This is a genomic window from Streptomyces sp. NPDC005017 (assembly GCF_042873115.1).
Classification (GTDB): domain Bacteria; phylum Actinomycetota; class Actinomycetes; order Streptomycetales; family Streptomycetaceae; genus Streptomyces.
In genome coordinates, this window is sequence record NZ_JBIALD010000002.1 from 212,398 (window position 1) to 269,038 (window position 56,641).

The window sequence follows — 56,641 nt, forward strand, 5'->3', positions numbered from 1 at the left end:
AGCGAGCCCTGCGCGGCCGCGCGGACCATCTGCTCGTCGATGCGCGCCCAGGTGGGGTAGAGGGCGACGAGCCAGTCGAAGAGGTTGTGGTCGGTGGCCAGACCGCGGGTGATCCACTGGTAGAAGTGGTGGTGGGTGTTGACCAGGCCGGGGGTGACCAGATGCCCGGTGGCGTCGATACGGCGGACGACGTTCTCCAGGCCCTCGGGGGCCCGGCCCGCGCCTAGCGACTCGATACGGTTGTCCGCGACGACGACGTGACCCGTGGCGTACTCGGTGTCGCTCGCGTCCACGGTCGCGATCGAACAGTTCTCGATGACGATGCGCTGGGCTGCTGCCATGGTTCGCCCCTTTTCACGATGGTGCGCTCGGTTGGGAGGGCACGGCAGGACCCCGGAGGATTTGAGTGCCGCGGCCGGGGGGCCGGAAGGGCCCGCCCGCCCGGCCGCGGGTGCCGAAATTCAGTTGCCGGCTTACAGGTTGGTGAAGGCCACCGGGAACGCGGTCGCCCCGCCTACAGGTTGGTGAGGTCCACCGGGATCCTCGGCTCGCAGCCGTCCCGCAGGACGGTCGCCTCGATCAGGCCGTAGGGCCGGTCGGCTGCGTAGTAGACCTCGTTGTCGTTCTTGAGGCCGAACGGCTCCAGGTCCACCAGGAAGTGGTGCTTGTTCGGCAGGGAGAAGCGGACCTCGTCTATCTCGCTGCGGTTGTTGATGATGCGCGAGCCCATCTGGTACAGCGTCTGCTGGAGCGAGAGCGAGTAGGTCTCGGCGAAGGCCTGGAGCATGTGCTTCCTCGTCTGCTCGTAGGACTTCTCCCAGTCGGGCATCTTCTGCTCGTCGTCGGTCCAGTTGAACCGCCAGCGGCCCGACACCTGGGTGGCCAGGATGCGGTCGTGTGTCTCCTTCAGGGTCGTGTACCTGTCCTTGACGTAACCCCAGAACTCGGAGTCGGTCGAGTTCATCACGACCAGGTCCTTCAGACCGGAGACGACCTCCCACGACGAGCCGTCGTAGGTGACCTGGGTGACGCGGACCTCCTGGCCCTCGCGTACGAAGGAGTGCTTGACCTCGTCGGCGCCGTTGAACCTCGAGTTGGCGTCCGAGGTCGCGATGCGCTCCCAGGAGTACTCCTCGATGCGGATGCGCGCCCGGTAGATCGGCTCCTGCGAGGTGACGAAGTGGCGGGCGAGGTGGATGCCGAACTGCTCGGCGGACTCGATCCCGTGCTCCTTGGCGAACGCGAACACCGTGTTCTTGGTGGTGTCGGTCGGCAGGACGTTGGCGTTGGAGCCGGAGTAGTGGACCTCGTCCATGTCGCCGCTCAGCGCCACGGACACGTTCAGGTCCTTGATGTGATGGGTGGCGCCGTCCCGCGTGATCTTGACGACCCGGTTCTCGGCCTTGCCGTACTGGTTCTGTCCGAGCATCACAGGCTGCCCGGGGCGGGAATTGGTGGTCATCTAGCTAGCTCCCTCGGTAAACGGAGTAGCCGAACGGGTTGAGCAGCAGCGGTACGTGATAGTGCTCCCCGGGGTTCACGGCGAAGGTGATCGCCACCTCGGGGAAGAACACGGCACCGCTGTCCCGGTTCGCGGGGGCGTCCTGCTGCGCATCGGCTTGCTTCTTCGCAGATTCCTCGAAGTACGGCTCCACCGCGAAGTCGAGCCGTACCTGGGTCGTCCCCTCCGGCAGGTCCGGAAGGTCCTTGCACCGGCCGTCGGCGTCGGTCGCGGAACCGCCGAGCGCCCGCCAGTCCGCCTGGCGCCCTGTGCGGGCGGAGAGCAGGACGGCGACGCCCTCGGCGGGGCGGCCGACGGAGGTGTCCAGGATGTGCGTGGACACGGAGGCGGTGGTGCTGGTGCTCATGCTCAGGCGTCCTCTTCGACGAGTCGGGCCAGTCGGATGCGGTTGATCTTGCCCAGCTCGGTGCGCACGGTCTCGCGCTCCCGCTCCGGCGAGTTGCCGATCCGCTCCCTGACCGCGTCGCGCATTTGCTCGCCGGTCCTCCCGGAGGCGCAGATGAGGAAGACATGGCCGAACCTCTCCTGGTACGCCAGGTTCAGTTCGAGCATCTCCGCCCTGAGCTCCTCGGACGCGCCGGCCATGCCGCGCTGCTCGCGCGCCGAGGTCGGGTCGCCGGGCTTCGGGCGGCCGATCGGCGGATGGCCGGCCATCGCCTCGGCGAGGTCCTCGGCGCCCAGCTCGGCCATGGCGGCGTCACTCGCGGCGTAGAGGTCGTCGGGGGCGGTGTACGGGCGGGCGGCGAGAAGCCGTCGCACCCACGCCGTGGAGGCGCACGCCTCGTGGAGCGCGGCGAAGGCCGCGTCCTCCCCGAGGGTGTTGAACCGGGCCAGGCCCGGCGTGGAAGTGGAAGTCACGGGAGCCTCCGTGGCCGGAGACCGGCCTTCGTGCTGAACGGGCTGCGGACAGCTAACGCCCTCCGAAACGTCACGTCAACACTTTGTTGAAAATTCCGGGTTACGGAACCGGGCCCCCCGGGCGGCCCCGGCCCCGCCCCACCGGATCGGACCTTCCCGCCCCGGACCGGGCCCCTCCGCCGATCAGGCGTCCTTGTCGCGGTTCAGATAGTTGTAGACGGTGAACCGGCTGACGCCGAGGGCGCTCGCCACCGTCTCCACACCGTGCCGTACGGCGAAGGCGCCCCGCGCCTCCAGGATCCGTACGACCTCCTGCTTGGCCTTGCGGTCCAGGTCGGCGAGCGGCTTGCCCTTCTTGCGCTCCATCGCGGCCAGGATGTGGTCCAGCGAGTCGGCGAGCTGAGGCAGCCGCACGGCGACGACGTCCGCCCCCTCCCAGGAGAGCACGACATCGTCCGGGCCCGCCTCGTCCGGCGGGACCAGGGCGCCGCCCATGGCGTCGACCAGCGGTTTCACCGCCGCGATGAAGGGCTCGTCCGTGCTCACTCGGCGCCCTCCGCGATCACGTTGACCTGGAGCGAGACCCGGGTGGCGCCCGCGTCCAGGGACTTGCGCAGCAGCGCGTCCACCGCGGCGAGCACCGCGTCGGCACCGCCCTCCGCGGTGTTGCCGAAGGGGCCGACGTCCACCGCGTCCAGCTCCGCCGCCTCGATCACCGCACGGGCGGCCAGCGCGTGCGCCGGGGCCTCGTCGAGGTCGAACGGTTCGGTCGTGAACTCCACTCTCAATCGCACGCGCACAACCTAACGCGCGGTGACGTCCCCGGCGGCCCCTCTCGCCCGACCACTCCCGCCGACCCCTCTTGACAAGCCGCGACACCCGACGGCAGTCTTCCAATAAGCAGAAAACAACTTCCGCAATACGGAATCTCGACACGGAAGGAGCGCGGCCCCCATGGGATTCGACGACCAGCGCTTCAACGTCAACCTGTCGATCCTCTTCACGGAACTGCCGCTCCTGGAGCGCCCCGCGGCCGCCGCCGCGGCCGGCTTCACCGCGGTCGAGCTGTGGTGGCCCTGGATCGACACCCCGGCCCCCGGACGGTCCGAGCTCGACGGCCTGAGGAAGGCCGTCGAGGACGCGGGCGTACAGCTCACGGGCCTGAACTTCTACGCCGGTCGGTTGCCCGGCCCGGACCGCGGCGCCCTGTCGGTGCCCGGCGAGGAGTCCGAGCGCTTCCGCGCCAACGTCGAGGTGGCGGCCGGTTTCGCCCAGTCCCTCGGCTGCACGGCCCTCAACGCCCTGTACGGCAACCGCGTCGCGGGCGTCGACCCGGCCGAGCAGGACGCGCTGGCGCTGGAGAACCTGGCGCTCGCGGCACGGGCGGCCGACCGGATCGGCGCGGTCCTGTTGATCGAGGCGCTGAACCGGCCCGAGTCGCCGGCGTACCCCCTGGTGAGCGCGCCGGCCGCGGTGGCGGTCGTGGACCGGGTCAACGAGGCCACCGGCCTCGGCAACGCCCGCTTCCTCATGGACCTCTACCACCTGGCCATGAACGGCGAGGACCTGCCCTCGGTGATCGAGGCGCACGCCGCGAAGACCGGGCACGTCCAGATCGCCGACAACCCCGGCCGCGGCGCCCCGGGCACCGGCTCACTCCCCCTCGCGGACCTGCTCGGCCGGCTCCGCAAGGCCGGTTACGACGGCTGGGTCGGCCTCGAGTACAAGCCGGGCGACCGCCCGAGCGCCGAGGCCTTCGACTGGCTGCCCGCCGAGGCCCGCGCGGCCCGCTGACCACCACCGCTTCCCAGAAAGGCCCTCACCGTGAGCAACACCCTTCCCAAGATCGCCTGGATCGGCCTCGGCATCATGGGCTCCCCCATGTCCGAGAACCTGATCAAGGCCGGGTACCAGGTCACCGGCTTCACCCTGGAGCAGGACAAGCTGGACCGGCTGGCCGCCGCCGGCGGGACCGCGGCCGGTTCGATCGCAGAGGCGGTCGCGGACGCCGATGTGATCGTCACGATGGTCCCCGCCTCCCCGCAGGTCGAGGCGATCTCCTACGGCCCCGCGGGCATCCTGGAGAACGCCCGCCCCGGCGCCCTGCTGATCGACATGTCCTCGATCACCCCGCAGACCTCCGTCGACCTGGCCGCGGCCGCCCGCGACAAGGGCGTCCGCGTCCTGGACGCCCCGGTCTCCGGCGGCGAGGCCGGTGCCGTCGAGGCCGTGCTGTCCATCATGGTGGGCGGCGCGCAGGCCGACTTCGACGAGGCCCGGCCGGTCTTCGACGCCCTCGGCCGGACCGTCGTGCTGTGCGGTCCGCACGGCTCGGGCCAGACCGTGAAGGCCGCCAACCAGCTGATCGTCGCCGTGAACATCCAGGCGTGCGCCGAGGCCGTGGTCTTCCTGGAGAAGTCGGGCGTGGACCTCAAGGCCGCGCTGGACGTCCTGAACGGCGGCCTGGCGGGCTCGACCGTGCTGACGCGCAAGAAGGACAACTTCCTCGCCCGCGACTTCAGGCCGGGCTTCCGGATCGACCTGCACCACAAGGACATGGGCATCGTCACCGACGCCGCCCGCAACGTCGGCGCGGCCCTGCCGGTCGGCGCGGTCGTCGCCCAGCTCGTGGCGTCGCTGCGCGCCCAGGGCGACGGCGGACTGGACCACTCGGCCCTGCTCCGGGCCGTCGAGCGCCTGTCCGGCGCCCAGGTCTGACCGGCGCCCGACCCCAGACTTCCGGGCGGCGCCGCCGCCGACACCTGTCCTGTCGCGCCCAGGCGGGGGCGCCGCCCGGAATCAGAACCCCGCTCACTTCCACGCCGCCGATCCCGAGTACGGGCGACGGGTGGAGGAGGCGGTCCGCGCGCTGCGCGAGGACCGACCTCGACAGACCGCGTCCGGGCCTCGACGGGAGGTCGGGTTCGGGCGCACGGCCCGCGGCGCCGGTGATCCGGATGAGGGGTGATCGCCGGTGGTGCGGGCGGGGCGTGGGCCGCGGCGGAGTGCGAGCCAGTGCGGTGGTGAGGGTGCGGGTGTCTCCTCTTGACCTGAGGGAGGAGGGGCCCGGAGCCGTCGCACCCGTCGCGGTCCCGGTTCTTGCCCACCAGACTCCGTCCGGCGGCGCGAATGTCCTGTCGCGCCCAGCCTCGTGCCGTCGGGCGGCCATATCTCTCCGAACGCGCCGGCGGCCCCCGCCTCCGGCGCGTTCAGCCGTCCCCCGAACCGGCACCACCCCCGGCCCCGGGCCGCTCGCCCCCTTCGCGCAGTTCCCCACGCCCCTTGAGAACCGGGTGCCTTCCGCCGTCCTTCGAGTGCGGGCCGTCCCCTGTTGCTCGCGCAGTTCCCCGCGCCCCTATGGGCCGCGGTGGGTTGTTCCCTCGGAGCAGGTGTGGGGCGCTGCCCGCCGGCACCCGGCAACGGCGAGAACCCCACTCAGGGGCGCGGGGAACTGCGCGAACAGCCCACCACAGCCCGCACACGACAGGCGGCCGTCACCCACCCGAAGGGGCGCGGGGAACTGCGCGAGAACCCACCACCACCCGCGCACAACGAACGACAGCCACCCCGCCCGAAGGGGCGCGGGGAACTGCGCGAGAACCCATCACAGCCCGCGCACGACGTACGACGGCCACGCACCCGAAAGGGCCGCGGCGCGCGGTCGCGCCGTGGGGGGTGGCGGGGGAAGCTGGAGGCATGGCGCGCCACCCACGACCCCCGCACCCGCACGTCGTGGTGCACCCCCCGGCCCTCGACGGCTCCCGGAGGGTCACCGCCGACGACCACCCCCTCGGAGTCGCCTCACACCTCGACGACGTCGTCGAGATCCTGCGGCTCGCCGACCTGGACCGGATCGAGGTCGAGGAGGAGGACTTCATCGAGTGGCAGGGCGGCGGCCCGGAGGACTGGCCGGGACTGTCCGAGCACGACGTCCCGTAGACACGGCGAAGCAGACACGTCGAAGGGCCCGCGCGAAACCGCGCGGGCCCTTCGACGCGGCCAGGTGGTCAGACGTCAGACCTTCAGGGGCCTGATCGCCGTCGGCGCGTGCCCCGGCTCCGTGGCGACGTCCTCGAACTCCACGACATTGCCGATGTCGTTCGTGCCGGACATGGAGATGTTGGTGACCCGCTCCAGGATCGCCTCGACGACCACCGGCACCCGGTACTCGGCGGCGAGCTTCTTGGCCTCCTCGAAGGCCGCCCCCAGCTCCGCCGGGTCGGTCACCCGGATCGCCTTGCAGCCGAGCCCCTCGGCGACCTTGACATGGTCGACGCCGTACACGCCCAGCTCGGGCGAGTTGATGTTCTCGAACTCCAGCCTGACCTGGAAGTCGATGTCGAACGCCCGCTGGGCCTGGCGGATCAGGCCGAGATAGGCGTTGTTCACCAGGACATGGACGTACGGGATCCTGTGCTGGGCGCCGACGGCCAGTTCCTCGATCATGAACTGGAAGTCGTAGTCCCCGGAGAGGGCGACGACGGACGCCTGCGGGTCGGCCTTGGCGACGCCGAGCGCGGCGGGGACGGTCCAGCCGAGAGGGCCCGCCTGCCCGCAGTTGATCCAGTGGCGGGGGCGGTAGACGTGCAGCATCTGCGCGCCGGCGATCTGGGAGAGCCCGATCGTGGTGACGTAGCGCGTCTCGGGGCCGAAGGCCTTGTTCATCTCCTCGTACACGCGCTGCGGCTTGATCGGGATGTCGTCGAAGTGCGTACGCCGCAGCAGGGTGGCCTTGCGCTCCTGCGCGGACGCCGCCCAGGCGGAGCGGTCGGGCAGCTCGCCGGCCGCCTTCGACTCCCGCGCCGCCTCGACGAACAGCCTCAGCGCCGCCTTGGCGTCGGAGGCGATGCCGTAGTCGGGCGCGAAGATCCTGCCGATCTGGGTGGGCTCGACGTCGACGTGGACGAACTTGCGGCCGGCCGTGTACACGTCCAGCCTGCCGGTGTGCCGGTTGGCCCAGCGGTTGCCGATGCCGAGGACGAAGTCGGACTCCAGGAAGGTCGCGTTGCCGTAGCGGTGCGAGGTCTGGAGGCCGACCATGCCGGCGTTCAGCTCGTGGTCGTCGGGGAGGGTGCCCCAGCCCATCAGGGTCGGCACGACCGGGATGCCGGTCAGTTCGGCGAACTCCACCAGCAGATCGCTCGCGTCGGCGGAGACGACACCGCCGCCGGCCACGATCAGCGGGCGCTCGGCGGCGTTGAGCATGCCGAGCGCCTTCTCGATCTGGGCGCGGGTCGCGGCCGGCCGGTAGACGGGCAGCGGCTCGTACGTCTCGGGGTCGAACTCGATCTCGGTGAGCTGGACGTCGATCGGCAGGTCGATCAGGACCGGCCCGGGACGGCCGGAGCGCATCAGGTGGAACGCCTGCTGGAAGACACCGGGGACCTGGGCGGCCTCCAGGACGGTGATCGCCATCTTGGTGACCGGTTTGGCGATGGAGGCGATGTCGACCGCCTGGAAGTCCTCCTTGTGGATCACCGCGGTCGGCGCCTGGCCGGTGATGCACAGGATCGGTATCGAGTCACCGAGGGCGGAGTACAGGCCGGTGATCATGTCGGTGCCGGCCGGGCCCGAAGTGCCGACGCACACGCCGATGTTGCCGGGGTGGGTGCGGGTGTAGCCCTCGGCCATGTGCGAGGCGCCCTCGACATGGCGGGCGAGGGTGTGCGTCACGCCCCCGGCGGCCTCGAGCGCCGCGTAGAAGGGGTTGATCGCCGCGCCCGGGACACCGAACGCGTCGGTGACGCCCTCGCGCTTGAGGATCTCGACTGCCGCGCGGGCAGCGGTCATACGAGCCATGGAGTACTCCTGCTTCGGCTGTCGGACGGTCTCTCCGTCGCGCCCCGCGATGAGACCCTTCCGCGCTTCATCCGCAACGTTTTCCACATTGCGGAAAATATTTTCTACTATCTGGAATCAATCTAGAGGGAGGGGTGAAGCCCGTCAAGACACGGACAGGAGGGGGCCGTCGGGAGGACGATGGGTGCGCCGAGCCGACGTGCGTCACGTCCTGGAGTGACCCGATGCCCCGTTCCCTCCCTCTGCGCTGCCCCGCCTGCCGTCGCGAGCACCTCTACGCGGCGCAGAGCTACCCCTGCGCCTGCGGAGCACCGGTCGCGCCCGCGCTGGACCCGGGCGCGCACGCCGTGGCCGTACCGCACCGGATCTGGGAGGAGGAGTGGCTCACCCTGTGCTGCGCCGCCTGCGGACGCCGCTCGCAGTGGCCGCGGCCTGAACTGGGCTGCCCGTGCGGAACGGTGCTGAGGGTCCCGGTGGCCGAGGAGGACCCCGCGCGGCCGCCCGCCGCCGCGCCCGCCCGCGCCGCCCGCCCCGCCTTCCAGCCGGTCACCATCCGCACCGCGCGCGACGCGGTCACGGCCGCCGCCCTCTATCTGCGCTGGCTCGGCTACCGGGGCATACGCCGCGCCGACCAGCGCCCGCCCTCCGGCATCGGCCTCGCCGCGCGCGGCCTGGTCGCCCAGGTCGACCCGACCGTACGCCCGGCCTGTCCGCGGGACGTGGAGTGCCTGTGGCTCACGGCGATGACGGAGTCCGCGGGCTGCGCCTACTTCTCCCTGGCCGGGTACGACCCCGAGGCCCGGACCCGTGCCGACGCCCTCGGCGTCCCGCTGTTCGTCCTCGACCTCACGGGCACCCCGCAGCCGGTGAACGACCACGCCGACGCGCTCGCCCACCGCGGCCGCTGACACCGCCGCACATACGAAGGCGCCGGCCCCCGGAGTACGGGAGCCGGCACCGTACGGTCCGGCGGGGCGTTCGGCGAGGTGTCAGGGATCGACGCAGGTGACGGAGCCGACGGGGAAGTCGTTGCCCGTCGAGGTGGCGGTGAAGCCGAAGGTGACGCTGCCGTTCGCGGCGATGGTCCGGTTGTAGGCGGCGTTCGAGACCGTGAGCGTGCCGTCGGAGCCGGTGGCGAGGGTGCCGTTCCAGAGGTTGCTGATCCTGGTGCCGGCGCCCGGCTGCCAGCGCACGGCCCATCCGTCACGTGGTGTGCCGCCGTGGTTCATCACCTCGACCGAACCCTGGAAGCCACCGCTCCAGGAGTTCGTCACCGAGTAGACGGCCATGCAGCCGGTGTGCGGATCGGTGGGAGTGGGGGTCGGGGTGGGCGTCGGAGTCGGGGTCGGGGTGGGGGTGGGGGTGGGGGTGGGCGTGCCCACCGAGCCGCGGATGCCGGTCACCTCGCCGTTGCCGCCGTCGAAGACGATGTCGGAGCAGGAGAAGAAGTTCTCCTGGCTGTCCGAGCGCACCCACTGGACGAACAGCACGGCGTCACCGGAGCGGCCCGAGGGCAGTCGCAGGTCCCAGTAGTAGTGGCCGGACTCGGTGCCCGGGGACCCCGACTGGGGCGGGTTGGTGACGGTCTGGATCAACTCCAGGTCGTCCCAACCCAGTTCGGTCGAGGGCGAGTACCCGGCCTTGGACACGTACACCCGGAACGAGCCCGGGTGCGCGGCCCAGTTGCTGTACCGGACCTTCAGCGACGCACCGGAGGTCAGATGCGTCCGCGGCCAGTCGGAGCGGGCCGCGTTGTAGCCGGTGAAGTTGTACGGCGAACGGTCACCGGCGCTGCACAGCTTGCCGTCGGGCACATAACCGGCCCCGCGGCCGCCCGCGTTGGAGTCGAGCACGGCGAACCAGTTGTAGAGCGCGGTCGCGCCGCTCTCGGCGAGCGCTGCCTTGCACGCCGGGTTCGTCGGGTCCAGGCTGCCGGTGCTCGTGCGCGCGTCCAGATAGCAGAGGTAGGTGCGCGAGCCGGGCGTCATGGCCACGCCGTGGGCCTGCGCGCTGTTCTGCCCGAGCAGGGCGAGGCCGAGCCCACCGAGCAGGGTGGCCAGCACCGCCAGTAAGGAAAGTGATCGTCTGCTGCGTAGAGCCATGGTGTCTCCTGTCGGGTAGGGGTGGGTCTCCTCCGGAGTGTTCGGGCCCGCCGGGGGCGGGGTTTCGGGGGCACGGCCGGTTCAGGCGGCCGCGCGGGGCGGGGCGGGCGCGAAGGTGACGACAGGTCCCGGGAGCGTCGTCCGGTGGGGCCCGGAGGGGTGGAGCGGGGGATGATGCGTGCGGGGGTGCTCGGGGTGGTGCGCTCCGGGGTCCGCCCTGTCGGCGCAGGGAAGGCGGCGGACCCCGGAGCGGGACGGGGCGGCGCGGGCCCGGGCACTGGCGGGCCGCGCGACGCGGATCTGCGCGACGCGGGCCGACGGCGGGGGATCCGCCCGGCCCGGATCCGCCCGGCGCGGGTCAGGCGACCGAGCAGGCCGTGCCGTTCAGGGTGAAGCCGGACGGCTTGGCGAAGGCGCCGCCGTAGGTGCCCTGGAAGCCGAAACTCTGGGTTCCGGCGGGCGCGATCCGGGCGTTGTGCGCCACGTTCGCCGCCGTGAGGGCGCCCGAGGAACCGGACAGGGCCGCGTTCCAGGAGTTGGTGACGCGCTGCCCGGAGGGCAGGGTGAAGCCGAGCCGCCAGCCGTCGACGGGGGCCGTACCGCTGTTGCGGACGGTGACGTCGGCCGTGAAGCCGCCCGGCCAGACGTTGGTGGCGTACGTCACCGCGCAGGCCGTGGCCGGGTCGCCGGGGCCGCCCGGATCGCCGGGGCCGGAGCCGGTGTTGACGCTGGAGGAGAAGGAGTTGACGGCGAGCCCGGCGCCGTTCTGCCAGGGCTCGAAGCCCGCCTGGATACTGGTGAGGTACCAGTTGTTCTGTGCCATGCCCCGTGCGACGGTCTGGTCGACGAAGTCCATGACGTCGAAGGTCCAGCTGCCGATGGCCGAGGGCGCGACGAACGAGATCACGTCGTTGGAGCCGTTGCTGCCGGTCCACACCTCCCAGGAGCGCCCGCCGACGGTCGCCGTGCCCGTCCGGGAGCCGATCGGCTGGATCGGGCCCACCCGGTTGAACCAGATCATGATCTCGGTCCGGTTCACCCCGTCGGTGCGCGGCGTCGGGTCCAGCCAGATGTCGTACGAGGCGTTGTACACGGCGTCGGCGACATAGCCGTAGGAGATGCTGGTGGGCGCGTCCGCGATGGCGCCGATCTGCGCGGGGAGGTCGGTGCCGGGCGAACAGTTGGTGTAGTGGCAGCCGTTGAAGACGGACGGGTACGACTTCGGGGCGCCGTTCGTGGAGACCGAGCCGTCGGCCCGGGTGATCCGGAAGCCGGTGTCGCCGGCCGTGACGCACTGGGGGGCGCTGGTGCCCCAGCGGTTGTTCTGGACGACGTAGCGTCCCTGGATCACGGTCGATCCGAACTGTTCGCAGACCGTGGTGTCGGCCTGGGCGGGGGCCGAGACACCGAGGAGCGCCGCCAGGGTGGCGAGCGTGGTGAGGAGCGCGCCGGACAGGGCGCGGACGGTGCGGAGGCTGTGCGGTGACGATCGCATGCGGGGGCCTCTCTGCGCGGGTGGGGGACTCGGCAGGTACTGCGGATCTTCGGGAGCGCTCCCGCCTCCCCACTGATGGGAGCGCTCCCATTTCATCGGTTTCGGTCGCGACTGTAGGAGCCCGCTCATGCCCCTGACAACCTGTCGGACAGGAATCCGTCGACGGTTTCTCGAAGTGCCAGTTCAGCGGGAGGAGTTCGGCCCACCGTTCAACCCGCGCTCCACGAAGTCGAATTGGGAGCGCTCCCCGAATGACCATGGACGGAAACCCCAGGAGTCCCAGGGGTGTTCAGGCCGAGTCGCGGACCACCAGGCGGGTGCGCAGGACGACGTGCCGCCAGGCGACCTCAGGCTGCTCCATCTCCTCCAGCAGCAGCCGGACCATCGCGCGGCCGATCTCCTCCAGCGGCTGGCGGACCGTGGTGAGCGGCGGCACGGTGTGCCGGGCGAGCTGGAAGTCGTCGAAGCCTACGACCGCGACGTCGCCGGGCACCTCGCGGCCGGCCTCGCGCAGCACGGCGAGGGCACCGGCGGCCATGGTGTCCGAGGCGGCGAGCACCCCGTCCACCTCCGGGTGGCGTTCCAGGAGCTCGGCCATCGCCCGGCGGCCGCTCGCCTCGGTGAAGTCGCCCTCGGCGGTCCAGGAGTCGTCGGTGGTCAGCCCGGCCTCGGCGAGGGCCTGTCGATGACCGCGCAGCCGGCAGCGGGCGACGTACATGTCGAGCGGTCCGGTGATCGCCGCTATCGACCGCCGGCCGCCGCGCACCAGATGGGCGACCGCCTCCCGGGCGCCGCCCACGTTGTCGGCGTCCACATAGGTGACCCGTTCGTCGCCGGAGCGGCGGCCCAGCAGCACCGTGGGCAGACCCGCCTCGGCGAGCATGTCGGGCAGCCGGTCGTCGGCGCGCAGGGACATCAGCAGCACACCGTCCACCCGGCCGCCGCGCGCGTACTCGACGAACCGCCGCCGTTCGGCGTCCGAGCGCACCAGGGTGAGCAGGAGCTGTACGCGGGTGTCGGCGAGGGCGTCGCCGATGGACCGGACGACCTCGGAGAAGAACGGCTCGCCGAACAGCCGCCAGTCCCGCTCGGTCATCACCAGGGCCACGGCGTCGGCCCGCCGCCCGGCCAGCGAACGGGCCGCCAGATTGGGCACATAGCCCAGCTCCGCGATGGCCCGCTGCACGGCACGGCGGGTCGACTCCTTGACGCCCGACTCGTTGTTGACGACACGGGAGACCGTGCCGCGCCCGACCCCGGCGCGAGCGGCCACCTCCTCCAGCGTGGGCGTCGCGACGAGTCGCCGTCTGACCATGCTCACCCCCCAAGGGCGTCCGATCTTACGGGGAAGGGGCCCCCGGCGACCGAACGCCCCGTGGGACTCAGTCGCTGTAGCGCCGGCGCAGTTCGACCTTGCGGACCTTGCCGGAGACCGTCATCGGGAAGGTGTCGAGCAGTCGGAGTCGGCTGGGGATCTTGTAGTGGGCGAGCCGGCCCTCGCAGAAGGCGCGCAGTTCGTCCAGGGTGAGGGGGTCGCCGGCGTCGCGGGCGATGACGCAGGCCAGGACCTCCTCGCCGTAGCGCTCGTGGGGGACGCCGACCACCTGGACGTCGGCGATCTTGGGGTGGGCGTGGAGGAACTCCTCGATCTCGCGCGGGTAGATGTTCTCGCCGCCCCGGATGATCATGTCCTTGATGCGGCCGACGATCTCGACGTAGCCGTCCTCGCGCATCGTGGCGAGGTCACCGGTGTGCATCCAGCGGCCGGGGTCGATCGCCTCGGCGGTCTTCTCGGGCTCGTCCCAGTAGCCGAGCATCACGCTGTAGCCGCGGGTGCACAACTCGCCCGCCGTCCCCCGGGGTCGGGTGGTCCCGGTCACGGGGTCGACGACCTTCACCTCGATGTGCGGCAGGACCCGGCCGACGGTCGCGGTGCGGTGTTCCAGGTCGTCGTCCATGCGGGTCTGGAGCGAGACCGGGGAGGTCTCGGTCATGCCGTAGCAGATGGAGACCTGCTCCATGTGCATCTCGGCGACCACCCGCTTCATCACCTCCACCGGGCAGGGCGAGCCCGCCATGATGCCGGTGCGCAGGCTCGAGAGGTCGTAGGCGGCTAAGTCGGGGAGGTTCAGCTCCGCGATGAACATGGTCGGGACGCCGTACAGGGAGGTGCACCGCTCGCGCTGGACCGCCTCCAGCGTGGCCGCGGCGTCGAAGGAGGGCGCGGGGATCACGATGCAGGCGCCGTGCGAGGTGGCCGCCAGATTGCCCATGACCATGCCGAAGCAGTGGTAGAAGGGCACCGGTACGCAGACGCGGTCCTGCTCGGTGTAGCCGATCGACTCGCCCACGAAATAGCCGTTGTTGAGGATGTTGTGGTGGGAGAGGGTGGCGCCCTTGGGGAAGCCGGTGGTGCCCGAGGTGTACTGGATGTTGATGGGGTCGTCGCAGGACAGCTCGCCCGCGCGGAGGTGGAACTCCTCGTACAGGTCGGGCGTGCCGCGCCGCAGCAGGTCGTCCCAGCTTGGGTCCCCGAAGTAGACGGTCTCCCTCAACAGGGGGCAGTTGCCCCGGACTTCCTCGACCATGGCCCGGTAGTCGCTGGTCTTGTGGCCGAGGGAGGCGAAGAGGAGGGAGATCCCGGCCTGGTTGAGCACGTACTCGGCCTCGTGCGTGCGGTAGGCCGGGTTGATGTTCACCATGATCGCGCCGATGCGGGCGGTGGCGTACTGGACGAGCACCCACTCCGCGCAGTTGACCGCCCAGATGCCCACCCGGTCGCCCTTGGCGACGCCGCTCGCGAGCAGGGCGTACGCCAGCCGTTCGACGTCGGAGGTGAACCGGGCGTACGTCCAGCGCCGCCCGGAGGGCACGTCGACCAGTGCCTCGCGGTCGGGCCAGGCGGCGGCCGCCCGGTCGAGGTTCGCGCCGATGGTGTCGCCGAGCAGCGGGGTGCCGCTCACGCCGTGGGTGTAGGAGTCGGGTGAGCTCACCGGAAGTCCTCCTCGCGGTACTCGGCGTCCGATCCGGCCGCGGTGGCCTCGCGCAGCTCGATGCGGCGGATCTTGCCGGAGACGGTCTTGGGCAGCGCGGCGAACTCCAGCCGGCGGACGCGCTTGTAGGGGGCGAGTGTCTGACGGGAGTGCTCGAACAGCACCTTGGCGATGTCGGGGCCCGGCTCCCAGCCCTCCGCGAGGACGACGTACGCCTTCGGGACCGCGAGGCGCAGTTCGTCCGGCGCGGGGACGACGGCGGCCTCGGCGACGGCCTCGTGCTCCAGCAGGGCGCTCTCCAGTTCGAAGGGGGAGATCTTGTAGTCGGAGGCCTTGAAGACGTCGTCGCTGCGCCCGATGTAGGTCAGATAGCCGTCCTCGTCGCGGGAGGCGACGTCCCCGGTGCGGTAGTAGCCGTCCGCCATGGCCTCGGCGGTGCGGTCGGGGTCGCCGTGGTAGCCGGTCATCAGGCCGGCCGGGCGGGCGGCCAGGTCGAGCGCGATCTCCCCCTCGGTGCCGCCGGGGGCGCCGGTGACGGGGTCGAGCAGTTCGACGCGGAAGCCGGGGCTGGGGCGGCCCATGGAACCGGTCTTCAGCGGCTGGCCGGGGCTGTTGGAGACCTGTACGGCGGTCTCGGTCTGGCCGAAGCCGTCCCGGACGGTGACGCCCCAGGTCCGCCGGACCTGCTCGATGACCTCGGGGTTCAGGGGCTCCCCCGCGGCGACGGCCTCGCGCGGCGGGGTGGCGAGCTGGGTGAGGTCGGCCTGGATGAGCATGCGCCACACGGTCGGCGGCGCGCAGAAGGTGGTGACGCCCGCGCGGTCCATCTCCGCCATCAGCCGGGCGGCGTCGAAGCGGGTGTAGTTGTACACGAACACGGTCGCCTCGGCGTTCCAGGGCGCGAAGAGGTTGGACCAGGCGTGCTTGGCCCAGCCGGGCGAGGAGATGTTCAGATGCACGTCGCCGGGGGTGAGGCCGATCCAGTACATGGTGGCCAGGTGGCCGACGGGGTACGAGGTGTGGGTGTGCTCGACGAGCTTGGGGCGGGCGGTGGTGCCGGAGGTGAAGTAGAGCATCAGGGTGTCGTCGGCCCGGGTGGGGCCGTCGGGGGTGAAGGCGGCGGGGGCGGCGTAGGCCTCCTCGTAGGCGTGCCAGTCGCCACCGGTGCCGCCGACCGCGATCCGGGTCCAGCCGCCGGGCACCTCGGTGAACTTCCCGGTGTCCTCGGCCCGCGTGATCACATGGCGGACCTGTCCGCGCTCGACGCGGTCGCGCAGGTCGACGGGGCCCAGCAGCGGGGTGGCGGGGATGACGACGGCGCGCAGTTTCATCGCGGCGAGGGCGGTCTCCCACAGCTCCGCCTGGTTGCCGAGCATGACCAGGACGCGGTCGCCGGCGGCGACGCCGAGGCCGCGCAGCCAGTTCGCGACCCGGTCGGAGCGGTCGGAGAGCTCGGCGAAGGAGAGCAGCGTCTCGGTGCCGTCCTCCTCGACGATGTGCAGGGCGGTGCGGTCGTTGCCGTCCGCGATGTGGTCGAACCAGTCGAGTGCCCAGTTGAACTGCTCGGGGCGCGGCCAGGTGAAGCCGTCGTACGCCGTGGCGTAGTCCTCGCGGTGCGCCAGCAGGAAATCCCGCGCGCTGCGGAAGTCCTCGGTCGCCGTCATCGGTCCTCCTTCGGTTCCGGCTTCGGCTCGGGCCATTGCCGGGCGGCTCTTTGTCATCGTGTAATCCGTGATGCAGGTCTCACTACCCCCGAACGGGGGTGTGCGCCGCGAGGTTGCGGCGCGGGTCCGTCCGGCGGATCGGGACGCGTGGGGACGTACCGGCTCCCGCGGCCGTCGGAGGGCCCATACGGAAAGGGGCGAGCGGGTGGCGGTGGACGGGAGCACGACCGGGGTGCCGGAGGCGGACCTGCGGGCCGCGCTGGTGCGGCTGCGCCGGGCGACGGGGCTGCCGGTGGCGTTCGGCGGGCCGGTGGAGCCGGGGCGGACGCAGGTGCGGATCTGCGAGCTGAGCGGTACGGCCACGCCCGCGCTGCGCTCGCTGGCGGTGACCTCGGGCAACGGTCTGGGCGGCAAGGCGGTGGCGCTGGCCCGTCCGTGCGCGGTGACGGACTACTCCGCGTCGCGGCGGATCAGCCACGAGTACGACGTGCCGGTCGCGACGGAGGGCCTGCGTTCGGTGCTGGCGGTGCCGGTCGTGGTGCGGCGCCGGGTGCGCGGGGTGCTCTACGGCGCGCTGCGGACGGCCCAGCCGCTGGGCGACCGGGCGCTGGACGTGGCGGTGGAGGTGGCGCGGGACGTGGAGCGGGCGCTGGCGGCGGAGGAGGAGGCGTGGGGGCTGCTGGCGGTGGTGCCCGGGCGGGCCCCGGAGGCCGGGGACGGCGGGGGTCCGGCGCGGGAGCGGATGCGTCAGGCGCACGCGGCGCTGCTGGCCCTGGCCCCGCGGATCGCCGACGAGAGGCTGCGGGCGGAGCTGCTGGGCGCGTGTGACCTGCTGGCCGCGGGGGCACCCGGCTCCGGTAGCGGTCTCGCGCCGCGTGAGGTGGACGTGCTGACCTGGGTCGCCGCGGGCGCCACGAACGCCACGGCGGCCGCCCGGCTGGGTCTGCGCCCGGAGACGGTCAAGGGTTATCTGCGCTCGGCGATGCGCAAGCTGGGTGCGCGGACCCGGGGGGAGGCCGTGGTGGCGGCCCGCCGGACGGGGGCGCTGCCCTAGGCCCTGTAGGTCAGACTCCCGCCTGCCCCTCCGGGCGACGTCGGAGTTTGACGACAGGACCTTGGGGCGGGACGACCACCCATGACGATTCTTCATTCATATATCATCGCCCTGAATATCCGTATGCTCCCCAGTTGTTATCTCCCTCACCACCTCGTCTCTCCGAACTTCAATGAGTCGTTGCCTAGAATTTGGCACGACCACGACACAGGGAGGGAGCGGTGACCGTGCGAGGCGACTTCCAGGAACCGACCCGAGGCCGCCCCGACCTGGTCATCGGCAGGGAGGAACTGTTCGGCGCGGCCCGGGAGCAACTGGGCCGGGGCGGCAGTGTGCTGCTGCACGGCCCCGCCGGAATCGGGAAGTCGACGGTGCTGCGGGCACTGGCGGCGGAGTACGGCCGCACGGCCCGGACCGTCCTGCGCTGCTCGGCCACCGAGTCCGAGTCGCATCTGCCCTTCCTGGCCCTGGCCGACCTGCTGGGCCTGGTGCTGCCGGAGATCTCCGACCAGCTGCCCGCGGCCCAGCGCACCGCCCTGGAGTCGGCTCTCACCGGCCGCGGCGAGTCCAGCCTCCAGCGCGACGGGCTCGCGCTGCGCCTCGCCGTGCTGTCCGCGCTGCGGGTGCTGGCCGCCGAGGGCCCGGTCCTGGTCGTCGCCGACGACCTCCAGTGGCTCGACCCCGCCAGCGCCGAGCTGCTCGGCTTCGCCGCGCGCCGGCTCGGCGACTTCCCCGTGCAGCTGCTGTGCGCGGTGCGCACCGAGGGCCAGGAGTACGACCGCCATCTGCGCGCCACCCCGCCCGACACGCTCGCACTGCGGCTCGGCCCGCTGACCCGCACCCAGGTGTCGGATCTGCTCGACCAGGGCGGCTACACCAAGCTGCCCCGCTCCACGGTCCGTGACATCCACCGCACCAGCGGCGGCAACCCCCTGTTCGCGCTGGAACTGGGCCGCGCCCTGGCCGAGAGCAGCGCCGCGCCCCGGCCGGGCGAACCGCTGCCGGTGCCGACCTCGCTGCGGGCCCTGGTCCTCAGCCGGCTGGAGATGCTCTCGGCGGAGGCCCGGCACACCCTGCTCGTGGCCAGTGCGGGCGCCCGGCCCACCCTGGCCCTGCTGCACGCGGCGGGGCGGGAGAACGCCGAGGCGGAGACCGCGCAGGCGGCCGCCCTCGGCCTGCTGGCCACCGATCCGGACGCGCCCGCCCTGCGCTTCGCGCACCCGCTGATCTCGGCCGCCCTGTACGCGGAGGCCCCCGCGCACACCCGGCGGGCCGCGCACGCGGCGCTGTCAACGGCGGCCTCCGACCCGATCGAGCGCGCCCGGCATCTGGCGCTGGCCACCACCGGCACCGACCCGGAGGTCGCGGCCCGCCTCGGCGAGGCCGCGGCGCTGGCCCGCGACCGCGGCGCGCCCTCCGTGGCGGCCTCGCTCGGACTGCTCACCGCCCGGCACACCCCGCTCGGCATGGTGCCCAGCCCCGACGCCCGGCGGCTGCAGGCCGCCGAGGACGCGCTGACCGCGGGCGAGGTGGACCTCGCCCGGGACATCGCCCGGGACGTGCTCACCCGCGCGACCTCCTCCGGCGACCGGGTGCGGGCCTGGATGGTGGTCATCGAGGCCGCGGGACAGGCCCTCGGCGAGGTCGACGCCGTCTTCCCGCAGGCCCTCGCCGACGCCGGCGACGACCCCCGGCTGCTCGCCCAGGTCCACTACCAGCTGGCCTGGCGCGCCCTGATGGTCGAGGGCGACTTCGCCGAGGCGCGCGCGGAGGCCCAGCACGCCGCCGAACTGGCCGCGCGGGCCGGCGACCGACGCACCGAGCTGCTCGCCCTGTCGTTCCAGGCGCAGTCCGAGACCCTGATGGGCCACCCGGACGCCCCGGAGACCATCAAGCGCGCCCTGCGCGAGCCCCAGGACCCCGAGGTGGCCTGTCACCACAACGGGGCCGGCGCGGCCCGCTTCCGCTGGCTGATCATGAGCGACCAGCTCACCGAGGCCAGGGCGACCGCGACCGGGCTGCTGCGGGAGGCCCGCCGGCGCGGTGTCGTCGAGAGCGAAGTGCATTTCGTGCGCATGGTCGCCGAGACCGAGCTGCGCTCCGGGCACTGCGGCCGGGCCCTGGACCTGGCCCGCGAGGGCCTGAAGCTGGCCCGTGACTGCGGTATCGGCGAGGGCGCCTCCGCCATGTTCACCTCCCTCGCGGAGGCCGCGGGCGGCGACGCCGAGCGCGCCCAGGCGCTGGCCCGGGAGGCCGTCGGCCACGCCGAGGAGGACGGCGACCCGGTCTATCTGTCCCTGGCCCTCGGCGCCCTGGGGCAGGCCCAGCTGGTGGCGGGGGACGCGCCGGGCGCGGTGCTCTCGCTGCGCCGCGCGCGCCAGCTGGAGGGCGGCCTGGGCGTGACGGACCCGGCGCGCGGCCGCTGGCACGGCGATCTCGCCGAGGCGCTCGTGCTCGTCGGCGAGGCCGGCGAGGCGCAGAACCTCATCGACGTCACCCGTGAGCACGCGCTGCGGCTGCGCCGCGAGAGCGCGCTCGCGGTGCTCGACCGGGCCGAGGCGCTGGTGCTCGCCGCGCGCGGGGACCACGAGGCGGCGCTCGCCCGGCTGACGTCCGTTCAGGACCGCCTCGCCAAGCTGGGCTACGGCCTGGAGGAGGCGCGGGCGGCGTTCGCGCTGGCCCGGCTGCGCTCCGGGCAGGGCCCGGCGGCGTACGAGGAGGCGGAGCGGCTGTTCCGCCGGTGCCGGGCACTGCCCTGGCTGCGTCAGGTGGAGGCGGCGATGGCCGCGGGCCCGGTGGACACGGCAAGTCATCCGCCCGCGCCGGTCGACGCGCTGGAGGGGCTCGCCTCGATGGAGCGTCAGGTCGCCGCGCTGGTCATGGAGGGCGCCACCAACCGGGAGATCGCCGGGCGGCTGTTCATCAGCGTCAAGACGGTCGAGGCGACCCTGACCCGCGTCTACCGCAAGCTCGGCATCCGCTCGCGGGTGGACATCGTACGGCTGGCGGCGGGGCGTCACGCGAAGTGAGCCCGGGGACGGCCGACTTCACCGGTTCCGGCTGACCCGCGGGCACTTCGCCGACTCGTGTCACCGAGGGTTTTCCCTGCCCCAACTCCCCTAGGGGGTTCCCTCATTGGGCGTATGTGGGAGCCGGTCCTAGCGTAAGGGGCGTGCCGCTCGCCGGGCACACGGGGGTCTGTCCCGAGGCCCCCGTGATCACCCCCCACCCCGTGCGACCCCCCACCGGCAAACCTCGAGGAGACTCATGTTCGGGCTCACCCGTGCAGGAAGATCCGCCGTCGCGAAGAAGTCCGCCGTCGCCCTGGCCGCCACGGCCGCCGCCGCCACCACCGCGCTCGTCGCCGCGCCGGCCTCCGCCGCCCCCAGCCCCGTCGTGGGCGGCAGCACGACCACGACGTCCACGTACCCGTTCATGATGCAGATCACCGACGCCTCGCAGAACCAGTTCTGCGGCGGCACCCTGGTCGCCCCCACCAAGGTCGTCACCGCCGCGCACTGCATGGCCGGCGAGACCACCGGCTCCGTCCGGGTCGTGGGCGGCCGCACGTACCTCAACGGCACCAACGGCACAGTGAGCCGCGTCAGCCGGATCTGGATCCACCCGAACTACTCCGACGCCACCAACGGCGAGGACGTCGCGGTGCTGACGCTGTCGACGTCGATGCCGTACACCACGGCGAGGTACGTGACCTCCTCGCAGACGGGTGTGTACGCGGCCGGCACCACCGCCCGGGTGGTCGGCTGGGGCACCACCTCCGAGAGCGGCAGCTCCTCCAACCAGCTGCGGACGGCGACCGTCCCGACCGTCTCCGACAGCAGCTGCCGCACCTCCTACGGCTCCGACTACGTCGCGGGCGAAATGGTCTGCGCCGGATACACCTCCGGCGGCGTCGACACCTGCCAGGGCGACAGCGGCGGTCCCCTGCTCATCGGGGGCGTCCTGGCAGGGATCACTTCCTGGGGCGAGGGCTGCGCGAGGGCCGGGTACCCCGGCGTCTACACCCGGCTGACGAGCTTCTCCAGCCTGGTGACCGCGCAGGTCAACTCGTGAACCCAGAAGACTCCTGAGTACCCCTCAGGTGAGTGACCAGGGGGCGTTGCGGGCCTCCACGAGCGGCCCGCAACGCCCCCTATCCAATGCCCTCACACGATCACGGTGCCGAACCTGACGTCGTACCCGGCGCCCCGGTGCAGGACGTCCAGCACACGGGCGCCCTCCTCGGCGACCTCCGCGCGCCGCGCCCCGGTGAGGGTGGTGAACGGCTCGATCACCAGGGCCTCGTCGATGATCCGCCACACGCCCGCGAGGAGGCCGTCCACCAGCAGCGGGCGGTAGAACGTGTTGGCCTGCCAGGTGCGGCCGCGGTTCGCGGGCGGGATCACCCGGGTGCGGTCGGCGTGCGAGAGCAGCAGGTTGTCGAACTCGGGCAGGAAGCGCGGTGGCGCCGGGGTCTCCGGGTCGGGCCGTGGCGCCTCGGGTACGTCGAAGAGCTCGACGCCGTTCTCGTCGCGGAAGGTGAGCAGCCGCGGGCGCAGCCGTTCGAAGACGGGGCGCATCCGGGTCAGGCCCGACCAGGTCTGCATGTCCTTCACCGAGGCCGGGCCGAAGGCGCCGAGATAGCGCAGGACCGTGTCCTCGGCGGACGCGGCGGGCTCGGCGGGCCTGCCCAGCCAGTGCTCCACGGTGGTCAGCGAGACCTGGCCGCCACGGCCCCACAGTCCGCGCGGGGTGACCTGGACGAGCGGCAGCTTGCAGCGGGCGGCGACGGCCAGGGACTGCGGGTCGGCGTCCGGCCACTCGGCGCCGAGGGCCTCGCGCAGCTGCTTCATGGTGCGCGGCTCGGTCTCGACGAACTCCCGCGCGAGGATGGCCAGCCGGTCCAGGTCGACGCCGACGAGCCCCCTGCGGAAGTAGCCGATCTCCCGGTCCCGGGCGGGCTGCACCAGCGGGCGCAGGGTGAGGGCGTCAGCGGCGGTGTGCAGATGGATGGTGGACCGCATGGTCACGATCCGCACGACCTCGCGCCGCTCCAGTGGCCCGGCCAGGTCCTCGGGCGCGAACCCGTCCAGGCGCGCGGCGAGCGCGTAGTACGGCGGCTTCACCTCCTGCGCCTGGAGCCCCGCGAGGTGCTCCACCGCGGCCCGCGCGGACACGGGGGCACGGCGCAGCAGGAACTGCCGGTCGAGGGTCGCGCGGTTGAGGGCGCGGAGGCCGAGGACGGGGGCCTGCGAGGAGGGCGTCTTGGTCATACGGGCACGCTAGCGAGCGTTGCGGACGACTACTGTCCTCGATGGGCGGTCGTCGCATCGCGCGTATCGCACGTATCGCACGTTCACGGTGGCGGGGCGGAATCGGCGGACGCCGCCGGACTCACGGTCGCAGGGGAGACGTCGGCGGACGCGGCCCCGATGGGTCGTCGGCGGACGCGGCGCCGAGAGGTCATCGGCGGACGCGACGCCGGGGGTCGTCGGCGGACGCGGCGCCGAGAGGTCATCGGCGGGCACGGCCCCGAGGGGTCATCGGCGGGCACGGCCCCGATGGGTCGTCGGCGGGCGCGGCGCCGGGGGTCATCGGCGGGCGCGGCGCCGGTGGGCGAGGAACAGGCCCAGGACGACGCCCACGAGCAGGGTCACCGTGAGGACGATCCACAGCGGGAGCGTGACCGTGGGGATCCACAGTCTGATGGTGACCGACTCGGTGTTGACCGCGATGAACCAGATCGCCAGGACTGCGAGGACCACGAAACCGATGGTCCGCAGCCGCATGTCCCGTCCCTTGACCGTCAGGGTCGACGGGCCGCCTTCCTTCGTTGCACTGCGCGGCATGTCAGCAATTATCCCCGTCCGCGCGGCACGGGGCCACTCGCGGCCGCGCGGGGCGCCCGGGCCCGGCTACCGGCCGCCCGGGTCGGGGCCCGCCGAGACCAGCGACCAGATCACGAACAGGTCGATGGCCATCGTCGTCACGCCCCAGAAGGGCTGGTACGGCAGGAACAGGAAGTGGAGGACGAGACCGAGGGAGGCCAGCACGATGCCCGCGGCGCGGGTCCAGGGCCAACCGCTCAGCAGTCCCCAGCCGGTGAGGGCGACGAGCACGCCGAGCACGATGTGCAGGACACCCCAGCCGGTCAGGTCGAACTCGTAGACGTAGCTGCCGACGCGGCGGTAGACGTCGTCCTTGGCGATCGCGGCGATGCCCTGGAGGACGGCGACGGCACCGCCGCACAGCATCAGGACACCGGCGAAGGTGACGCCGCCGGACTCCCAGCCGCCGCGACGGCCGGCGGGCTGCCGCGGCGGCCAGGTGCCGTCCGTGGTGCTCGACGGGGTTCCGGACGGGGTCGCTCCCTGCTGGCTCATGTCTGGAGCCTCGGCCGGAGCGGGACGGGCGGCCATGCGACGGAGCCCGAACGGGTGATTTTCCGAAATGCGGCTTCCGCACCCTTTGGTTTTACTGAGACGCACCAACCCGAAGTCCGAGAACACCGGAGGCCCGGCGTGGCGACGTTGACCGTGTGGAAGTTCGACGCCCCCGAGGGGGCGGCAGCCGTCGAGAACAGCCTGCGTGACCTGCAGAAGCAGGAACTGATCAAAATCGTGGACGCGGCCGTGGTCAGCTGGCCCGAGGGCGCGGCCAAGCCGAAGACCAGGCAGATGCACAACCTCGCGGGCGTGGGCGCCCTGTCCGGCACCTTCTGGGGCATGCTCTTCGGCCTGATCTTCTTCATGCCGCTGCTGGGCGCCGCGATCGGCGCGGCGGCGGGCGCGCTCGGCGGCAAGATGGCGGACGTCGGCATCGACGACGACTTCATCGACTCGGTCAAGTCCAAGGTCACGCCCGGCACTTCGGCGCTGTTCCTCCTGTCGCAGGACGCCGTGGTGGACCGGGTGCGCTCGGCGTTCCCGCCCGAGCACACCGAGCTGATCAGCACGAACCTCTCGGCCGAGAAGGAAGCGAAGCTCCGCGAGGTCTTCGAGGAGGCCTGAGCGCCCCGGACGGCCGGCCCGGACCGGGCCGGCCGTCCCCGCCCGCCTGTTCACGCGGAAGCCGGCGCGTGTTCACGCGGAAGCCGACGCACCGGTTCACGCGGAAGCCGGTCCACCCGGTCGCAGTGACATCGCAGAGAAATCGCAGAGAAGTCGCGGAGAACCGGCCGCCCCGCACCGACCTGGTCGCGGGGCGGCCCGACCGCCCCTGGCCACCGCCTCGTGGACGCCCCAGCTCCGTCGACCGAGAGGAGCCCGCACGTGCAGCCCACGAACCAGCCGCCCGCAGGGCCGCCGACCCCGACGCCGTACGGCCGGGGCGGCTCCCCCACCGGCTATCCGCAGCCGCTGCCCGGGGAACCGACGGGCCGGCTGAACGCGGCCCGGCTGTGGTCCGGCGGGGTGATGACCGCCGGTGTGGCGGGCCTGACCGCCGTGGTCGCCGTCCTGCTGGTGCGCGGGGTGCTCGGCATCCCGGTCCTCGCGCCCGAGCGGGACGGTGCCATGGCGGACGCCTCCACCGCGCTGCCCGCCGCCGGCGCCGCCGTGGCCGCGCTCGTGGCGACCGCGCTGCTGCATGTGGTCATCCTGACCGTGCCGCAGCCCGTGCGGTTCTTCGGCTGGATCGGCGTGCTGGTCACCGCCGGGGTGGTCCTGCTGCCGTTCACCACGGCGGCCGGCACCGGGACCAAGGTGGGCACGGCCGCGGTCTGGCTCGCGATCGGGCTGACCGTCACCTCCCTCCTGTCCGCGGTCGGCCGGGGCGCGGTGGCCCGCGGAGTCCGGCGCCGTGGCGTCTGAGGGGACAGGGACCCCGGCGGGCGGAGGCGCGGCCGGCCCCGCCGCTCCCGCGCCCCCGGATCTGCGTACCGTCCTGCTCAGCCGCCGCTATCTGAGGCTTCTGCTGGTGTGCGGGGTGCTGGGTGTGCCCATCGCGCTGGCCTGCTTCTTCTTCGTGAGCTTCCAGCACCAGCTCCAGCACTGGGTGTGGGAGTCGCTGCCGGAGGCCGTCGGGTACGACCGCGCGCCCTGGTGGTGGCCGCTGCCCGCGCTGCTGCTCGCCGGACTGATCCTCGCGCCGATCGTCACCCGGATGCCGGGCGGCGGCGGCCATGTGCCGGTGCACGGACTCGGCGGCGGCCGCCCGCTCGGCCCGAAGGACCTGCCCGGTGTCGTGCTCGCCGCGCTCGCCACGCTCCCGCTCGGTGTGGTCCTCGGCCCGGAGGCGCCGCTGATGGCGCTCGGCAGCGGACTCGCCCTGCTCGTCGTGCAGTTCGCGCGCCGGGCGCAGGAGCCGAAGGCGACCGCGATGCTCGCCACGGCCGGTTCCACCGCCGCCATCTCCACCATCCTGGGCGGCCCGGTGGTGGCGGCCGTGATGGTCGTCGAGGCCGCCGGGTTCGGCGGGCCGCAGCTCGTCGCCGTGCTGCTGCCCTGTCTCGTCGCCAGCGGCACGGGCGCGCTGGTCTTCACCGGCTTCGGCGACTGGACCGGTCTGTCCGTCGGCGCCCTCGCCCTGCCGAACGTACCGCCGAACGTCAAACCGGACGCCGGTGACTTCCTGTGGGGCATCCCGGTGGCCGCGCTGGTCGCGCTGGTCGTCGCGGGCGCCCACCGCATCGGCTACGGCACCGAGACCTGGACCGGGCGGCACAAGGCGCGGCGCACCGTCGCGGTCGCGGTCGCGGTGGGTGTCTGTCTGAGCGCCTACGCCGTCATCACCGGCCGCAACCCGCAGGAGGCCGCGCTCTCCGGGCAGGCCGCGCTCGGGCAGCTCGCCGCCGACCCGCAGAGCTGGTCGGTGGGGGCGCTGGTGGCGCTCGTCGTGTGCAAGGGCCTGGCCTGGGGCATCAGCCTCGGCGCGCTGCGCGGCGGCCCGATCTTCCCGTCCGTGCTGCTGGGCGGGGCGACCGCGATGGCCTTCTCCGGCCTGGCCGGCCTCGGCCCGACGCCCGCGCTCGCCCTGGGCATCACCGCGGCCGCCGCCGTCGTCACCAGACTTCCGCTGACCAGCGCGGTGCTCACCACCCTGCTGCTGGGCGGCGACGCCTACGACCAGATGCCGCTGATCGTCCTCTCCTCGGTCGTCGCGACCGTCGTCGGACAGCTGGTGAACCCGCCCGAACCCAAGCCGCAGCCCGTGAGGGGGTAGGCCGTGGGACCCGACCCGGACGCCGAGAAGCACCGGCCGCCGCCGGACGAGGTGCTGCGCTCTCTCGGGGCGGACCTGTTCGACGTGCTGACCGCCGAGTCGCTGGGGGACGTGCATGTGCTCGACCGCGAGCTGGCCGTGGTGCGCTCCGCGTCGAGCCCCGCGCGGCTCGGACTCGCCCTGTCGGTCCCGGAGGTGCGCAAGGCGCTGCGCACGGCCCTGGCCACGGGTGCCCCGGTCCGCGGTCTGCGGTGCGCGGTGCGGCACGCCACGCTGTCCGTGTCGGCCTTCCCCCTGCGCGGCCCGGACGGCGGTGTGCTGGGCCTGGCCGCGACCGTCACCGACCTCACCGTGCGCGGGCGCGCCGAGCACCGCGTGGGCCTGCTGGAGCAGGCGTCCGCGGTGATCGGCAGCTCGCTGGACGTCTTCCGCACCGCGGCGGAGCTGGCCGACATCGCCGTGCCCGCCTTCGCGGACGCGATCGCCGTGGACGTGCTCGACTCGGTCCTGCACGGCGAGGCCCCGGCCCCCGGCCCGCTGCTGGACGCGGTCACCGTCCGCCGCGCGGCCTTCGCCGCGATGCCGGGTGCCGATGTCGCCGGGGTGCACGCCATCGGCGGCGTACGGCTGATGCGGCGGGCCACCCCCTACGCGGACGCCCTCGCGGACCTCACGCCGCGGCTGGTGAACGACCTCACCGGGCTGGGGCAGGAGGAGTGGCTGGGGCGCGATCCGAAGCGCGCCGAGCTGTTCCGGCGCAACAGCGCGCACGCCATGCTCGTGCTGCCGCTCACCGCCCGCGGCGTGGTGCTGGGCCTCGCCGTGCTGTACCGGGCGGGCGAGTCGGAGCCGTTCGACGACATGGACGTCGACATGGGCAAGGTGCTGGCGGGGCGGGCCGCGCTCTGTCTGGACAACGCCCGGCTCTACACCCGTGAGCGCACCCTCGCCCGGATCGCCCAGCGCGACCTGGTCCCGGCGCGGGTGCCGCACTCCCGGGCCGTCGAGACCGCCCACACCTATCTCCCGGTGGCCGCGGGCGGTACCTGGTTCGATGTGATCCCGCTGTCCGGCGCCCGGGTCGCCCTGGTCTCCGGCGACGTCCAGGGCAGCGGGCTGCGCGCGGCGACCGCGATGGGGCAACTGCGCACGGCCGTGCACGCGTTCGCCGCGATGGACCTGGAGCCCGCCGAACTCCTCACCCGGCTGCACGAACTGACGGCCCGTCTGGCGATGGAGCAGCAGCGCGGCGGTCCGGAGAACGAGCTCGCGGCGGGCTGTCTCTACGTCGTCCACGACCCGGTGGAGCTGCGCTGCGAGGCCGCCGCCGCGGCGCACCCCGCGCCCGTGGTGGCCGTGCCCGGCGCACCGCCGTACAGCCTCGACGTCGACCAGGGTCCCCAGCTGGGCAGCGGCACCGCCTCGTACCGTACGACGTCGGTGGCGATGCCGGCGGACAGTCTGCTCGCCCTGTTCAACCGGGGCCTGGTGCCCGGCGGTGATCCGGCCGAGCTGGAGAGCCGGCTGGCCGGGCTGCGGGACCGACCGCTGCGGCAGCTGTGCGACGCCGTGGTGGGCGCCCTGCTGCCGCACGGGCCCGAGGACGACGCCCTGCTGCTCCTGGCGCGCACCCGGGCCCTCGGTCCCGACTCCACCGTCTCCTGGACCCTGCCCGGCGATCCGCGCAGCGCCTCGCGGGCCCGGCGGCTGGTGGCCGGGCGGCTCGCCGAGTGGGGGCTCGACGGCGAGGTGGCAGTGGCCGCCGAGCTGATCGTCAGCGAGCTGGTCACCAACGCGGTGCGGTACGCCTCGGGGCCGCTCGATCTGCGGCTGATCCGGGACAACGCCCTGATCTGCGAGGTCACCGACACCAACAGCGCCTCCCCGCACCTTCGGCTGGCCGACGAGAACGACGAGGGCGGTCGCGGCATGTACCTCGTCGGCCGCTTCGCCGACCGGTGGGGCACGCGTGCGCTGGCCCGGGGCAAGACGATCTGGGCCGAGCAGCGGCTGACCTGAGACGGAGAGGCCTAACGGCGCCGGGGGCGCGGGAGCAGGGGGCGGCGGCCGGGCGGGCGGAGGGTCGTGGTGTTCCCCGGGCGGACGGGCCGGTGCGGGCCGGTGGCCGTGCCGTGCAGGCACCAGGCCACGAACGGCACGAGGCTCGGGTCGACCGCGCCGTCCTCGTCGGTCACGGCGGCGGTGAAGAAGTACCGCACCTCCCGGAACTCCAGCTCCATCGCCTGCACCAGGTTCCCCAGGCCGAGTCCCTCGGTCAGCCAGGCACGGGCGGCCGCGCTGTCGTCGAGCCGCTCGGGGAGCACCCCGTGTCCCGCGAGCAGGTCCGTCTTGCTGACGGCGACGGCCAGCCGTGGCCGGGTGCCGCGCTCGCCGAGCCGGGCCACCGTCTGGGAGGCGTTGGCGAAGACGGTGTCGGGCCGGTCGGTGGAGGCGAGGGTGCGGTCCACGGCGGGGCCGCCCGCGGCGTCGAGCAGTTCCCAGGTCACGTCCACGGCCAGCGGGTCCAGCACGAACACGACCGTACGGGCGGCTCGTACATAGCGCAGGGCGTCGGTGTCCTCGCCCTTGGCGAAGTGTTCGCCGGCGGCGTCGAAGAGGTGCACCAGCTGCTCGGTCCGCCCCTGGCCGAGGATCGCCGAGTGGGCCCTGGCGAGGTTGCGCTGGGTGGCGCGGGTGTGTCCGCGCATGGCCAGGACCTCCCGCAGCACCCGGTAGCCGGCCACCGAGTCCTCGTCCGCGAGCCGCAGTTCGGGCCCGCCCGACCCGGCTGCGGACTCCAGGGTCATCAGCATGGCCGCCATCAGCTGGGTCTTGCCGGCCGCCCGGCCGCCGACCAGCGGCACCGCGGTCTCCCGGGCGTGCCCGGCGTCCCGGTTGAGCGGCTTGCCGCAGTGCGCGTGCGTGCAGAACGCGGCGAGCCGGTTCCTGCGGCGCATCAGGATCAGCAGGGTCGGCATCCGGGCCCCGCAGGCGCAGCGGCGCCGGACGACGCCGTACCGGCCCGGCCGGATGTCGCCGTGCCGCCGCCGGCACTCCGCGCGCGGGCAGGCGTACGACGGGTAGGGCACGCGTTCGTAGCAGTGCGGGCAGAGCACGCCCCGGTCGAGGCCCTTCAGGCGCAGCACGGCCCGGTCGAGTCCGCGCAGCACGGCCGCGAGCAGCCGGGCCGCGAGGTGGAGCAGCAGGACGAGGAGCGCGTGCAGGCCGAGCAGGAGCAGCAGCAGCGGCAGGGACAGCACTGCGCCGAGCGCGAGACCGGCGAGCAGCGCCAGCGCCTGTGCGATCTTCAGCGCGCCCGGTTCCCGGGCCTGGGTCAGCCGTTCCTGGGCCAGTGTGCGGAAGCGGTCACCGACGGACCGGCCCCACATGGCCGCGCCCAGATTGACGATCTGGTGCAGATCGCGGACGGCGGGCCCGAAGAGGTAGTTGCGGTACGCGGGGACGGGCTCGTCCTCGGGCCGGTACGGCGGGATCGTCTGGTGTTCGGCGGTGCGCCGGACCATGACGCCGACGAGCAGCCGCCCGTAGCGCCACAGCAGCTCGCCCACCAGGCCGAGCGCGCGTACCACGATCGTGCAGGCCCCGATCGCGACGAAGATCCCGAGCACCGAGGCGAGGATCACCACCCACGCTTCACCCATGTCATGCCCTCCCCTCGGGGCCGCGGCCGGGCCGTCCGAACCGGCGCAGGTCGGTGAGCCGGCGCCAGCCCTTCGTGGCGGCGCGGCGCTCGCGGGCCAGTTCCACGGCGGCGTCGGCGACGTCCGCGTCGTGCGGCCGGACGACGGCGGCGAGCCGCTCGATGTCCTCGCCCCGCCATTCGAAGACGGCCACGGAGACGATGCGGTCCACGAGGGTCGCATGGCTCTCGGGCAGCCCCAGGCGTCCGCGCCGGGCCAGGGCGAGGCCGCCGACATGGCCGAGCAGCCTTTCCGTGACGGGGTGCCCGCGTTCGCGGGCCTGCACGGTCCGTCGGTGGAGCTCGCGCAGATAGCGGTCCGCGGTGTCGAAGGTGAGGTCGCGCAGCATCCCCGGGACCACTCCCGGCTCGACGGGCGCGGCGGCCAGCGCCCCGGCGAGCCGCAGCCTGCGCAGCGCCCGGACAGGGGCGGGCAGCGGGTCCCCGGCGAACTCCGCCGCGAGCCGTGCCGCGTCCGGGGTCTCCTTCAGGCGCGCCTCCAGGTCGAGCGTGCGCCGCACGGTCGCTACGGTGTCCGGCGCCAGCCAGGCGCGGCGCTCCGGCGCGTCGAGCAGCCCGCACAGGTCGAGCAGCGTCGTCAGCCCGGCCTCGTCGGTGACCTCGCGCTGCACCGCCCGCCCGAACCACTCGGCGAGCGACCCGTCCCCGCCCCTCCCCCCTGCGCCGCCCAGGGGCAGCGCGGCCGCCAGCCGTACGGCCTCCCGGTGGGTCCACGGGGTGCCGCGCCACACGGCGCGCAGCAGCGCGCCGTCGGGGAGGGCCTGGCCGCGCACCTCGAGAATCCGCAGCAACGTCTGCGCCGAGACGGCCGGTTCCCGCTCCGCCGCCGCCAGCAGATGGTGCTCCTGGAGCAGCGGGCGGCCCGCCAGGTCTTCGAACCTCAGCAGTTCCGCGGGGAACTGGGCGAACAGCTCGTGCTGTCCGGCGCGCCCGTCGAGGAGTTCGTCGAGCCGGGAGAGCAGCGCGCCGCGGAACTCGGCGGAGACGGACAGCAGCCGTTTGACGTCGGCTCGCAGGGCCGGGTCCGGCGTACGGGCCGTCGCCGCGCGCAGGAGTCCGGCGGCCAGCTCGCGGCAGACCCGGGCCCGCTGCGCGGCCGGCGGCGCGACCTCGGCGTCCACGGCCCACAGCAGCAGCCGGGCCCGTTCCCGGGCCGTGTCCGCCTCACCGGCGAGCCGCTCCCACAACTCCACCGCTTTCAGCAGCAGTTCGGCGCTGCCGCTGACCGGCTCGGGCGCCACGGCGGCCGGCGCGCCGCGCACATAGGCCCGCAACCGGGTTTCGAGCAGGGCTCCTTCGAGTTCGCGGTGCAGGTCGCGGTCGCCGCCGTCGCGGGCGGCGCGGGCGAGGGCGTCGAGCTGCGTCTCCCCGCTCGCGAGGCGGCCGCGCCACAGGTCGCGGGCCACGACCGCGCGTGTGGTGCCGAGATGGGCGGCGCCGGGCAGCCAGTCCAGGACGGCCGTGACATCGGGCCGGGCCAGTCGCACCCCGCCCGCCGCGGCGGCGGCCGCGACCGGGGGGTGCCAGTCGCCCGGGTGCTGTTCGGTGCCGTCGGTGTACTCCGCCGCCCAGGACCACACCGAGCGGACCGAGCTCACCCCGATCCGGGTGAGCAGCCGCACCACGTGGTGCACCGGGACCGTCTCGGGGAAGCGGCCCGCCGCGAAGTCGAAGAGCAGGAAGGCGTCCTCGTCGTCCGGCCCGATCTCCGGACGGGCCTCGGGCACGCTCCCGATGAGATGGTGCCGGCCCCGGGTCGGGCGCAGCATGTACGTGGAGAAGGACAGCCGCCGGGCCAGCGGGGGCGGCAGCAGGAAGCTCACCGCGGCGAACCAGTGCGCGATCCGCTCGGTGGACCGGTCCACCAGCACGACCGAGGGCCCTCCGGCCAGCGCCTGGAACGCCGCCGCGAGCAGCTGGTCCAGCTGCTCGGCGTGGCGGCGTCCGGCGAGGAACTCCCCCACCGCGCGGGCGTCGAGCGGCCCGGCGGGCACCGGGCCGCGGTCGCCGCCGAGGGTCGGCAGTTCCGGGCGCGCCGACACGGCGGACGTCCACACCGGCGAGCCCCACAGCTCGATGGCGAGCCGTCCGCCGCAGGCCGCCGCGAAGTCCACCTCCGAGGGTGAATGCAACGCGTGCGCGAAGTAGTTGCCGAACCGGCGGGCCGAATCACGACCGACGTAGCGGACGTTGACCAGGGTCGTGCCCTGTCCGGAGCCGGGTCCGGGCGGCGCCGGGGAGAAGCAGAGGGTGACCGGGCAGCGGGCCAGCTGCTCGGGGGTCTCCGACTCGGCGAGCGTGCGCGGCGGGTCGTAGCCGGCCAGCGACTCCACGGTGTGCATGGCCTCGGTGGTGACCCCGGGGCTCACCGCGTTGAACTGGAAGCCGGAGAAGCCGCTGAGGCCGCGCTCGCACGAGGTGTAGTACAGCTGCTCCACGGCACCGGCCGCCGGACCGGGGGTCACCGGCGGCCCGTCCTCGGCACCGAGCCGTACTCGCTGAGCAGCCACAGCAGCGGGTCCGTCACCCGGTAGGGCTGGATGCCGGTGCGGGCGACCCGGGCGTCCGCCGTGGGGGTGTGGCCGAGGGCGGAGACCCCGAAGTACCGGTAGCGGCTGTAGGTGTTCTCCAGCAGCCGGTCGATCGGCACGCCGTCCCAGCCCTTGAGCAGGGTCCGCACCTCCTCGTGGACGCTGAGGCTGTCCTCCTCGTCGAAGCGGTCGCCGGACGGCGGGTGCGCCCGCAGCGGGCTGCCCTTGTCGAGCACGTGCCAGAAGGCGTCCATCTTCGTGAAGACCACCGCGACGGGTGTGTCGATGCGGGAGGTGCCGGAGCGTCTCGCCAGGCGCCCCTGGCCGGCCCGGGTGAGCAGCAGGTTCGTCACCTTGCTCACCAGGTTGTGCGGGCTGTCGACGCCCTCGGTGCCGGGCAGCGCGGTCCCCGGGCGTGACAGCGGCCGCGCGCCGGCCATCTGGAGCGGGTCGAGCAGCAGCACGATGCCGTCGGCGCCCATCAGGTAGCGGGTGTTGAGCTCCATGTTCTCGCGGGAGTTGAAGTCCTCGCCCGCGGTGTCGAAGAACGACAGGACGGTGTGCTGGGGCCGGTCGCCGAACAGTCCGCGGCGGCGCAGCCCGAACCGGAAGACCAGCGGATCGACCCGGTTGTCGTTGGTGACGGCCGTCCGGGTGCCCGCGAACAACTGCCCGTCGCGGTAGAGGTGTTCCTGGTAGTCGGTGTGGAAGCGTTGCAGGGTGGCGTCGTCGGCGCCGACCAGGGCGGCCCCGAACGCGGTCCCGACCCTGTTCATCATCTCGTGCAGCAGGACGGTGGTGTAGACGGTCTTGCCGGACGCCTTGGCGCCCACCATGGCGATCATCCGGTTCTCCACCATCCCGAACTGGGCGGGCAGGGTGGAGTGGCAGACCGGGCAGATCCGGAAGGTGGTCTCGCCCTCGCAGTCCGGGCACATGGCCGTCGCCGAGCGCCCGTCCGCCGTGAACGCCGGTCCGACCTCGCCGCGCTGGCCCATCCGGTCGGCCAGGACGTCGTCGCGGCGCCGCACGCAGCGTTTGTGGGTGCGGCTGAGCCTGCTGTTGCAGCGGAAGGCGATCTCGCGGGCGGCGAAGGTCTCGTAGCAGTAGGGGCAGGTCAGTCTGCGCGCCATGTCAGGTCACCCGCAGTCGGTGAAGCGCCGTGGGGCGCACGTCGGGAGCGGTGTCGGAGTCGGAGGCGGCGTCCGGGTGGGCCGGGAAGCAGACCAGCCAGGACGTGCCACGGGTCGCGGGCAGCGGGAACTCCACCCGCAGCGGCACCCGCGCGGTGATCCGCTGCGCGGGCAGGTCGTGGACGACCGTGCCCTCGGCGGCGCTCGCGGGACGGTAGTGGCCGACGCCGTGGACGATCCGCAGGGCGGGCAGTTCGCAGCCGGTGTCGGAGGTGAAGGTGACCGTCGCGATCCGCCCGCCCAGCCGCCGCCGTACGGACGGCTCGTACTCGACGACGGGCGGTTCGGCGCCGACCAGCAGCGCGGAGGAGCCCTCGCAGTCCACGGAGGGCTCGGCGACCAGCGCCTCCACGGTGAGGGTCACGGCCCCGCGCCCCACCGGGAGATCGAGGCCGCCGTCGTGCTCGTACACCCGGCGCGGGCACTGGATGTCCCCGGTGTCCCGGGAGCCGCCGACGGTGTCCCCCTCGACCCGCCAGCGCACCCGCGCGGTGCGGGCGCCGGGCGGCCAGGCCCACAGCACGAGGAGATGGGTTCCGCGGCGGATGGCCTGGAGCTCGTCGACGGGGACGGCGAAGAGGGTCTCGGGGCCGGGGGCGACGGCTGGCTCGGGGGTGCGCGCGGGGGGTGGGGTGGGCGCGGGGGCCGGGATCGGCTCGGCCTCGGGCTCCGGCTCCGGCATCGGGGGCGGGGCCGGTATCGGGGTCGGGATCGGCTCGGGCTCGGGTTCCGGTTCCGGCGGGTGCGGGGTGCGGGACGCGGGCTCCGGGTCCTCGCGCGAGGCCGGGGACCACGGACGCGCGTCCTCAGGGCGTACGGTCGGCCAGGGCTCGGGGCCGGCTCCGTGCGCGGCGGAGCCCGGCTCCGGGTCCTCCCGGTGCGGGGCCGGGCCCTGCCTGACCCGCAGGGCGCCGAAGTCCGCGAGGTGCAGCAGGCCGCCGACGACGGCGTGGGCCGGGTCGGCGGCACGCACCTGGAGGCCGAGCGCGCCCTCCAGCCAGGCGTCGGTGCCCGGCGTCTCGGAGAGTCCGCCCGCGAGGAGCACGGCGTCCGGCGGGCTGGTGGTCCGCGCGCACAGGTCGGCGACCGCCCGCCGGGCCCGCTCGCGCAGCGGCCGCACCACCCGGTCGAGGGTCTCCCGGTCGAGCACGACCTCCGCCTCGCCGACCCGCTCGACGGCGGTCTCCCGCCCCTGGTCACCGAGGGCGCGACGCAGCCGTTCGGCGGCGGCCGGGGCGGCGGACCGCTCCAAGTCGGGTGTGCGGTGCAGCAGTTCGGCCGCGAGGGCGGTGTCCCAGTCGTCCCCGCCGAGGGCGTGCCGCTCGGCGTCGACGATCCGGACCGTGCGGTCGTGGGCGACGGCGAGCACGGTCAGGTCCAGCGTGGTCGCACCCTGGTCCAGGACGAGGACCGTGCGGTCCGTGCCCTCGACGACCGCGCGGTAGTGCAGGGCGACGGCCACCGGCTCGGCGATCGTGTGGAGCACGGTCAGCCCCGCGGCCTCGGCGGCCCGCCGCAGCGGGCCCTCCGCGCGTTCGCCGTCCTCGTCCAGCGGCAGCGCGAGCGCGACGGACCTCTGCGAGGGCACGTCCCGGGCGGCGGCCAGGGCCGTGAGCGCGTCAGCGGCGGTGCCGGGACCGCCGGGCCCGAAGTCCACCGTCGCCACGACGGGCCGGCCCTCCCCGTCGCGCCGGGCGATCCGTCCGTGGCGGTGACCGACGTCGATGCCGTACACCGTCAGGCTCCTCTCTCCGCCGTGACACGGGGCGTTCCGTCCCGGTCGACGCCGACCAGGACCCGGTCCCCGGCGGTCGGCCGGTGCTCGATGAAGTGCCGGACCACCGCCGCCCGCAGGGCCTCCAGCTCGTTGCGGATCTGCCGGCCGCCGTACGCCCGCCGCTCCGGGTCGGCCATCCGGCCGGTGATCCACGGATGCACCCCGGCCCCGTCGACGACGAGTTCGACCTGATGGCGCTCGCGCACGGACTCGGCGAGCTGCCCGAGGAGCCGGTCCGCGATCCGTACGACGTGGTCGTGGCGGAGCATGTCGAAGACGACCACCCCGGGCTTGAGCCGTCCGTAGATCTCCGGCCGTCCGATCTCCCGGAACTTCTCCTCCACCGCCCGCGTGAAGTGCCCGCGCAGCCGGTCGTACGACAGGTCGTCGCCGGACTCGGCGAGGAGGTCCTGGACGGCGTCGGCGCCGGTGTTGGAGGTGAAGATGATCAGACACTGGGAGAAGTGCGCGGTCTGGCCGCGGCCGTCGGTGAGGCGGCCGTCCTCCAGGATCTGGAGGAACTTGTCCAGGACCTTGGGGTGGGCCTTCTCGATCTCGTCGAAGAGCAGCACGCTGAACGGCCGTTCCTGCACCCGCCGGGTGAGCTCGCCGCCCTGCTCGTAGCCGATGTAGCCGGGCGGCGCCCCGGCGAGCCGTTCGGCGGCGTGCTCCTGCTGGTACTCGCTCATGTCGAACCGGGCGTAGGCGCTCTGGTCGCCGAACATCAACTCGGCCACTGCCTTGGCGAGTTCGGTCTTGCCGACACCCGTGGGGCCGACGAAGAAGAAAGCGCCGCGCGGACGGGCGGTCCCCGAGTCGCCGAAGTCGACGCCCACGAAGGCCGATTGGAGCACTCCGGCGACCGCGTCCACGGCCGCGGGCTGGCCCACGACCCGCTCGCCGAGCGCCTCGCCGGCCCGCCCGACGACCTCCCGGTCCAGCTGGGTCCACGGGTCCACGCTCACATTGAGCCGGTGCAGCTCCAGGAGCTTGTCGGGTTTCTGCACGGGAGAGGACCGCAGCCACGAGGTGCGCGAGAGCGCGTGGATGTCCCAGCCGGCCATGCCGTCGGTGGCGCCGACGAGCGCCTCCACCTCCCCGCGGCTCGCCTGCGGGCCGCCGTTGAACTCCTCGCGCAGCATGCTCAGCCAGAGCCTGCGCTGGCTCGGGTCCGGCGGCCCGATGTGCAGGGTCGCGACCCGCGGGTCGTCCAGCACGAACCAGCCGGGCAGCCGGCCCACGTCCCCGACCGCGCACAGCACGGCGTTCCTCGGGTGCGGGGCGGGCCCGCTGTGCGGTCCGGGGTACGGCACCACGGCCTCGGTCATCGCGGCGCGCAGCCGCATCCAGCCGAGGTGCGCGTCGGCCCGGTCCGCCGCCAGATGGTGGTCGACGTCCTGGAAGACGAACGCGGTCGCCGCCTCGGGCGAGGCGACCAGCCGGCGCACGACCGCCGTCACGTCCTCGAAGGAGCTCGCCCGGCGGCCCGCCCTGGGCTGGAACAGGCCGTCCTGCGCCCGGCGCCGCTCCTCGCCGCGCCGGGTGTCGGAGGCGCCGGGAGTACCCGGGTTGCCGGGGGACTCGGCGGCCTCCGGGCCGCCGCTCCGGTCCTCGGCGGGCGGCGGCGTGCGCTGGTCGCGGGGCAGGGCGGCGACCAGCTTGTCGAACCGTTCGGCGTGCCCGGGCAGGGGGAAGGTGAGTCCGTCCACCGGGTCCCACCAGCCGACGACGTCGGCGCCCCACGCCTCCAGCGCCCCGGAGACGAGCGAGCGGAAGGAGGCGGGCCGGTCCTCGAACCACCAGCGGTCACGGATCCGCCCGTCCAGGATCACCTGCCGGCCGCGGCGCAGCTCCCAGCGCAGCGAGACCGCCCACAGCGGCATCATGCCGTCGGCGGGTACGGGGCCGTTCCCCCGCGCCTCGGGGCGGACCGGGGTGGTGCCGGGACCGGCGGTCGGAGGGGGGCCGGGCGTCGGGGACTTCTCCAGCCAGGAGCGCCCCGGGTCGGGCGTGGTCATCGGCTCCTCCGCTCCTGCGTGCCGGGCAGCCGACGGGCCGTGGTGCGCGGCGGTTTGCCGTCCCAGGTCAGCTCGCCGGGGGTGAAGCCGGAGCCGTCCAGGGCCCGGTGCACCAGGTCGAGCAGTTCCTCGGGGGCGCAGACCGCCTCGCCGCTCGCCGCCGGCCTGACCGACATGTCCGGCTCCCCGTCCACGTGGTAGGTGAGCAGGGGCGTGCCGTCGGACTCGGTGCGCACGGTCGCCTCGTACACCGCCCCGCTCTGCCGCTCGAAGGACAGCACGAGCAGTGCCCCGCGGTCCTCGCCGCCGGTGAAGTCGAGACCCGCGTCGGTCATGGCGTCCTTGAGCGCGCGGGCGAGTTCGGTGCGGCGGGCGTGGGCGAGCTGGAGTTCGTCGAGCCGCTCCTCGACGGAGGGCAGGAGGGTCTCCAGGGCGGCGACGGCGTCCAGGGCGGCGCGCGTCCGCCGCGCGTCGAGCGCCTCGGCGGCGGTCCGCAGGGTCCGCTCGATCTCCGCGGTCAGTTCCGGCGCGCCCAGGTCCGCCGCGTCGCGCACGGCGTCCCGCGCGCCGTCCTCGACGACGCCGAACCGGTCCAGCGCCTCGGCGTGCGCGGCCCGTTCGGCCTCCTCGCGGGCCGCTCGCTCCTCCTCGGCCCGCGCCGTCTCCTCCTCGGCGCGCAGGGCCTCCTCCTCGGCGCGTGCGGTGGCGTCCTCGACCGCGCGGGCGACGGTGTGGGCGTGCCGGGCCAGGGCGTGCTCGGCGGTGCCGAGCAGTGCCGCGAAACGGATCTCGGCGTCGGGCTGCGCCGCCGACGCGTCGAGCTGGTCCAGCAGTTCGGCGCAGGCCCGGGACCCCGCGGCGTCATGGGCGGCCGCGTCGGCGCCCAGGCCTGCGAGGCGCTGCCGCAGCTCGCTCAGGACCGCTCCCGGGTCGGGGCGGGCGCCGGCCGCCTGCCCGGCCGCGCCACCCGACGCGACGACGATGCGGCCGCGCAGCTCCTCGATGTCCGCGCCGAGCGGCCGGGGTCCGCCCAGCCCGGCCCGCAGTTCCGTCAACCGCTGCTGGAGAGCGGCCAGTTCGGTGACGCGGTCCGGGGCACCGAGCAGCGGGGCGAGCAGGCTCTCGGCCTCGTCGAGTCGGCGGGCGTCCGCCCGGCCCTGCTCCTCGCGCAGACCGGCCGCGTGGGACTCCTGCCGGACGCGGCGGCGTTCGGCGAGTTCGGCCCGGCGGCGTTCGGCGGCGGCCCGTGCGCGGGCCTGGCGTTCGGCGAGCTGCCGGGCCCGCTCGGCGGCCAGCGCCTCGCGTTCGGCCCGGCGCTCCTCCTCGCGTGCCCTGCGCGCCGCCGCACGGGTGGCCCGCAGCGTCATGCCGAGGGCCATCAGCCCGGGGTCGAGGGAGACGACGCTGTACATGGGTGAGCCGCTCATGGGGTCCTCCGGCCTTTCTGTGTGCGGTCGGTGCGCGGTACGAATCCCCGTGCCTCCAGGCGCGCTTCCAGGGTTTCCCGGAAGCCGGGCACGGGCGGCACCCCGGCCCAGGAGAAGGAGCCGTCGGCGCCCATCGACACCTCGACGCCCGCGCTGGTGTCGTCCTCGTCCGCGATCTGGGCCACGAGCGCGGCGTAGCGGTCGGTGAGGGCGAGCAGGCGCTGGTTGGCCGAGCCGCGCCAGCGCAGGGGGGCGTGCCGGGTGGCGACGTACGGCCCGTCCACCAGGAGGTCGAGCCGGTCGAGCAGGGCCTGTTGGGCCGGGGTGCCGCGGCGCAGCGCCTCGTGCCGGAAGCCCGAGTAGGCCATCGCCGAGAAGCCGGGCCGCCGTTCGCGTACGGCGTCCAGCAGCGCGGCGAGCGCCTCGGCCTGGGCGAACGGCTCGCCGCCGGACAGCGTGACGCCCTCCACGTCCGTCAACGCGGCCAGATGTGCCGCCAGTTCGGGTACGGCGACCGGGGTGCCGCCCTCGAAGGGGAGGGTCTCGGCGGCCACACAGCCCTTGCAGCGCAGCGGGCAGCCCTGCACCCAGACGACGGCCCGGACGCCGGGTCCGAGGACCGTGCAGCGGTCCAGGGTCCGCGCGAGGGACAGGGTGTCCGCGGGCCCGGTCACACCGGCTCCGGGTAGCCGTCCAGGCCGCGCCCGGCCTGGTCGCACCACGGGCACCAGGGCCGTTCCACGGTGTGCACGTGTGTGGCTCGCTCGGCGCACCGTGTCAGGCGGCCGGGTGCTCGTGCCGCGGCCAGTTCCCCGGCCCACTGGGCCGCCGTGGGCCGGGGTCCGGTCCCCGAGAAGGCGGCGCGCAGGAGCGTGCCGAGCGCGCGTGGCAGCAGGTCGGAGGGCGGCGCGGTGCGCGGCAGCACCACCGAGGTCCGGTCGAGCAGCCGGCAGCGGCCGTGCAGCACGTTGTCGTCGAGGGAGAGGTAGTCGCCGTCGGCCGGATGCCCGGCGAACGGGTGGAGCCCGCCCATGAGGAGCTGGTGGACGAGGACCGCGAGGGCGAAGGCGTCGGTGGACTCGTCGGGCGGCACGGGCGTCCGCGCCCGCTGCCCCGGGCCGGGCGCCCCGCCGCCCGCCCCGGCCGGCTCCGGTCCTGTCCGTTCCGGTGCCGTCCGTTCCGGTGTCATCCGTTCCGGTGCCGTGTACCCCGGTGTCCGCATCCGGCCGGGGAACACGTCGCGGCCGTCGGTGAACTGCCAGGAGTCGACGTCCGCCATGCCCACCCGGCCGTGTGCGTCGGCCCAGAGGTTGTCCGGGTTCAGGTCGCCCACCACATAGCCCTCGGCGTGCAGGTCGGCGAGCAGCCGGGCCAGTGCCTCGGCGGCGGCGAGGGCCGTGGCCCAGGTGGCGCCGGGCAGCGCGTCCAGCCGTCCGGCCGGGGTGAGCAGCGAGGCGAACGGCAGGAAGTCGCGCCGCAGATCGGGCATCAGATAGCCCTCCACGTCCTCCCGGACCGTGCGCACGGCGGCGAGGGGCCAGGCGACCCGCTGCGGTGTCCCGGCGAGCAGCCGTACGGTCCTCGGTTCTCGGCGCTGCCGTACGAGCCGCTCCACCCGGCGCCGGTACGCGACCGGGTCGGCCGGGTCGGGCACCAGCTTGGCGACCAGGGTGCCGTCGTGTCCGACCGCGTACACCAGGCCTTCGGAGCCGGCGCCGATCCGTTCGGTGAGCAGCCACTCCCGGCCGCCGCGCGAGACCACCCTCACCCCCATCGCCCGTCGCCCTCCGTGAGCGCGCACAACAGCGTCAGGTCGTCCCCGGTGCGTTCGGCGGCGGCCGTCCCGGACAGCACGGCGTGCAGCGGTTCGGCGCTCCCGCCGCCGCGGCGCAGCGCGGCCGCAAGGGGCGGCAGGAAGCGGGGGCTGGGCAACGGCCCGGCGGCGTCGGGCAGTCCGCGTACGGAGGGGTGGTCGAGCGCGAGCGGCGCGCAGCCGTCGGTGGCGAGGACGACACCGGACAGCTCGGGCTCCCACACGGTGAAGGTCCGCACCCGCAGCCGGGCGGACGGGGAGGTCGTGTACGCCGGAGGGGGGCCGCCCGGCTCGGGCGGCGGCAGCACCAGGTGACAGCGCTCGGCGGGGGCGGCGGCGCGACCGGGGTCGTCGTCGCGGTCGGGGGCGTCCACGCGGTCGGGGTCGTTCGGGACGGTCGGGGCCGTCAGGCTCTCGGGGCTGTCGGTGCCGTCCGGGCTCCCGGAGGCGCCTCGGCCGTCGGAACCGCCCCCGCCGTCGGGCCCGTTCGCCCGGGTGAGTACCGCCGCGAAGCAGTCGCCCAGGGACACGAACGCCACCCACGGCGGCCGTAAGAACGCCACGAGCAGCGCGGCGGCCAGGTCGTCGGGCTCCTCGCCGTCCGCGTCCCCGGTGAGCGCGCGGGCCCGGCGCGAGCACGTCCCGGCGAGGAGGGCGCCGCGCTCGGCGGTCCACTCGGTCCACTCCGGCGCGCCCGCGTCCCGGCCGGGCGGCGGTACGGCCGCGAGGACCCGGCAGGCGGTGTCGACGGCGAGGTGGGCGCCGAGGGCCGCGCGCGGCCGCGAGCCGACTCCGTCGGCCACCGCGAGGACGGCCCCGTGGCCGGTCCGTACCGCGCGGAAGGCGTCCTCGCCGCCCCGGCCCGCGTCACGGTGCGCGGCTCCGGCCACGGACGCGCCCGCGACGATCACTGGTACTCCCCCTCGATCTCGGCCATCCGCGCCCGGCGGGCCGCGAGGTCCGCGACCTGGGCGTGGACGGCGTCGGCGTCCTGCACCGCGCCGAACCGGTCGGAGCTGTAGAAGAGCAGGTCGAGAATCTGGCCGAAACCGAGCCGGTCGAGCAGGTGCGCGCCCTTCGGCGCGAGGACGCGCAGCAGGTCGAGGTCCGCGCCGTGCACACCGACGGCCTGGAACACCCATGCGCGTTCCTGCTCGCCCTGCCGCAGCGCCCGCGCGGTGTCCTGGAGGGCCTCGGCGTCCAGGGGCCTGCCCTCGGCGTCGCTGGGCGCGCCGTCGGTAAGGACCCACAGGAACGGCCGGATCACCTGCACCCGGCGCGCCCTCAGTGTGCTCAGCCGCTCCCGGGCGAGGGCGAGCGCCGCGTCCACGGCGTCCGTCATGCGGGTGTACCCGGACGCGGCGAGCCGGGGCGGCCGCATCCCGTCCACGGGCACGAACAGCCGGTCGGCGGGGAGCGACTCCACCGGGACCAGGGTCCGTTCGCGGGGATCGTAGGCGCGCACCTGCGAGTCGAAGGTGATCAGACAGACCTCGACGCGCGAGCGCAGCCGCCCGTGGCGCCGTACGCCGTCGAACCACGCGGTCAGGGCGTCGTTGAGCTCGTCGATCCGGGGCCGCTCGGCGGGGCGGCCCATGGAGGCCGAGGTGTCCAGCAGCAGCACGACCGGCTGTCGCTCGTCGAAGCCCTCGCCGAAGGCCGTCGTCACGCCGCCCCCTCGGGCGCGGGACGGACGAGGAGACGTCCGCCGGACGGATCGGCGCGCACCTCGGCCGCGGTGCCGGGCAGCAGGCCCGGTGCCTCCGGAAGGGCGCGCAGCAGGACTCCTTCGACGAGCACGTACACGTCGGGATCGGGCCAGGTCGTCACCCGGCCCACCGCACCGTGCGCCCATCGCACCATTCCCCCGTCCATGCGATTCACAGTAGGTGATGTCCCGTCAACTCAAGCAGGAGTCAATGCAATTGAAGTGAACCAGTGCGCAGGGTCGGGGACGGGTCGCCGACGGGTCGTGGGATGGTCGCCGCCCGCACGCGCACCGCGGGGCGCCTCGGGACCGCGGGGCGCCGGCGCTCGGGCGGACCCCGTCGGGTGCCGTCAGGCCGTGCCGCGCCGGCCGCTCGGGCGGACCCGTTCGGGCAGGCGCTCCACGAGGTCGGCGGCGCGGGTGTCACGGACAACGACATGGATCTCCCAGTCCGCCCCGCGCGCGGCCTCCGCCTCGACGGCCGCCCAGATCGCGTCGAGGCTGACCTGACGGGGCAGTCCGCCGCGGCCCGCCCCGAGCAGCGGGAAGCACACCGAGCGCAACCCGGGCCACTCCCCGGCGCGTTCCTCGGCCATCACCTCGAACACCCGGGTCGCCGCGCGGGTGATGTCGGCGGGCAGCACCTCGTAGTCGTTGGTCCCGGCGCGGGGCACGGCCACCACGGCGTGGTAGATCCGCCGCACCCCGTGGGCGGCGAGCGCCCCGCCGTCGGTGGCCGCGACCGTGCCGGGCAGCACGGGCCGGCCCGCGGTTCCGTGCCGCCCGGTCCAGGCGCGCAGCGCGTCGCTCACCGGGTCGGCGACCAGGTCGCCGGTCACCCCGCGCACGGAACCGGCCCGGCGCAGCGAGGCGGCGACCGAGGACTTGTAGGTCTCGGGCAGCGCGAGGTGGGTGTTGGCGGGTGAGACCACGACGTCCACGTCGCGCAGCAGGTCCACGGGGTGGACATGGACCGTGAGCGGCAGGGCGCGGCCCCCGGCGGGCACCTCGACGACGCGGTGCGTACGCGTGCCGCCGTCCGCCGTCGTCCCCTCCGGCTGCCGCGCGGGCGCCCCGGTGCCGGCGGCGAGCCGGGCGACGGCCTCGGCGATCTGCTCCAGGACCATCACCTCGTGGTCCTTGCGGAAGCGTTCGACGCTCACGCCGTACACCTCGGCCGCGCGGCGCCGCCGGTCGGCGGCCGGCCAGTCCCGGGTCCCCTGGGCGAGGCCGAGGGTGTACGCGGCGGCCGTGCGCAGGGTGCCCGCGTCCAGCCCGGATACGGCCCGGCGGAGCAGTCCCTCGACCGACCCGTCGGGCGCGCCGCGTTCGGCAGCCCGGCGCAGCGCCGTCAGTTCCACTCCGCGCAGCCTGACCAGGCCGGCCCGGCGGACGGCCTTCAGTTCGGCCACTATCGACGCATGATCGGCCCCCGTTGCCATGCGCGCCACGATCGCACCGGCCGCCACGGCCGACAAGCCGCGGGTCCGGCGTACCGCATCACTCCGGCCACGGCGGCACCACGGCCGCGCGCAGCGGCGCGAGCAGCCGGTTGACCTCGGCGACCCCGGCGGGCGAGCCCAGTTCGGCCAGGGCCCGGCCGGGCCGGTCCGCGAAGGGTCCCGCCGGCGCGAAAGGTCCCGCCGGGCCGGACCTTTCCGGTCTCCGTGTCCCCTCCTCGACCGGGGTGAGCGGCTCGGGCCCGCAGCGGTCCTCGAAGAGCACCGTGGCGAGCCGTGGCCGCATCCGCCGCGACTGCCAGACGAGGCCCATGGCGTCGGGCGCCTGGGCCCGGATCTCGCTGCACCAGCGGCGGGTCTTGGCGTACCGGTCGTCGCCCTCGGACTCCAGCAGCCAGGAGTCCTGGCAGACGGCCGCCAGGTCCTCCTCGCCGATCAGCGACACCAGCAGGAGGTCGGCGCGGGCGACGAGCGGGGTGAGGGATCTGCCGCGCACGGCGGCGTAGGGCACGAGCCGGGTCCCCGTCCCCGGGTCGAAGTCCAGCGACCGCAGGAGTGTCTCGGCGAGGGCGGCGGCGGGGTCGTCTGCGAGGTACAGATACGGGTAGGGGTCGGCGGTGGTGCCGTCGAAGCGGTTGCCGCCGAAGTGGGTGTCGGCGGAGACGGGGTTGAACCCGGTGGCGGGGCGGCGGCCGGAGTGCATGCGCCAGAGCACCGTGCCCGCCTCGATCACATGCTCGCGCGGCTGCATGGCGTAGGCCGCGGGGGAGATGTTGCCGGGCATCAGCCGTCCTCCGCCAGTGCGCGGGCGGCGCCCGTGAGGACGTCGTCGGGCACTTCGCCGAGGAGCGCGGCGGGCGCTCCGCCCAGCGCGCGGTTCCCGCTCAGCCACCAGTCGGCCGCGCCCCAGGGGTCGATGTCGGCGAGCAACAGCCGGTTGATCCGCAGGACGACCGGGAGGGGGCCGCCCGTACCGGTCCGGCCGCCGTCGAACTGGAAGGCGGGGTAGTGCCGTTCGCCCCGCGCGTCCTCCAGTGCGATCAGTTCGCGCGGGGGCGGTTCGCTGTGCCGGGCGCCGAGTTGTCCACGGCCGAGCGCGGGCGCGGCGAGCAGCCTCCGCTTGGCCGCGGCGATGACGTCGTACGCAGGGTCGGCCGACGGTCGCGGGGCGGCGAGAGCCAGCAGCAACTCCCCCGCGCACAGGGGGATGTCGGGCGCCGGGGTGCCACCGGCCAGTCGGGTGCCGTCGAGGGCCCGGCGGACGGTGTGGTCCAGCGGAAGCGGCAGCAGGGCGTGCCGGACCCCCTGGAGCGCCCGCCGGACGGCACGGGGGTCGCCGCTCGGCGCCCCGGCCAACTCCCTTACCCGGTTGAGGAGTACGCCGAACCGCTCCTCGCCGAGGCTGGTCCGGACGCTGTCGGCGTGCTCACCGACGAGGGCCATCAGGTCCTGCGGACCGGTACTCATCGCGTGCCCTCCCCCGCCGTGCGCCGGGCCGGTCCGGGATGGCCCTGGTGGATGAACGCCGCCCACAGGGCGGGCCGTTCGAGTCCGGGGCGATCCATCTCGCGGACGAGTTCGGGGCTCATCCGGGGCGGTGCCTCGCGGTGCGGGTCGAGCATCCACCGCTGGGTCATGTGCAGGGCGTCGGCCGGACCGAGCCCGTCGACCGCGACCAGGTGGTGGAACACGCCCATCATCAGTGCCGAGGCGCCGTCCTGGGTGGTCCAGCGCGAGCCGACCACGTCGCGTGCGCCGCTCGCCACGAACGCGGTGGTCAGGGTCAGCGCCTCGTCGTGGTCCTGCCGGGTCAGGTCCGTCTCGCAGGCGCTGAGCACCACCAACGGGCCCTCCTCGCCCGATGTTTCGGCGGGTGCGGCGTCCAGGAGGCGGTTGACCGTCAGCATGCCGAGGTCGGGCCGCGCCCCCGGGCCGCCGTCCTCGGGCGGAAGGGTCTCGGCGCCCTCCGGGAACGCCAGGTGCAGCGCCGACTGCGTGGGGTCGACACCGGCGGAGCCGTGCGAGGCGATGTGCAGCAGGGACAGCGGTTCCCTCAGCAGCCCGAGCAGTTCCCCGGGGGTGCCGGCCGCCACGGGTTCCACGGGCGGCTCGTAGAACTCGCCCACCAGCCGTGCGCCGGGGTAGTACGCGGCGTGCAGCGCGGTCGCCTCCCGTTCGGCGTGGGTCAGTTCGAAGCGCGGGTCGGCCACGAGGACGGGGGCGGCGCCCGGGTCCCGGCGCCCGCGTCCGGCGGTGCGCAGGAACTGTCCACCGGAGGCCGCGTAGGTGATCACCATGATCTGGCAGGCGTACGCGGCCCGCGCGGTCTCGGGCAGCCTGGCGGCGTGCCAGGGCACGGCGCCCAGCCTGCCGCACGGCACCAGCACGACGCGCGGCGGTCCCGGGCGGTCGCGGCGCCGCTCCTCGTTGGCGGCGAGCCGCTCCGCCACGGCGCTGATCAGCGGGCCGACGGCGGCGTCGTAGGCCCAGCGGAGCACGTCCTCCAGGGCCTGCTCCCAGGCCGCCTCGGCGTCCGGATCGTCCTCGGAGCGCGCGTTCGCGGCCCGGAGGTAGGCGTCCAGGGGCGCCGCCCCGGGGCCGGAGAGCATCGGGAGCCGAAGGACACCGGTTCCGGTGTCGGGCCCCACCAGGACCGCCATGCCGGGCTGTTCCCGGTGCCCGGGCAGCAGGTAGAAGAGGGCGTCGGCGTCCGCCTCGGCCAGCCCGGCCCGGAGTTCCGCCACGGTCGGGGTGGTGAACAGGGCGCCCTGCTCGCGGTATCCGAGCGCTTCGAGGGCCTTGCGGCGCAAGGTGCTGGGCAGTTCGCGGGGCAGCTCGCCGACGGGCCGTGCGCCCTTGCCCCAGCGCCGCCAGGCGTCGGCGATGTCCTGACGGCCGCGGGCCTCGAGGAGTTCGGGTACGGCGGCGGACGCCGCGGCGGAGTGCAGCACCAGGGCGCGGCCCAGTTCCAGGGCGGCGACCGTCTCCTCCACCCGGCCGTTGCGCGCCGACCAGCGGGCCGCGTGCAGCCCCCGGTCTGCGCCGGTACGGGCGGTGGCGAGGCCGTGCTCGGAGCCGAGTTGCAGTACGACGTCCGCGGCGAGGGAGTTGAGCCCCTCCATCGCCGCGCCGGTCGCCGCGGCCTCGTCCTCCCTGCTCCGCCGCGCCCAGCGGGTCTGGTACACCTCCGCGAGCCGCCACAGCGCGTCGGCCGCGAAATGATGCCGCTCACCGCGCCGCAGCGCGTCCCTGACCTGCTCCAGCTCGGCGATCGCGGCGTCCAGATCGGCGGGGTCGTCCGTCGACTCGTAACGGGTGAGGAGGGTGTCGGCGGCGAACCAGCGCTCCAGGGTGGTCGCCTCGGGCCGTGCGGAGAGATCGCCGTGCAGGAGCGACGGATCGCGGGTGGCCCTGGCCCGCAACGCCCGGTTGCGGGCGATGGACATGTCCAGGTAGGTCCGCATCACAGGGGGTGTCCGAGCCGCCGCCTCCTCGGCCTTCTCCATGCAGTCGAAGCTGCGGCGCAGGGCGTCGGTGTCCCCGAGCAGCCGGGCCCGCTCCAGATGGGCCTCGGCCAGGGCGGACGACAGCATGGCGCGGAACATGTGGTCGGGGCCGAGGGTGTCCTCGAGGTCCGTGAGTGCGGCGATGACGTCGTCCATCCCTGCCTCGTCCCGGTCCTCCTTGGCTTTCACCAGGCGCTGCATGAGCAGCGGAAGCCGCATCATGACGTTCCCGTCGGCCCCGAATCTCTCCGGGCCGGCCGCGGCCAGTGACTCCAGGACGGATGTCGTCCGCTCGGCGGCCTCCCGGGCCACGTCGCGGTCCCCCAGGTTCCCGCCCAGCGCCGGGCCGAGGTTCAGCAGTCCCCTGGCCGACCCCTCGAAGGAGGCGGCCGTGGTGGCGTCGAACGCCGGGTTGTCACGGGCGTCGAGCAGACCGCCGAGCGCCTGGTCCAGCAGATCGGGATCTCCTGCCCTGATGGCGTCGAGGGCGGAGAACATCGCGGGCATCGCTTCCTCGGGGCGCAGGGCACGCTTCACTGCGTCCAGTGCCTCGTCACGCACTTTGTCGTGCGGGGACCGCGTCTGCCGCGTGCCCTCCTCGGCGGCGGGGTCCCCGGGAGCCGTGCCGAACAGCCGTCGCACCTCCGCCACGTGCGGAAAGTCGTCCGGCAGCACGTCGAGGAGCCGGGCGAGGCCGCCCGGCCGGTCCATGCCGTCGAGTACGTCCACGAAGCCCGCCAGCTGCTCCATGGCGCGCGGCGCCTCCGGAGGCAGCTCCGCGGCACGGATGTCGGGCAGGAGTTCCCTGATCTCGCTCGTCAGCGCGGCCTGGTCCTCGGCGCTCTGCCGGGTGTACCAGGCGAGGACGTCCTCGGGCCTCGGGGCCCTGCCGATCCCGCCGCCCAGCTCCGGATACGGCACCAGCAGCATCGACAGCCAGTGCGCCGAGTACCGCCTGCTCTCCTCGTCCATGGCCGCGCCCGGCCGCCGTGCCGCGCGCAGCAGCCGCCGGCCCTCCACACGGTCGGCGGGGTCCGCCCCGGCCGACAGATACCGCGCCGCGAGCACCACTCCCCGCCCCAGCGCGATTCTGGCCCGCAACGGTTCGTCATGGCCCAGCACCGCTTCCAGTTCGGCGAGTTCGGCGACGGACCGGTCGAACTCGGCCCGCCCCGGCACGGGTCGGCCCTCCTCGGGAAGTAATCGCAGGGCGCGCTCCGTCGCGTCGGCGACCCATGCCCGCAGGGCCCGCAGGCCTCCGCTCTCCACCCCGTCCATCGGTCCCCCTCGTTCTCCCCGTACCTCAGGACGGCCCGGCCGGCGACCGGTCGTCCGCGGACTCCGGTCCTTCCCCGCGTTCGCCACCCGACACACCCAGATCACGCCTCATCTCGCCCCGCAGGAACCGCAGTCGGCCCCACAGCGCGTCGATCGTCCGCTGGGCGGCCTCCGGCGAGTCCCCCTCGCGCGGGTCGCCGTCGTCGAGTCTGCGCACCGTGCCGTAGAGGGCGTTCAGGGCACGGTTGACCTCGCCGGCGAGGTCGAGGATCGGGTTTGGCACCCGCAGCTGCGCGTCCGCGTGGACGTCCCGGTGCAGATCGCGCGCCTCGGTGAGCCGGCGGCGTACGGACTCCGCGTCGCCGCCCCGCCTGATGGCGTGCAACTGGTCGCTGAGCGCGGCGAGATAGTGCCGCGCGGACATGTTCAGCGCCACGTACGCGCCGCGCCGGGCGGCCTCCTCCTCGTGCACCGCGCGCCGCCGCTCGGCCCGGTCCAGTTCACGCAACCGCCCCCGGTCTGCGGCGCGTTGGGTCAGCAGGGCGGAGAGCAGGGTGCCGGCCACGCCGGTCACCGCGACCGCCCAGGCGGTCGCACCACCGATGTCCACGGCATCCCCTTCCTCCGCCCTGCCGACCGGCTCCCCCTGTCCAGCAGAGCACGCCGCACCCGGGCGAGGGGCCGCCCGGCCGGGGAACGACCACCCGGCGCCCGGGGAACGACCGGCGCGGCGAACGCGCTCAGTCCGCTGCCCGGTAGAGCTCAGTGAGGAGTTCGACGACCGGCCGGGCCGCGGGATGCGGGTCGTCCCGCCACCAGGCCAGGCGGACGGCGACCGGGGCCGCGTCGCGCACCGGGCGGTAGACGACGCCGGGACGGCGGTACTGGTGGGCGGTGGACTCGGCGGTCATGCCGACGCAGCGGCCCGAGGCGATCACCGTGAGCCAGTCGTCCACGTCGTGCGTCTCCTCGACGGCCGGCCGGGACTCGGGCGGCCACAGCTCCGGGGTGGTGGTGCCGGTACGGCGGTCCACCAGCAGGGTGCGTTCGCTCAGGTCGGCCAGCCGCAGCGAGCGGCGGCGGGCCAGCGGATCGTCGGCGGCGAGCGCGCACAGCCTGCGCTCCAGGCCGACGATCGCGCTGTCGAAGCGCCGGTCCTCCGGTGGTCTGCGCACCACCGCCAGGTCGCAACTGCCCTCGGCCAGGCCCGCGGTGGCGGAGTTGACGCGGACCAGATGGAGTTCGACGGCGGGCTGCGCGGCGCTCCAGCGGCGCTGGAAGGCGAGCGTGTGGCGGCCCAGCGCGGCCCACGCGTAGCCCACCCGCAGCCGCCGGGCACCCTGCCCGGCCTCCCGGACCAGGTCGTCCACCTCGGCGAGCACCCGCCGCGCGTGCGTGAGGACGCGCAGCCCGGTGGCGGTGGGCGTCACCGAGCGGGAGGTGCGTCGCAGCAGCCGTGCGCCCAGGGCCTCCTCGAGTGCGGCGAGGGTGCGCGACACGGCCGCCTGGGAGACGCCCAGGCTGAGCGCGGCGTCGGTGAAGGTGCCCTCCTCGACGATCGCGACCAGACAGCGCAGGTGGCGTAGCTCCACATCCATGAGTCCAGCGTATAGATCAGCCGGTCCATGTATTTTGCGCAAGCCCGCGCCCGGCGCACTCTCGGACCATGCAGACCGCCGCCAGCACCTCCGCCTCCACCACGGCCGCCTCCGCCGCGGGGCCGCGGCGGGTACGCCTCGCGGGCGTCGCCACGATGGTCGGCAGCGGGCTGTCCAACCAGACCGGAGCCGCCCTCGGCGCGCTCGCCTTCCCGGTGATCGGGCCCGTCGGGGTCGTCGCGGTGCGCCAGTACGTCGCCGCCGCCGTGCTCTCGGCCGTGGCCCGGCCCCGGCTGCGTTCGCTGACCGGGCGGCAGTGGCGGCCGGTGCTGCTGCTGGCGCTGGTGTTCGGGACCATGAACCTGTCGCTTTACAGCGCGGTGGACCGGATCGGTCTGGGGCTCGCCGTGACGCTGGAGTTCGTCGGGCCGCTGGTCATCGCGCTGGCCGGGGCGCGCCGGCGGCTGGACGCCGGGTGCGCGCTGGTCGCCGCGGCGGGTGTGGTCACCCTGATGCGGCCCCGGCCCTCGGCCGACAGTCTCGGGATGGGCCTCGGGCTGCTGGCGGCCGGCTGCTGGGCCTCGTACATCCTGCTCAACCGGACGATCGGTGAGCGCATCCCCGGGGCGCGGGGGGCGGCGGCCGCGTCCGTGGTCTCGGCCTGTCTGTTCCTGCCCGTCGGCGCCGTCGTCGTGGCGGTCCGTCCGCCGACCGCCGGAGCGCTGGGGTACGCCGTGGCGGCCGGGGTGCTGTCCTCGGCCGTGCCGTATCTCGCCGACCTGTTCACCCTGCGGCGGGTGCCGGCCCAGGCGTTCGGACTCTTCATGAGCGTCAACCCCGTGCTGGCGGCGCTGGTCGGGCTCCTCGTCCTCGGTCAACGGCTTGGCTTCGCCGAGTGGGTGGGGATCGGGGCGGTTGTTGTCGCCAACGGGGTGAGCGCGGCTACGCGGCGGCCCTGACGGGGGGTTGCGGGGCGGTTGCGGGGTGGGCCGGCCCGAGGGGTGTTGCGGGGTGGGGTGGTGCGGGTGCGTCGCCGGGTACGGGTCCGTCGTGGCCGTTCGCGCAGTCCCCCGCGCCCCTAAAAGATTCCGCAGTTCCTCGCGCCCCCAAAGGCCTGCACCGTTCCCCGCGCCCCCAAAGACCTGCGCAGTTCTCCGCGCCCCCGGAAAGCTGTGCGCAGTTCCTCGCGCCCCTTAAACGGCCCCCGGCGTGCCCCGCTCCCCCCAGGCAGTTCGCAGTTCCTCGCGACGCTGACTGCGATCGGGCAACCAGGGGCGCGGGGAACCGCGCGACCAGCCACCGACGCACCCGCACCCGCACCCGCACCGCACGCCTCACGTGCAGAAAAGTGCAGGCCAGGAGGCTATTCACCGCGTATATAACCGCTGTGTATAGTCCCGGCATGCCTTCTCTGACCAAGAAGCTTCCGACCCGGAAGATGAAGAACACGGGGCCCGGGTTCCACGCCGCACGCCTCGCCACCGCGGCCGCCGCCCTGACACTCGCGCTCACGGGATGCACGAGCCTGGAGACGACCGCGCCGAGCACCGTGCGGGCGCGGGCCGTCCCGGGCGCGCCCGCGCAACTGGGAACCGTCGACTGCCGCAAGGCCAAGTGCATCGCGCTGACCTTCGACGCGGGACCGAGCGAGAACTCGCCGCGCCTGCTGGACATCCTCCGGCGCGAAGAGGTCCCCGCGACCTTCTTCCTGCTCGGCAAGCGGCACATCGACACCTATCCGGAGCTGGTGCGGCGAATGGCCGACGAGGGCCACGAACTGGCCAGCCACACCTGGACCCACCGCATACTCACCGACCTGGAGCCGGACGAGATACGCGCCGAACTGACGCGCCCGAACGAGGAGATAGCCCGGCTCACCGGACGCGCCGTGACCCTGATGCGCCCGCCGCAGGGCCGCACCGACGACACCGTGCACGAGATCTGCCGCGAGCTGGGCCTCTCGGAGGTCCTGTGGAGCGTGACGGCGAAGGACTACAAGACGAACGACCCGGCGCTGATCCGGCAGCGCGTCCTGGAGCAGTCCTCCCGCGACGGCATCATCCTGCTGCACGACATCTACCCGGGGACCGTCCCGGCCGTGCCCGGCATCATCAAGGACCTCAAGGAACGCGGCTATGCCTTCGTGACGGTCCCTCAGCTCCTGGCCCCCGGAAAGGCGGAGCCGGGGAAGGTCTACCGCTAGGGCGTGGCCGAAGGGGTTCTAGGCCCTGTCGTCGAACTCCCGCCCGCCCCGCGACGCCATGCACGCTCCCCCACTTCGTGGGAGGCGCACCCACTCGCCGCACCGGACACAGGCCCGAGTACGTCCGGTACGAGGGCTTGCACCCGGCACTCCCCCGGAGGGGGGACCCCCAGAGCACGCACCTGACGCCGCGGGGCCGCCCTCCGGGCGACGACCGGAGTCTGACGACAGGACCTAGGATCCTCGCGTGGTCCTCTTCCTCCTCCGGCGCACCGTGGCGCTCCCGATCGACGAGGCCTGGCGCCGGCTCACGGACTGGCCCCGGCACGGCGACGCGGTCCCGCTCACCCGCGTCACGGCGACCCCGGCCCCGCCCACCCGGCAGGGCACGGTCGTCGTGGCCCGCAGCGGACTCGGCCCGCTCGGCTTCGACGACCGGATGGACGTCACGGTGTGGCGGCCCCCGGCCGACGGCGGGCCGGGGCTGTGCCGGCTGGAGAAGCGCGGCCGGGTGGTGCGCGGCTGGGCCGAGATCGAGGTGCTGCCGGAGCCGGACGGGCGGACCGGTGTGCTGTGGCGGGAGGAGCTGGGGGTGCGGTTCCTGCCCGGGGCCGTCGACCCGCTGCTGGGGGCCACGGCCCGCGCGACGTTCGGCCGGGCGGTCGACAGGCTGCTCGGTACGGCCTGATCACAAGGTCGGCCGCCCCGCCCGGGACTCCTACGCCACCGACCCGATGCGCCCCGAGGGTTCCGGGGCCGGGTCGTGGTGGATCGGCGTGTGCGCCCCGGTCAGCGAGACCCCGCTGCCGCCGCGCCGGTCGGCCACGATCTCCGCGGCGATGGACAGGGCCGTCTCCTCGGGCGTACGGGCGCCGAGGTCCAGGCCGATCGGGGAACGCAGGCGGGCCAGCTCCAGTTCGGTGACGCCGACCTCGCGCAGCCGGTCGTTGCGCTCCAGATGGGTGCGGCGCGAGCCCATCGCCCCGACGTACGCCACCGGCAGCCGCAGCGCGAGCTTCAGCAGGGGCACGTCGAACTTGGCGTCATGGGTGAGGACGCACAGGACGGTCCGGCCGTCGGTGTCCGTGCGCTCCAGGTACGTGTGCGGCCACTCGACGACGATCTCGTCGGCGTCGGGGAACCGGGCTGCGGTCGCGAAGACGGGGCGGGCGTCGCACACCGTGACGTGGTAGCCGAGGAACTTGCCGACGCGGACCAGCGCGGAGGCGAAGTCGACCGCTCCGAAGACGATCATGCGCGGGGCGGGGACGGAGGACTCGACCAGCAGGGTGAGCGGTGCCCCGCACCGCGAGCCCTGCTCCCCGATCTCCAGCGTGCCGGTGCGGCCCGCGTCCAGGAAGGCACCCGCCTCCGCCACGACCGTGCGGTCCAGCTCGGGGTGGCCGCCGAGGCCGCCCTCCCAGGTGCCGTCGGCCCGCACCAGCAGGGCGCGGCCCCTGAGGTCCGCGGGGCCGGACACGATCCGCGCCACCGCCGCCGCCTCCCCTCGCGCGGCGGCGGTGAGCGCGGACGCGGCCACCGGCCGGACGGGGTCGCCCGCCCGGACCGGGGTGACCAGGATGTCGATGACGCCGCCGCAGGTCAGCCCCACGGCGAAGGCGTCGTCGTCGCTGTATCCGAAGCGCTCCAGGACGGTCCCGCCGTCCTCGAGGGCCTGTTGGCACAGCTCGTACACCGCGCCCTCCACACAGCCGCCGGACACCGAGCCGATCGCCGTGCCGTCGGCGTCCACCGCGAGGGCGGCACCGGGCCGGCGCGGGGCGCTGCCGCCGACCGCCACCACCGTGGCGACGGCGAAGTCACGGCCCTGCTCGACCCACCGGTTCAGCTCCTCGGCGATGTCCAGCATGTCTCGGTCTCCTTAACAGCGTTTGTGTGGAGGGGTGTTGCACGGCCCGGGCGAGTGGGGCGTCCGGACCTTCCATGATGGTGGCCGAAGGGCCCTAGTGGACGCCGAGCCAGCCCTCGATCGGGTTCAGGGCGAAGTAGACGAGGAAGATCACGGTCAGGCCCCACATGAAGACGCCGATCTCGCGGGCCTTGCCCTGGGCGGCCTTGATGGCGACGTAGGCGATGACACCGGCCGCCACACCCGTGGTGATGGTGTACGTGAACGGCATCAGCACGACCGTGAGGAACACCGGGATCGCGGTGGCGCGGTCGGACCAGTCCACGTGCCGGGCGTTCATCATCATCATCGCGCCGATGACCACCAGGGCGGCGGCGGCGACCTCGCCGGGCACGATCGCGGTGAGCGGGGTGAAGAAGAGGCAGGCGGCGAAGAACAGGCCGGTCACCACGGAGGACAGGCCGGTGCGGGCGCCCTCGCCGACGCCGGTGGCGGACTCGACGAACACGGTCTGGCCGGACGCGCCGGACACACCGCCGATCGCGCCGCCCGCGCCGTCGATGAACAGCGCCTTGGACAGGCCCGGCATCCGGCCCTGCTCGTCGGCGAGCCTGGCCTCGGTGCCGACGCCGATGATGGTGGCCATCGCGTCGAAGAAGCCGGCCAGCACCAGGGTGAAGACGATCATGCCGACGGTCATCGCGCCGACCTCGCCCCAGCCGCCGAACTCGACCTGTCCGAAGATCGAGAAGTCGGGCATCGAGACCGCGCCGCCGTGCAGTTCGGGGGTGCCGGACGCCCACTGCTTCGGGTCGACGACACCCGCGGCGTTGAGGATCACGGCGAGCACAGTGCCGCCGACGATGCCGATCAGGATGGCGCCGGGCACACCGCGCGCCTGGAGCATGAAGATCGCGAGCAGGGTGACGGAGAACAGCAGCACGGGCCAGCCCGCGAGTTCACCGCCCGGGCCGAGGAGCACGGGACCGCCGCCGGGCGCCGGGTTCTCGTGCACGAACCCGGCCTTGACCAGGCCGATCAGCGCGACGAACAGGCCGATGCCCATGGTGATGGCGTGCTTGAGGGCGAGCGGGATGGCGTTCATGATCATCTCGCGCAGGCCGGTGACGACCAGCAGCATGATGACGACGCCGTACATCACGCACATGCCCATGGCCTGCGGCCAGGTCATGGCGGGCGCGACCTGCGAGGCGAGGACGCCGGAGACGGAGAGGCCGGCGGCGAGGGCGAGCGGCACCTTGCCGACGAAACCCATCAGCAGCGTGGTGAGGGCGGCCGCGAAGGCGGTCGCGGTGATCAGGGCCTTCTGGCCGAGGATGTCCCCCGCCACGTCCTTGCCGGACAGGATCAGGGGGTTGAGCAGCAGGATGTACGCCATCGCCATGAAGGTGGTGACGCCGCCGCGCACCTCGCGCGCGACGGTGGATCCCCGCTGGGATATGTGGAAGTACCGGTCGAGCCAAGCACGTCCGGCCGGGACTCGGGTTCCTTCGCCCGAGTCCTCCGCGACGGTCTTCGGCTCCAGTGACTGCTGGGTCATGTGGGCCTGCTCCCAAGGTTCAAAGGGGCACCCTTGACAACCGCCCTGGCGGTTGCGGGATTTGGGAAAGTGGTGCGGCCGCACGACCCGGGGGACGGCCCGAGGCGAACGATCAGTCTGCTTCCGGCCACGCCGCGAGCGGTGCGGCGGGCCGAGGGGTACTCCGGGCGGCGCGGAGGAGGTTGTGACGTTCCGTGCACCGCCCGGAGAGTGTGTTTCACGCCGTGCCGGTGAGGTGTTCCGGTCGTACCGGCGTGCGGTCCAGCTCCAGCCCGGTCGCGGCGCGGACGGCCGCGAGCACGGCCGGCGTCGACGACAGGGTGGGGGC

The 56,641-nt window shown here is 74.0% G+C and carries 49 protein-coding genes (2 of these 49 running past the window's edge); 14 read left to right on the forward strand and 35 right to left on the reverse strand.

Annotated elements, in window-relative coordinates; all coding sequences use genetic code 11:
- The 6 genes from ACFYR0_RS03765 to ACFYR0_RS03790 all read right to left on the reverse strand — a co-directional run.
- On the reverse strand, positions 1-341 hold the beginning of the coding sequence (locus ACFYR0_RS03765) for an 8-oxoguanine deaminase (protein ID WP_389321515.1). The gene continues 1,039 nt to the left of window position 1, outside the view; 341 of the gene's 1,380 nt are visible here — the first part of the coding sequence; the start codon lies at positions 339-341; its stop codon lies beyond the left edge, outside the window.
- Positions 342-514: 173 nt separating this feature from the next.
- On the reverse strand, positions 515-1,462 hold the full coding sequence (gene pucL, locus ACFYR0_RS03770; protein WP_389321517.1) for a factor-independent urate hydroxylase: 948 nt from the start codon (positions 1,460-1,462) through the stop codon (positions 515-517).
- Between the two features lie 4 nt (positions 1,463-1,466).
- Entirely contained in the window at positions 1,467-1,868 is a 402-nt protein-coding gene (gene uraH / locus ACFYR0_RS03775; protein WP_389321519.1) for a hydroxyisourate hydrolase, read from the reverse strand.
- Between the two features lie 2 nt (positions 1,869-1,870).
- Positions 1,871-2,380 (reverse strand): 2-oxo-4-hydroxy-4-carboxy-5-ureidoimidazoline decarboxylase, encoded by a 510-nt coding sequence (uraD, locus tag ACFYR0_RS03780; protein ID WP_389321521.1) that lies wholly within the window; start codon positions 2,378-2,380, stop codon positions 1,871-1,873.
- 183 nt (positions 2,381-2,563) lie between these two features.
- The gene (locus ACFYR0_RS03785) at positions 2,564-2,875 is read right to left on the reverse strand and encodes a helix-turn-helix domain-containing protein (RefSeq protein WP_389321972.1); all 312 of its coding nucleotides are present in this window, start codon (positions 2,873-2,875) and stop codon (positions 2,564-2,566) included.
- 47 nt (positions 2,876-2,922) lie between these two features.
- On the reverse strand, positions 2,923-3,174 hold the full coding sequence (locus ACFYR0_RS03790; RefSeq protein WP_389321523.1) for a hypothetical protein: 252 nt from the start codon (positions 3,172-3,174) through the stop codon (positions 2,923-2,925).
- Between the two features lie 160 nt (positions 3,175-3,334).
- Between ACFYR0_RS03790 and ACFYR0_RS03795 the strand changes: the two genes are divergently transcribed.
- The 3 genes from ACFYR0_RS03795 (at position 3,335) to ACFYR0_RS03805 (ending at position 6,319) form a co-directional block, all read left to right on the forward strand.
- Positions 3,335-4,174 carry a TIM barrel protein gene (locus ACFYR0_RS03795; RefSeq protein WP_389321525.1) on the forward strand — a complete coding sequence of 280 codons (840 nt, stop codon included), beginning with the start codon at positions 3,335-3,337 and terminating at the stop codon, positions 4,172-4,174.
- Between the two features lie 30 nt (positions 4,175-4,204).
- On the forward strand, positions 4,205-5,098 hold the full coding sequence (locus tag ACFYR0_RS03800; protein ID WP_389321527.1) for a 2-hydroxy-3-oxopropionate reductase: 894 nt from the start codon (positions 4,205-4,207) through the stop codon (positions 5,096-5,098).
- A 978-nt stretch (positions 5,099-6,076) separates the two neighbouring features.
- Positions 6,077-6,319 carry a hypothetical protein gene (locus ACFYR0_RS03805; RefSeq protein WP_389321529.1) on the forward strand — a complete coding sequence of 81 codons (243 nt, stop codon included), beginning with the start codon at positions 6,077-6,079 and terminating at the stop codon, positions 6,317-6,319.
- A 75-nt stretch (positions 6,320-6,394) separates the two neighbouring features.
- On the opposite strand, the gene gcl is transcribed toward ACFYR0_RS03805, so the two are convergent.
- Positions 6,395-8,179 carry a glyoxylate carboligase gene (gcl, locus tag ACFYR0_RS03810; RefSeq protein ID WP_389321531.1) on the reverse strand — a complete coding sequence of 595 codons (1,785 nt, stop codon included), beginning with the start codon at positions 8,177-8,179 and terminating at the stop codon, positions 6,395-6,397.
- Between the two features lie 224 nt (positions 8,180-8,403).
- Between gcl and ACFYR0_RS03815 the strand changes: the two genes are divergently transcribed.
- Entirely contained in the window at positions 8,404-9,087 is a 684-nt protein-coding gene (locus ACFYR0_RS03815) for a hypothetical protein (RefSeq protein WP_389321533.1), read from the forward strand.
- 81 nt (positions 9,088-9,168) lie between these two features.
- Here ACFYR0_RS03815 and ACFYR0_RS03820 read toward each other — a convergent pair whose 3' ends face one another.
- The 5 genes from ACFYR0_RS03820 to ACFYR0_RS03840 all read right to left on the reverse strand — a co-directional run bounded on the left by ACFYR0_RS03820 (position 9,169) and on the right by ACFYR0_RS03840 (position 16,433).
- Positions 9,169-10,281, reverse strand: coding sequence for a lytic polysaccharide monooxygenase (locus tag ACFYR0_RS03820; protein ID WP_389321535.1), 1,113 nt, complete (start codon positions 10,279-10,281; stop codon positions 9,169-9,171).
- Between the two features lie 358 nt (positions 10,282-10,639).
- Positions 10,640-11,776 (reverse strand): cellulose binding domain-containing protein, encoded by a 1,137-nt coding sequence (locus tag ACFYR0_RS03825; protein ID WP_389321537.1) that lies wholly within the window; start codon positions 11,774-11,776, stop codon positions 10,640-10,642.
- A 289-nt stretch (positions 11,777-12,065) separates the two neighbouring features.
- A complete protein-coding gene (locus ACFYR0_RS03830) occupies positions 12,066-13,091 on the reverse strand; it encodes a LacI family DNA-binding transcriptional regulator (protein ID WP_389321539.1) in 1,026 nt (341 codons plus the stop codon).
- A 67-nt stretch (positions 13,092-13,158) separates the two neighbouring features.
- Positions 13,159-14,769 (reverse strand): AMP-binding protein, encoded by a 1,611-nt coding sequence (locus ACFYR0_RS03835; RefSeq protein WP_389321541.1) that lies wholly within the window; start codon positions 14,767-14,769, stop codon positions 13,159-13,161.
- Positions 14,766-16,433 carry an AMP-binding protein gene (locus tag ACFYR0_RS03840; RefSeq protein WP_389321543.1) on the reverse strand — a complete coding sequence of 556 codons (1,668 nt, stop codon included), beginning with the start codon at positions 16,431-16,433 and terminating at the stop codon, positions 14,766-14,768. Before ACFYR0_RS03840 ends, ACFYR0_RS03835 begins: the two co-directional genes overlap by 4 nt.
- Before the next feature lie 205 nt (positions 16,434-16,638).
- Between ACFYR0_RS03840 and ACFYR0_RS03845 the strand changes: the two genes are divergently transcribed.
- From ACFYR0_RS03845 to ACFYR0_RS03855, 3 genes are all read left to right on the forward strand, one after another.
- Positions 16,639-17,487, forward strand: a complete 849-nt coding sequence (locus tag ACFYR0_RS03845; RefSeq protein ID WP_389321545.1) for a LuxR C-terminal-related transcriptional regulator — start codon at positions 16,639-16,641, stop codon at positions 17,485-17,487.
- Between the two features lie 221 nt (positions 17,488-17,708).
- Entirely contained in the window at positions 17,709-20,516 is a 2,808-nt protein-coding gene (locus ACFYR0_RS03850) for an ATP-binding protein (RefSeq protein WP_389321547.1), read from the forward strand.
- A 238-nt stretch (positions 20,517-20,754) separates the two neighbouring features.
- The gene (locus tag ACFYR0_RS03855) at positions 20,755-21,561 is read left to right on the forward strand and encodes a S1 family peptidase (protein ID WP_389321549.1); all 807 of its coding nucleotides are present in this window, start codon (positions 20,755-20,757) and stop codon (positions 21,559-21,561) included.
- Positions 21,562-21,653: 92 nt separating this feature from the next.
- Here the strand turns inward: ACFYR0_RS03855 and ACFYR0_RS03860 are convergent, their stop codons facing one another.
- The 3 genes from ACFYR0_RS03860 to ACFYR0_RS03870 form a co-directional block, all read right to left on the reverse strand.
- A complete protein-coding gene (locus ACFYR0_RS03860) occupies positions 21,654-22,760 on the reverse strand; it encodes a winged helix DNA-binding domain-containing protein (protein WP_389321551.1) in 1,107 nt (368 codons plus the stop codon).
- A 318-nt stretch (positions 22,761-23,078) separates the two neighbouring features.
- On the reverse strand, positions 23,079-23,336 hold the full coding sequence (locus tag ACFYR0_RS03865) for a LapA family protein (protein WP_389321553.1): 258 nt from the start codon (positions 23,334-23,336) through the stop codon (positions 23,079-23,081).
- 66 nt (positions 23,337-23,402) lie between these two features.
- A complete protein-coding gene (locus ACFYR0_RS03870; RefSeq protein WP_389321554.1) occupies positions 23,403-23,870 on the reverse strand; it encodes a hypothetical protein in 468 nt (155 codons plus the stop codon).
- 138 nt (positions 23,871-24,008) lie between these two features.
- Between ACFYR0_RS03870 and ACFYR0_RS03875 the strand changes: the two genes are divergently transcribed.
- From ACFYR0_RS03875 to ACFYR0_RS03890, 4 genes are all read left to right on the forward strand, one after another.
- On the forward strand, positions 24,009-24,497 hold the full coding sequence (locus ACFYR0_RS03875; RefSeq protein WP_386385906.1) for a DUF1269 domain-containing protein: 489 nt from the start codon (positions 24,009-24,011) through the stop codon (positions 24,495-24,497).
- A 261-nt stretch (positions 24,498-24,758) separates the two neighbouring features.
- Positions 24,759-25,298 (forward strand): DUF6069 family protein, encoded by a 540-nt coding sequence (locus ACFYR0_RS03880; protein ID WP_389321556.1) that lies wholly within the window; start codon positions 24,759-24,761, stop codon positions 25,296-25,298.
- Positions 25,288-26,649, forward strand: a complete 1,362-nt coding sequence (locus ACFYR0_RS03885; RefSeq protein ID WP_389321558.1) for a chloride channel protein — start codon at positions 25,288-25,290, stop codon at positions 26,647-26,649. The genes ACFYR0_RS03880 and ACFYR0_RS03885 overlap by 11 nt, the downstream gene beginning before the upstream one ends.
- A 3-nt stretch (positions 26,650-26,652) precedes the next feature.
- On the forward strand, positions 26,653-28,668 hold the full coding sequence (locus ACFYR0_RS03890) for a SpoIIE family protein phosphatase (RefSeq protein ID WP_389321560.1): 2,016 nt from the start codon (positions 26,653-26,655) through the stop codon (positions 28,666-28,668).
- An 11-nt stretch (positions 28,669-28,679) separates the two neighbouring features.
- Here the strand turns inward: ACFYR0_RS03890 and ACFYR0_RS03895 are convergent, their stop codons facing one another.
- The 17 genes from ACFYR0_RS03895 to ACFYR0_RS03975 form a co-directional block, all read right to left on the reverse strand.
- On the reverse strand, positions 28,680-30,311 hold the full coding sequence (locus ACFYR0_RS03895; RefSeq protein ID WP_389321562.1) for a hypothetical protein: 1,632 nt from the start codon (positions 30,309-30,311) through the stop codon (positions 28,680-28,682).
- Between the two features lies 1 nt (position 30,312).
- Complete coding sequence (locus ACFYR0_RS03900; RefSeq protein WP_389321564.1) at positions 30,313-32,880, reverse strand: GTPase-associated protein 1-related protein; 2,568 nt, start codon at positions 32,878-32,880, stop codon at positions 30,313-30,315.
- On the reverse strand, positions 32,832-34,034 hold the full coding sequence (locus ACFYR0_RS03905) for a hypothetical protein (RefSeq protein ID WP_389321566.1): 1,203 nt from the start codon (positions 34,032-34,034) through the stop codon (positions 32,832-32,834). The genes ACFYR0_RS03900 and ACFYR0_RS03905 overlap by 49 nt, the downstream gene beginning before the upstream one ends.
- Before the next feature lies 1 nt (position 34,035).
- Positions 34,036-35,829, reverse strand: a complete 1,794-nt coding sequence (locus tag ACFYR0_RS03910) for an Hsp70 family protein (RefSeq protein ID WP_389321568.1) — start codon at positions 35,827-35,829, stop codon at positions 34,036-34,038.
- 2 nt (positions 35,830-35,831) lie between these two features.
- Positions 35,832-37,889, reverse strand: coding sequence for an AAA family ATPase (locus ACFYR0_RS03915; RefSeq protein ID WP_389321570.1), 2,058 nt, complete (start codon positions 37,887-37,889; stop codon positions 35,832-35,834).
- Positions 37,886-39,316 (reverse strand): hypothetical protein, encoded by a 1,431-nt coding sequence (locus ACFYR0_RS03920; RefSeq protein WP_389321572.1) that lies wholly within the window; start codon positions 39,314-39,316, stop codon positions 37,886-37,888. The genes ACFYR0_RS03915 and ACFYR0_RS03920 overlap by 4 nt, the downstream gene beginning before the upstream one ends.
- Positions 39,313-39,990, reverse strand: coding sequence for a 4Fe-4S single cluster domain-containing protein (locus ACFYR0_RS03925; RefSeq protein WP_389321574.1), 678 nt, complete (start codon positions 39,988-39,990; stop codon positions 39,313-39,315). The genes ACFYR0_RS03920 and ACFYR0_RS03925 overlap by 4 nt, the downstream gene beginning before the upstream one ends.
- Complete coding sequence (locus tag ACFYR0_RS03930; protein ID WP_389321576.1) at positions 39,987-41,090, reverse strand: hypothetical protein; 1,104 nt, start codon at positions 41,088-41,090, stop codon at positions 39,987-39,989. The genes ACFYR0_RS03925 and ACFYR0_RS03930 overlap by 4 nt, the downstream gene beginning before the upstream one ends.
- Positions 41,081-42,040 carry a protein phosphatase 2C domain-containing protein gene (locus ACFYR0_RS03935; protein WP_389321578.1) on the reverse strand — a complete coding sequence of 320 codons (960 nt, stop codon included), beginning with the start codon at positions 42,038-42,040 and terminating at the stop codon, positions 41,081-41,083. The genes ACFYR0_RS03930 and ACFYR0_RS03935 overlap by 10 nt, the downstream gene beginning before the upstream one ends.
- The gene (locus ACFYR0_RS03940) at positions 42,037-42,798 is read right to left on the reverse strand and encodes a hypothetical protein (RefSeq protein ID WP_389321580.1); all 762 of its coding nucleotides are present in this window, start codon (positions 42,796-42,798) and stop codon (positions 42,037-42,039) included. The genes ACFYR0_RS03935 and ACFYR0_RS03940 overlap by 4 nt, the downstream gene beginning before the upstream one ends.
- The gene (locus ACFYR0_RS03945) at positions 42,795-43,004 is read right to left on the reverse strand and encodes a hypothetical protein (protein ID WP_389321582.1); all 210 of its coding nucleotides are present in this window, start codon (positions 43,002-43,004) and stop codon (positions 42,795-42,797) included. Before ACFYR0_RS03945 ends, ACFYR0_RS03940 begins: the two co-directional genes overlap by 4 nt.
- A gap of 183 nt (positions 43,005-43,187) precedes the next feature.
- Entirely contained in the window at positions 43,188-44,279 is a 1,092-nt protein-coding gene (locus tag ACFYR0_RS03950; protein ID WP_389321584.1) for a macro domain-containing protein, read from the reverse strand.
- A 58-nt stretch (positions 44,280-44,337) separates the two neighbouring features.
- On the reverse strand, positions 44,338-45,081 hold the full coding sequence (locus ACFYR0_RS03955) for an RES domain-containing protein (RefSeq protein ID WP_389321586.1): 744 nt from the start codon (positions 45,079-45,081) through the stop codon (positions 44,338-44,340).
- Positions 45,081-45,764 carry a hypothetical protein gene (locus ACFYR0_RS03960; protein WP_389321588.1) on the reverse strand — a complete coding sequence of 228 codons (684 nt, stop codon included), beginning with the start codon at positions 45,762-45,764 and terminating at the stop codon, positions 45,081-45,083. The genes ACFYR0_RS03955 and ACFYR0_RS03960 overlap by 1 nt, the downstream gene beginning before the upstream one ends.
- A complete protein-coding gene (locus ACFYR0_RS03965) occupies positions 45,761-49,081 on the reverse strand; it encodes a CHAT domain-containing protein (RefSeq protein WP_389321590.1) in 3,321 nt (1,106 codons plus the stop codon). The genes ACFYR0_RS03960 and ACFYR0_RS03965 overlap by 4 nt, the downstream gene beginning before the upstream one ends.
- A 25-nt stretch (positions 49,082-49,106) precedes the next feature.
- Entirely contained in the window at positions 49,107-49,691 is a 585-nt protein-coding gene (locus ACFYR0_RS03970) for a hypothetical protein (protein ID WP_389321592.1), read from the reverse strand.
- A 130-nt stretch (positions 49,692-49,821) separates the two neighbouring features.
- Positions 49,822-50,679: a LysR family transcriptional regulator gene (locus ACFYR0_RS03975; protein WP_389321594.1), complete on the reverse strand. Its 858-nt coding sequence runs from the start codon at positions 50,677-50,679 to the stop codon at positions 49,822-49,824.
- A 68-nt stretch (positions 50,680-50,747) separates the two neighbouring features.
- On the opposite strand from ACFYR0_RS03975, the gene ACFYR0_RS03980 reads away from it, so the two are divergent.
- From ACFYR0_RS03980 to ACFYR0_RS03990, 3 genes are all read left to right on the forward strand, one after another.
- Positions 50,748-51,638: a DMT family transporter gene (locus tag ACFYR0_RS03980; protein ID WP_389321596.1), complete on the forward strand. Its 891-nt coding sequence runs from the start codon at positions 50,748-50,750 to the stop codon at positions 51,636-51,638.
- A 443-nt stretch (positions 51,639-52,081) separates the two neighbouring features.
- The gene (locus ACFYR0_RS03985; protein ID WP_389321598.1) at positions 52,082-52,882 is read left to right on the forward strand and encodes a polysaccharide deacetylase family protein; all 801 of its coding nucleotides are present in this window, start codon (positions 52,082-52,084) and stop codon (positions 52,880-52,882) included.
- Between the two features lie 247 nt (positions 52,883-53,129).
- Positions 53,130-53,570, forward strand: a complete 441-nt coding sequence (locus tag ACFYR0_RS03990; RefSeq protein WP_389321600.1) for an SRPBCC family protein — start codon at positions 53,130-53,132, stop codon at positions 53,568-53,570.
- Between the two features lie 30 nt (positions 53,571-53,600).
- Here ACFYR0_RS03990 and ACFYR0_RS03995 read toward each other — a convergent pair whose 3' ends face one another.
- The 3 genes from ACFYR0_RS03995 to ACFYR0_RS04005 all read right to left on the reverse strand — a co-directional run.
- Positions 53,601-54,752 (reverse strand): XdhC family protein, encoded by a 1,152-nt coding sequence (locus ACFYR0_RS03995; RefSeq protein WP_389321602.1) that lies wholly within the window; start codon positions 54,750-54,752, stop codon positions 53,601-53,603.
- A gap of 94 nt (positions 54,753-54,846) precedes the next feature.
- The gene (locus tag ACFYR0_RS04000) at positions 54,847-56,313 is read right to left on the reverse strand and encodes an NCS2 family permease (protein ID WP_389321604.1); all 1,467 of its coding nucleotides are present in this window, start codon (positions 56,311-56,313) and stop codon (positions 54,847-54,849) included.
- Positions 56,314-56,530: 217 nt separating this feature from the next.
- Positions 56,531-56,641: the 3' portion of a xanthine dehydrogenase family protein molybdopterin-binding subunit gene (locus ACFYR0_RS04005; RefSeq protein ID WP_389321606.1), read on the reverse strand. The gene runs 2,274 nt beyond the window's last position; 111 of the gene's 2,385 nt are visible here — the last part of the coding sequence; its start codon lies beyond the right edge, outside the window — the gene reads right to left on this strand; its stop codon occupies positions 56,531-56,533.

What these genes read in the sequence shown, in the direction of transcription:
- pucL (WP_389321517.1), bottom strand. Translation starts at nt 1,462, where the DNA reads ATGACCACCAATTCCCGCCCCGGGCAGCCTGTGATGCTCGGACAGAAC.
- uraH (WP_389321519.1), bottom strand. Translation starts at nt 1,868, where the DNA reads ATGAGCACCAGCACCACCGCCTCCGTGTCCACGCACATCCTGGACACC.
- ACFYR0_RS03785 (WP_389321972.1), bottom strand. Translation starts at nt 2,875, where the DNA reads ATGGGCGGCGCCCTGGTCCCGCCGGACGAGGCGGGCCCGGACGATGTC.
- ACFYR0_RS03795 (WP_389321525.1), top strand. Translation starts at nt 3,335, where the DNA reads ATGGGATTCGACGACCAGCGCTTCAACGTCAACCTGTCGATCCTCTTC.
- ACFYR0_RS03805 (WP_389321529.1), top strand. Translation starts at nt 6,077, where the DNA reads ATGGCGCGCCACCCACGACCCCCGCACCCGCACGTCGTGGTGCACCCC.
- gcl (WP_389321531.1), bottom strand. Translation starts at nt 8,179, where the DNA reads ATGGCTCGTATGACCGCTGCCCGCGCGGCAGTCGAGATCCTCAAGCGC.
- ACFYR0_RS03815 (WP_389321533.1), top strand. Translation starts at nt 8,404, where the DNA reads ATGCCCCGTTCCCTCCCTCTGCGCTGCCCCGCCTGCCGTCGCGAGCAC.
- ACFYR0_RS03820 (WP_389321535.1), bottom strand. Translation starts at nt 10,281, where the DNA reads ATGGCTCTACGCAGCAGACGATCACTTTCCTTACTGGCGGTGCTGGCC.
- ACFYR0_RS03825 (WP_389321537.1), bottom strand. Translation starts at nt 11,776, where the DNA reads ATGCGATCGTCACCGCACAGCCTCCGCACCGTCCGCGCCCTGTCCGGC.
- ACFYR0_RS03830 (WP_389321539.1), bottom strand. Translation starts at nt 13,091, where the DNA reads ATGGTCAGACGGCGACTCGTCGCGACGCCCACGCTGGAGGAGGTGGCC.
- ACFYR0_RS03840 (WP_389321543.1), bottom strand. Translation starts at nt 16,433, where the DNA reads ATGACGGCGACCGAGGACTTCCGCAGCGCGCGGGATTTCCTGCTGGCG.
- ACFYR0_RS03855 (WP_389321549.1), top strand. Translation starts at nt 20,755, where the DNA reads ATGTTCGGGCTCACCCGTGCAGGAAGATCCGCCGTCGCGAAGAAGTCC.
- ACFYR0_RS03860 (WP_389321551.1), bottom strand. Translation starts at nt 22,760, where the DNA reads ATGACCAAGACGCCCTCCTCGCAGGCCCCCGTCCTCGGCCTCCGCGCC.
- ACFYR0_RS03865 (WP_389321553.1), bottom strand. Translation starts at nt 23,336, where the DNA reads ATGCCGCGCAGTGCAACGAAGGAAGGCGGCCCGTCGACCCTGACGGTC.
- ACFYR0_RS03870 (WP_389321554.1), bottom strand. Translation starts at nt 23,870, where the DNA reads ATGAGCCAGCAGGGAGCGACCCCGTCCGGAACCCCGTCGAGCACCACG.
- ACFYR0_RS03895 (WP_389321562.1), bottom strand. Translation starts at nt 30,311, where the DNA reads ATGGGTGAAGCGTGGGTGGTGATCCTCGCCTCGGTGCTCGGGATCTTC.
- ACFYR0_RS03905 (WP_389321566.1), bottom strand. Translation starts at nt 34,034, where the DNA reads ATGGCGCGCAGACTGACCTGCCCCTACTGCTACGAGACCTTCGCCGCC.
- ACFYR0_RS03915 (WP_389321570.1), bottom strand. Translation starts at nt 37,889, where the DNA reads ATGACCACGCCCGACCCGGGGCGCTCCTGGCTGGAGAAGTCCCCGACG.
- ACFYR0_RS03920 (WP_389321572.1), bottom strand. Translation starts at nt 39,316, where the DNA reads ATGAGCGGCTCACCCATGTACAGCGTCGTCTCCCTCGACCCCGGGCTG.
- ACFYR0_RS03930 (WP_389321576.1), bottom strand. Translation starts at nt 41,090, where the DNA reads ATGGGGGTGAGGGTGGTCTCGCGCGGCGGCCGGGAGTGGCTGCTCACC.
- ACFYR0_RS03945 (WP_389321582.1), bottom strand. Translation starts at nt 43,004, where the DNA reads ATGGACGGGGGAATGGTGCGATGGGCGCACGGTGCGGTGGGCCGGGTG.
- ACFYR0_RS03950 (WP_389321584.1), bottom strand. Translation starts at nt 44,279, where the DNA reads ATGGCAACGGGGGCCGATCATGCGTCGATAGTGGCCGAACTGAAGGCC.
- ACFYR0_RS03955 (WP_389321586.1), bottom strand. Translation starts at nt 45,081, where the DNA reads ATGCCCGGCAACATCTCCCCCGCGGCCTACGCCATGCAGCCGCGCGAG.
- ACFYR0_RS03960 (WP_389321588.1), bottom strand. Translation starts at nt 45,764, where the DNA reads ATGAGTACCGGTCCGCAGGACCTGATGGCCCTCGTCGGTGAGCACGCC.
- ACFYR0_RS03965 (WP_389321590.1), bottom strand. Translation starts at nt 49,081, where the DNA reads ATGGACGGGGTGGAGAGCGGAGGCCTGCGGGCCCTGCGGGCATGGGTC.
- ACFYR0_RS03975 (WP_389321594.1), bottom strand. Translation starts at nt 50,679, where the DNA reads ATGGATGTGGAGCTACGCCACCTGCGCTGTCTGGTCGCGATCGTCGAG.
- ACFYR0_RS03980 (WP_389321596.1), top strand. Translation starts at nt 50,748, where the DNA reads ATGCAGACCGCCGCCAGCACCTCCGCCTCCACCACGGCCGCCTCCGCC.
- ACFYR0_RS03985 (WP_389321598.1), top strand. Translation starts at nt 52,082, where the DNA reads ATGCCTTCTCTGACCAAGAAGCTTCCGACCCGGAAGATGAAGAACACG.
- ACFYR0_RS03995 (WP_389321602.1), bottom strand. Translation starts at nt 54,752, where the DNA reads ATGCTGGACATCGCCGAGGAGCTGAACCGGTGGGTCGAGCAGGGCCGT.
- ACFYR0_RS04000 (WP_389321604.1), bottom strand. Translation starts at nt 56,313, where the DNA reads ATGACCCAGCAGTCACTGGAGCCGAAGACCGTCGCGGAGGACTCGGGC.